Genomic DNA, 43797 nt, shown 5'->3' on the forward strand with positions numbered 1-43797 from the left:
TGCTTTATAGCCATAATTGGGGGACCTTTTTATATTTTTTTCTTAAATCCTTTGATGATAAACCGAAGGAATGAGCACTAAACCGCGCTTGATAGTGCGCGAGAAGTATCGGCATACGACAAACGAAAAAAGCCAACAATCCCAAGCTCAGGAGAAGCCCGATGTTTGCTCATGATGCTTGCAATTAGAAAATCGACATTGGGTTGCAGTCCTGTATTGTCCAAAATAGATCGCGCAAGCGAACTGAAGGGGCGCATAGGCGCCTGAAAGCGCGAAAAAAAGAAATCAACCCGGACATCCCGTTGCATAATCGGATGACCAAACCCTAGCCAGGATTTGTTTTTGCAATAATGCGTTACCACCGCCTCAAGATTCCAAGATTCCCAGCTTCAATCTCATGGAGGACACTAGAAAGTCGCATGATAGCATATTTTCAGGCTCCCATATGCGCGGGGACAGTGGCACACCCTCCCCCCAATTAGTGCAGAAATGACGTCGCTATTGGTACTGGACGCGTTACGTCGGTGCTAACCTTCTCTATTTTTTGCAGAACAGAAAGCGCGTATCAGGCTCTCTAGCCATACTTAGAGTACGCAAAGTTATTCATCACTCTACAACACTTTAAGCGCGCAATTTTATGTTTTGTATTAAAGGATTTTTGCTTTCAAAATATACGAACAATATCACACAAAGTAGAATAAACAAGCTGCCCCCAACATTAAACCAAACCTTCTCTGTAACCATCACTGTTGCACCGAAACAGTTAACAATAGCGTGGACAAAAAAAGGCGCACACGCATAAAATTTAGAGCGCGTAACAACACCACGATACACCAAGCATGTATTGAAAATATGCATAAGTATGACGCTCATTAAAGCACACAAAAAAATACTCGCTTGCGTCCAGGAATAAAAAATTACATACTCATTGGCTAATAACCTAGATCGAATAGGCCAGCCATTATAAACAAGGAAAGGCCCTAGCGCCTTATAAACTAATTCGCATAAACCCCAGCCTATGCCAATATTCAGCGGCAAACGCCACAACAAACTAGGCGAGCACCGATAAAACTTAGTAACTAACCAACGACGCATAGCTTCTTCTGCTACAACAAAAAAAACCGAAAATGTTAAAAATAAAAAAACAAGCGCCAGCCCCTGCTCTGCACGACTCTTGGTTTCAACAATACTCATCATATAAAGCGTTTTTATTACAGATTGCTCCCAAAAAGCAATAAACCCGCCAGCAATGCAGCTAGCAACAAACCATCCCACAGCACCAGCGACAACCAATTTGAACTTCAGAAAATGATGAAACACACATAGAAGAAAAACAACGCCAAGCACTTGCAGTAAACGTAAGGCATCAAGTTTATGTTCTGTTTCCGAGTAACGCCATACTAACAGAACAATCACCCCAAAAACTATGCCGCTCAACAGCACATTTATCCAACTAAATGTAGAGCGAAAAAAATTATAAATGACAGCGCCATAAATAAGGCCCGCGAGAAGCGAAGTAATAAATAAAACCAACATTATTATGCCCCCTCATTTACTACAGCGTAACTGCTATTTTTCTTCATGGATAATCTGTCTTGCACAAAATCATAAATTTGCCGCATAAGAGCAAACATAAGAATAGTAGCGATTGTATAATGCCCAATTGCAAGAAGTTCTGGCTCAGCGGCCCGCCATGAAAAGCGCGCCCAAGCCGCCAAGCATTGTAAAAGCAGGATAAGAACAAAAAAACGCCATTTCTTGTCAAGGAAAACCACAAGCATTAAAAAAGTTGATAAAAGATTCAGACCTATAATAAACGTATAATATATTACCGTCTCAAGTAAAAAAAGTAAGGCGTCCCTATCAAGACTAAAAGCCCCTTTTAGGATTTTCACAGTTTCTGGTAGAGATGTAAGCAGTGCAAGCCCTATAGCAGCCCCCCAAATCCCCATTCCCACGCCCAGTGCTGCCTCTACACCATTGCCATTATCTTCTGCCACCCAATGAGAGAGCAAAAAAAACTGCATAATCGCCATGCCTATAGGGAATAGACCAACAGCAAAAACAATATTAGGCGTACTATAAGCAGAAAAATCAAAAATCAAACTGCCTATCATACGCATAAAGCCGTATAGAAAAAAAATCAAAAGCACATAACAACCAGCGCTTGCCCCAATAATCGCCTTCGTGCCTTTAAACGTTTTAACCAAAGAGAGTAACCAGCGGTACCCCAATATAAGCGAAAGCGCCAAAACATAATAAGGAAAATAACTCGTAGCGCCATAAACATAAAGAAAAACAAGACACAAAACAACGAGCAAGAAAACCAAATGTTCAACCAATGTTTTTTTCTTCATCAAAGGAAAAATAGTCAGCACCAGACAAAAAACGGCGCCGATAACAGATAATGTCAATTTGTCAAGCATTATTGCAAGCCTCAAAAATAGAATTTATTAATATTGCATAGCCTGAAGAAATGTCAAACATAAACAAAAGACCAACCGCAAAATGAATTACAAAAGGCAGATAGGAATAAACCTTGCGCTTATCTTGGAAACCAAGATACATAAAACGCGTATTTACAACATGCATCAATACAATCATGCCCGCGGCAATAAGATAGCTGATCGCTTGTGGACAAGATTCAAATGCGACATAGCCCATCATTTGTGGCGCCCTATCAACACGGTAATTCAAGTAAAGAAAAAGAGCTGGGAGGGTCTTATAGCATAAGTCTAGAACACCCCAGCCCAGCCCGAAATAAAGGACCTCACGCGCAGCTAATTCTGGCTTATATACGCGAAGCAACCACAAACGCAAAAGCTTCGCAGTTAAAACTGATATCAAAAGGATAAAAAAGGGATAGTGTGCAGCAACCAAACTCATGTAATGCACCACCTCTGCTGCTGGCTATTATTAGCAGCAGACAAAGCAGGCAATGGCAACAAAGAGCTCAAATATACAAAACCTGCCCCAATACACAAGGCAGCAACTGCACCACAGAATCCAAGAACTAAATATTTATATAAGTAGTGCTCGTACAGAATTAAAAGCATGCCAAGATAACATACCAAAAGCAAAGATAAGTCTGTAAGCCCACTTTCACTATGTGGATAAGCGAAGATGATAGCGCATGAAAGGCCAGCTAGCCCCCCCAAAATGACGCGCTCGCCCAACAAGCCATTGTTTTTAAGGAGACGAGGGCTGGAACTTATCCCAAAACTAAGCAGCATTCCAAAAATTAAGTTAGACATATAATTTCCTTAAAGCGCCTTGCCCTCCCAAGCATACCAAGATATTATTGCGGGAGAAAAACTCCCTGCTAAGAGGCTGATAGTGTACCCCTTAGCAAAGCCTTTACCTTGTTAAAAAAGCCAGGTCAAACAACAATTTCACCACTTAGAGCGAGCACAATCCCAACCAGCTTTAGCAATACCCGCGGCTGCGCCACGGGACCCCGCCTACTATTGCTCCAGAAACTGCCCCTCCTGGGTTGGCTGCTCTAGGCTTTAGGATAACCCAAAGAACTATAGCCTCCTGTCTTCTCACTCAGTTTTCTTTTTAAACGGGTTAATCACGCTAAGCTTCACATTCTTTGATTTAATGTAACGCGCGTACACATAAACAACAAACATCAAACAAATCCAATTTCTAACCATTCTATAGTCATCATCTGTATGAACAAACGCTACATAATAAGAAACAAAGAGGCTAAAAAACAGCTCTGCAAAAACATCAAGGACCAACCAATAATATTTCTTTGTAGTAACAAAGAGAACCATCAAAAATGTCAAAAAAACTTGGCCCGTTAGAATAGCGAAACCAAACACCGCATAATCAAACATTTTTTTCACTGCCTCCCTGTTTGCAAAACCTATCTGTTGATAGATTTCTCGAAGGTCTGATAAAAGCAGTGATGACACAAAAAAGACGCCTATGGCAAACCCACAGCCAATGCAAATGCTTAAATCTAGCACTGACATAGATTTTTCCTTCAAAGCTTTAGCAATTAGGACATAGCGAGCCCCCCCTATCATCAACGGAATAATGAAAAGCAGATAAATATAGCTCCAAAGCTGCAGATCAAAAAAATCTAACAGAACGTCATCACTCACAACAATAAAACCAGCTGCGATGAAAAAAATGGGGCAACTTGCGATAATGGCCAAACTAAAGCATTTTATATTGTTTACTATATTGGGTATAAATTCAATGCAAAAAGAAAGAAAGAACATAATTATAGCAACATGAGAAGATGTTATCGGCACACCGACTATATACTCAAAATACTCAAAGGCATAAATGAGAGGAGGAATAACCAATGCCGCCACTATGAATGCAACTATGTTCTCCCTGCCTAACATGCTTTTTCCATTAATAGCAATAGTTTTGAGGAATAGATACAACATGCCAAACCACAGACAAAAATAAACGAGCACTATACTAAACTCGCCCATAGCTCCTCCTGTGCAATATTCCAAACATAAAGGTGGCACCTTTTACAGTACCACCGTTCTAGGCTTTAGGATAACCCAAAGAACTACATCAAAAGTGCATCAACATCCCACCACCTGAATTAGCAATAGATTGACCCAACAACTGTGTTCCACACTGGACAGCAGCCACACCATAACCACCATAACCGCCTATGGTGTCTCCGAATTCATTGCCTACAACTTGCCCAAAGCTTGCTCCGGCCATGGCAAGTAGTAGGATTACGCGATGCCGCTGCTCCTACGAAAAGACCACTCACAAAGCCAACCTTACCACCATACTTGCTACCAAACGCAGTACCAGAGTTATATTTGCTACTAAAATTATCGGCACTGCAATAATCGTGCGAACGACTTGAACTTCCCATTTATTTCTCCAATTTAGTGTATAAATAAATCCCGCAAGATTACTTATGTCCCCGCGCCAGAATGGCTTACCCATAATCAACCACCGAAACACCCCTGGAGATATGAATGCACTTTCATGCAAGTTCACATTTATAATATATAGTTGACAAAATCAAAGTCATTGTGTCAAAAATATGGCATATTTTAGTAAATTTATGCTTACTTACTTATTTTATGTGTTTAAACTTAATGGTTTATATTATGAGCAATAATAATGAAAGTCGAATAAGATTCTCTTGGTTTACAAAATATACTAAAAGTATATAAATATACTGATAGAGATATTTATTGTTGCAATTGCAATCAGAATCATAGATTTAGTTAACCCGTTTATATTTCAAGCGATTATTGATCGTATCATTCCGTTTGGGGCAAAATTTGAGGAAAATCATCCGCGCAAGGTCTCTGCTCCGTGACGGCTCACACGCAAAAAAGCCCGCCAAGCACAGCTTTTAACCGCCTCACAAAACGCCAAAAATTAAGAATTAGAAAAGTTGTAACAAGACAAATGGTACGGTTGGTGGGATTTGAACCTACGACCTCTGGTGCCACAAACCAGCGCTCTAACCAACTGAGCTACAACCGCATAAAAAGCAAATGTATCATAACTGTTCACGATTGCGTAAACATTTATTCTTATGCTTATGTGACATAAGGAAAATCAACAAAGTTTGCAAGCCCCTTTAAAAAAATCTCGCAATTTTTTGTGAAGAAAAAAGCGTTTTTTACAAAGGAAATTTTGCCCAATGCTCAAGACTATGATCACGATAGTCTTTTATGTTATCAACACCGTCTTGTTGCATCATCTGCAAAATCTCTTGCAGAATAGTTATGACAAGATTTGGACCTTCATAAACCATCCCACTATATAATTGAATTAAATCTGCACCAGCTTTTACTTTTTCCAAAGCGGTCTGTGCATCCTTTACACCGCCAACACCAATAATTGCAATGTCCTTCCCTAATTTTTTACGCATTTTTGCAAGCACAATAGTAGAACGCTCAAAAAGTGGACGTCCAGAAAGCCCACCCTCTTCATTACTGAGGTGACTATTGCTAAGACCTTGGCGCGCAAGAGTTGTATTAGAAACAATCAGTCCATTAAAATCAGAAAGTTTTATTTCTTCAGCAACATCATCTAATTCTTTCTCTGATAAATCTGGAGCAATTTTTAAAAAAATAGGAATGGAGAATCCATGCTTATTCTCTTTCTCCTTTCGCGCTTTCGAAACTGCACTCAACAAAAGATGCAAACTGTCACGGGCCTGTAAATCACGTAAACCTGGTGTATTAGGAGAAGAAATATTAACCGTAAAATAATCAGCAACATCATAAAAATGAGCAATACCAACAGTATAATCATCAATCTTATCGACCGTATCCTTATTGGCTCCAATGTTGACTCCTACAACACCAGTTTTTTTACGCGCACGCAATCTGTTGTAAACAACTTGATGTCCATCATTATTAAAGCCCATTCTATTAATAATCGCTTCATCTTCTTTTAAACGAAAAAGCCGTGGTTTAGGATTTCCAATCTGAGGCTTTGGTGTCACTGTCCCAATTTCAGTAAAACCAAATCCTAAACGAAAAATACCATCTACAACCTCTGCATTTTTATCAAATCCCGCTGCGAGACCAATAAAATTTTCAAACTCAAGACCAGAAACAGTTACACACAAACGTTTATCGATAACCTTTTGACAGCCATTTAATCCACTTTTCAGCCCGAGAATCGCTAAACTGTGTGCTTGCTCTGGATCCAACATAAATAAGGCAGAACGGCCAATACAACGAAACAAACTCATCAATCCTTCTCCACAACATAAAAATAATCCATCGCACCTCACCTATATCTTTTAACACAAAAGATCACCAATCAAAGAGAGCATATTATCCAAATAATATTCCCCTTCTAGAAGAAAATTCATTACACAATAGCCATACATGTTTATTTGATGTATACTGTGTAAAAAATTTTTATTCTTAAAAAACGTTTCTCTTTTTCGACATTTTTTAAAGATTAAAATGTGAATTCTAATCTTATAGAATGCAGCATGAATTGAAACATCAATGGCTCTTCACCATAACCATGGTTTTGTGACATCTCATGCAGGAAAGCTCATAATTCTCTTAAAAATGCACGAAAATGCACGCAAATTATCCCTATTCCCAAAGTTCCTTTGTGTAATATTGTTTCCAATAGAAACAGAGCTTGCTCTATAAAGCTATTTTTTTCCTAGCATTTATAGAATACATGGTTCATAAAATTATCTAAATTCATACTATTGTTGCGCTATTTATTAGCAACAGGGTATTCAATCATTTGTACTCTATTGATAAAATTTTGAAGAAACTGCATTGTTTTTTTTTGCCATTTCTGATGCACTAAATACAATTTAGCATCTATAAGTGCTCTGTCTAACATATAGTTTAAGTAATGACAGTTGATCATTGAACTCCCACCTATCATACCAACAATTTCCAAACCAAAATGATCTTGCAAACCCTAGAGCTCTGCTATTTATAAACTAATACAATCTTCCAGTAGATGAAATGTGTTTCTTCCATCAGAATTATCGCCATTTTAGCTCATGCACCCCAGTAAAAATAGCTTTTAGATAAGCCATAATGCCCTCCTAATTGCCATTATCGCTTACTAAATTAAGAGGAATTAAATTATAAGTTTTCTCCTGCCTCATCTATCTATTTCTTCCATCAATACTGAAATATATTTTTTATTTTACCAATATATGTACTTCATTACTGCTCATTTTGTGGTATTCTGTAAAAATATTTCTTTTTAATGTTATCATAAAAATCTTGAAGCAATTATATAAATTAAGCTATAGTTTTCTGCTTTCTTTTAAAAAAAGCAGATATAGTTTTTATCAAAAAAGCTTTTCTCTCAGAAATGTTCTATGTACATTCAAATAGAGCCCTGATGCTCGTTATTAAACCTTATAAAGTTCTTTGAAAATAATATTAATATTGTAATATAATCCTAAAAATAAAATCTGCCCTTTCCTTTTTCATCAAAAGCGGTAAGTAAATTACCGTATATCGCTTACATAAAGGGGAAAACGCAATGCTGAAAGAATTCAAAGAATTTGCCCTAAAAGGTAATATGATTGATCTTGCTATCGGTGTGATTATAGGGGGCGCTTTTGGTAGCTTGGTCAACTCAATTGTCAATGATATTTTTATGCCAATCATTGGACTGATTACAGGTGGAATTGATTTTTCTAATATGTTTATTCAACTTGCTGGCGAAAAACAAGCAACATTGAGTGCCGCCAAAGCAGCTGGAGCAACCATTAGCTATGGACACTTTATTACTTTACTTATCAATTTTCTCATTATTGCTTGGGTTCTTTTTTTATTCGTTAAAGCTATGAATAAAATCCGTAGAAAAGAAGAAGAAAGCCCAAAAAAAACGTCTTCAGAAGAACAACTTTTAACAGAAATTAGAGATCTTTTGGCTAAGAAAAAATAATTTTATTCAAGATTTACATCATGGAACACGAGGAAAAAACATTTCCACAGTTGTTCCATGATTGGGTTTTGAGAACAATAAAAATTGTCCTCCTCTTTCTTCCACCATTGCTTTACACATTGGGAGGCCTAAGCCTGTTCCTATAAAAGCGCTATCACCAGATCGGCCATCTTTGCGCTCTACTTGACCATAAGGTTTCAGTGCCTGTACAATCTCTTCTTCGTTCATCCCTATACCATTATCACTCACTGAAATTTTTACACGCTCTTTTCTATAAGAAACGTGAACAATGATCTGTCCACCCAAAGGTGTAAAACGAATAGCATTGGAAAGAAGATTCCATATAATCTGGCGAAACACTTGTTGTGATACAGGAATAAATGGAACATGAGGTGGAGCAACAATACGCATGATAATGCCGTTCTGATTGGCTTGAGTTTCAAGAAAAGCTATCGTCGCACGTAAACAAGATATCACATCAAATGTTTCAGAAATAATGGAAGAATCAATCTGGTTATTGGAACCAGAATAATTTATCTTCGAGCACTCTAGTAATTGATTAATCAGCAATAATATATGTTTTCCAGAGGAAATAATATCGCGTAAATATCCACGATAGCGCTCATTTTCTATCGAACCAAAACGGCCTTCTCTCATAATTTCTGCAAAACCAATAAGAGCATTCAAAGGTGTTCGTATTTCATGAACAACCCCAACAATTTTATCCTCTTCTGCTTTTTTTCCTCCTGATGGAACTGTTTGTGTCCTATCACGCAACATAACAGCATAATTGCCTTGCTGTGCCAAAAATACAATCGTTATCAAAACGGTTATATTTTTATGATTTTTCGTCATTAAATCAGCTGTTTCTCTGCGATTTAAAACCTGATTTTTCCCCTCCACACGGATTGATTTAAAATATTTTTCAACAAAAAATCGGCTTTGCAAAGTAAATAATGAAGAGAGTGGCTGTCCTCGTAGTTCATTTATTTCATAACCCATTAATGCTAAGGCTGCCCTACTTGCTGATTGAATAAAGCCCTCTTCATCCAACCATAAAACACCATCTGTTGCTGTATCCAACAATGATAAAACTGCTGCGGGCTCTTTTACGAGAGCTTGTTCTATAGCATTTACCGGCAATGTTTGTGTATATGGTAAATGAATAGCTGTTTCTTCAACTAATTTTTTTTCTTTTACCGATGAATTCAATTCATCACGTAATTTCTCTGCAATTTCATGAAAAGCTGAACGTTCTATCTCCGTAAGACATGGCATTTCTGTTTCCAGCTTTTCATCTCTTTTTTCTTGGACTTTTTTTCGTATTTTTAAAACACCAAAGCCACGAAACCCCTTAAGCTGCTTTTTAACATCAAAAATTGGCAAAGCCGACAACTCAACATCAAGCCATTGTAAGCAACCATCAACAGGCCATTGAACAATCTCTTTACTCCAAGGCATAGCAGCTTCAATAAAATGACTGAGAACCAGATATCGATCATCATTAAATTGATGAGCAAGCTCATGAAAGCTACATCCTAAAATAGAGGAAGAGAGAGGACCAACAACTTCAGCTAGCTCTTTTGAGACTTCACAAAATAAACCATTATGATCGATTTCCCACGTAAAAGGCCGAGGCAAAAGCTCTGGTGTAAAACGAAAAGCTCCTTGCTGACATTTTAATTCATTTGTATTTAACTTCAATTCATCTGCTTTTAATGGCATAACTAAAACTAAAAAGTGTTGGATTTACTCTCAAATAAATAATGCTAATTTGTTTACAATTACCTGTTCTGGTTAAAATAACTTGATATCTCATATCAATTGTCTGTAGCAAAATTTTGACTGTTTCATCAACAAAACAAGAATAAAAAGAATCCTCCAACTCCTGTTACTTATTCACCCATTATTGTAACAAATCTTGTTACAATAATGGTAACATCTCCCTCGCATAAATAGGACTCAAAAAGAATACATTTATTTTACGCATTCATGTGCCTGTTTTAAAAAGATATCTCCCAAGCTCCCCAAGCTTATTTTACGACGGCATCCGTAAATGGTGTAATACAAAGGCCCCCATAACAGATAGCAAGGCAAGGCATTGTACATTACATTTTTATGCTTATAAAAGAGCTGGTTAGGACCATCATTATACTAATTTTAACCCCTAATGTCACCAATAGTTCTTGGCATTTGAAGGCGTTCATAAGCGGCATTTTTATTTCTTTTTTTAACTTTTTTACCCCTACATTATTATGATGCGCAAGAAAATCGTTTTATTTGTTTCAACAGAAACAAATTTGAAATGAAAAAATCTTACGATATTTGAAACTTTCATTCAATACTTATAATGATAAATTATTATTATAAATCAATAAATTGCATTATAAAAATAGAAATTAAAATTTCTTTTTCAAATAAAGTTTCTCGTAAGAACACCTTTCTTGTACCAATAATATCAAATAATAACAAATTTAGCATAGTGCTTTAAAGCACCCAATGCAACAAAACTTGCATATTGGATACTCTTCTTATGATGCTCTCCATAATCCCCAAAAGACCTTTCTTTCATCAGAACCGCTATAGGAAGAGAAAACAAAAAAATATACCACTGCATTATTTAACCAAAGAATTTTTCTGCAATCAGAAAAGAGAACAAAAATCATCTGTTCTCATACAAAGATTTGTTTAATTTCTTTACATTCCAGATCATCTAGAAATGTTAAAAATATCTCCCCTTTTGGTATCAGCAGTCAAAAGATCGCTTTTGCTTTATTACTCTCCACTCAATTTTTTAATATTATTATAAAAATAAATACATGGTCACATCTGCTTTGAAAAATAAAACAAGCATTCGCTATTTAAATAATAACTGTCAAACATTTTAAAAATCGCATATTTTAAATCGCACATTTTAATATGCTTTTTTATTTCCCTGCATTGAGTAAAATTTCACGTTTTCCCACATGATTAGCGGCTCCAACAATGCCTTTTTCTTCCATCCGCTCAACAAGAGAAGCTGCTTTATTATAGCCGATTGAAAGTCGGCGCTGAATATAAGATGTTGAACATTTTTTATCACGCATAACAATCTTTACAGCTTGATTATAAAGCTCCTCTCCCTCTTCATCAAAATTTTCTTCCTCAGAAACTTCAACCGTTGAATCGGCAGAAGCATCCTCTTTGTTATCATCTTCGTTATCTGTGACGGTTGCTAAATAATCAGGTTTTCCTTGCAGTTTAAGATGTGCAACAATGGATTCAACTTCTTCATCAGAGACAAACGGTCCATGAACGCGTACAATACGTCCCCCACCTGCCATATGAAGCATATCTCCTTGACCTAAAAGCGTTTCAGCACCTTGTTCACCTAGGATCGTACGACTGTCAATTTTTGATGTCACTTGAAAGGAAATGCGGGTAGGAAAGTTCGCTTTAATTGTCCCTGTGATAACATCAACAGAAGGGCGCTGCGTTGCCATAATAAGATGAATACCAGCCGCACGCGCCATTTGTGCTAAGCGCTGAATGGCATTCTCTATTTCTTTCCCTGCCACCATCATGAGATCAGCCATCTCATCAACAATCACAACAATATAAGGAAGCTGCGTCAGATCCATGGCTTCTTCATGATAAAGCATTTCCCCTGTTTCCTTATCAAAACCCGACTGTACAGTACACATGATCGTTTCACCTTTTTGAGCCGCAAGTGCAACACGTGCATTAAAACCATCAATATTACGTACACCTAACTTAGCCATTTTGCGATAACGCTCTTCCATTTCACGAACCGCCCATTTTAAAGCTGTTACTGCTTTTTTAGGATCTGTTACAACAGGTGTTAAAAGATGTGGAATGCCATCATAAACAGAGAGCTCTAGCATTTTAGGATCAACCATGATCAAACGACACTGTTTTGGTGTCATACGATAAAGAATCGACAAAATCATTGTATTAATTGCTACAGACTTGCCTGATCCTGTTGTTCCTGCAACCAATAAATGAGGCATTTTTGCTAATTCTACAATGACCGGCTCACCACTAATCCCTTTTCCCAAAGCAAGAGCAAGTTTAAATTCACTTTCACGAAAAGAACGTGTTTGAATTAATTCCCGTAGATAAACGGTTTCACGAACCGCGTTGGGTAACTCAATCCCAATAACATTCCGTCCAGGAATGACAGCAACGCGTGTAGAAATAGCAGACATAGAACGCGCAATATCATCAGAAAGATTAATAACGCGCGATGACTTTACACCCGCAGCAGGCTCAAATTCATACATTGTAACCACTGGACCTGGATGTACATGGATAACTTCACCCTTAATGCCAAAATCTTCCAAAACACTTTCCAAAAACCCAGCACCGCGTTCCAATGTTTCCTGAGGAATCATCGTACCTTCATGAAAAACAGGTTCCTGTAATAAATTGATTGGAGGAAACTCATAAGCATCACTGTCAATAGATTGAATATTTTGCATAAAAGCAGAATCATAATTGCTTAATGGCACGCGGGCAGATTGCAATATTTTCGTTTTACCGTTTGCTTGCATCACAGACAAATCTTTTAAATTTGGTGTGACATTCTTTGTTATGCAATCGACAATATTATTGGTTTTTTTCGTCTCTATACTAGACTCAGCGTCGCTTAGTGCCTCAGTATCGTTTAACGCCCTTGCATTACTTAACGTATGAGCGGAATCTTCAACAGAAAGCTTAGAATGACATTCTTTAGTAATATCATTATTTGTATGCATTAAATCAGAAATTTGCTCAACGCCTCGCATCCTTTCCGCTGGAGATTCCGATGTAATGGAATCATAGAGTTGCGGAAAGCGGTATTCAAGAACACGGTAAAGAGCAGTTATTGACTCATCAAAGACAGAAGGAATCTCAGATGTAATTTTATTTGTCGTGTCAATCGATGTTTGATCCTCTTTTGAAGTTTGAGTATCCATATGTTCAAATATCAAAGATACGCATTCAAAAAATGCATCATCGGAAAGATGCCAAGCAGGATTCATTTTTTGTAGCACATTTTCTACTTGTAATTTATGTTCTTGTTTACCCTCCTCAAGAGGGATATTTTCTGATGGTATACGAGTAACTTGTCGTGACAACTGCTTCAAAACTGTTGAATGACAAACCGACGTTTTATTTTCTATTGATTGAGGATTAATGACTTTTTTTGTCGATGAAACGCTTGTTGTTTTCTTGTTACAACGTACAATATCTGTATCTGTAATTTTTTTTTGATCTTGCTTCGTAAAAATTTTAAACTGCTTTGCAAAAACTGGATCTGTTTCTATACGACGACGCAAAATCTCAACTTCTGGGGTTCGCGTGAAACGGACATTTTTTCCGAGGGTAAATGCCTTTTTCCATACTTCCGGATAAGGAAATATCTCAGTAATCTTAACAGATAAATCTTCTCTTGATGCACCTTTCGTACCATCATCAGAAAAAGAAGGCGTAGAAATAGATTTTGTTTTCGAATTATGCATGGCACCCAACAAATTTATAGCAATGAGAAAAATAACCTTTTCAAAAAGAATTCGTAGAAACTATCATACGAAGGTTAATAACCTTTTGCTGATGGTTACTTTTTAATGAAAAAAATAATGCCATAATGCATATTCATAATCTCTCTTCTGCATATTTACGATATAAATTGTCTCGTTTATGATGTCATAGAGCTCGTATTTCATTTTTTTTGAAGAAAACTTCAGGATAAAAAAGCTTCAGGAAAATTATCTATAGCTCTCTTTCTCTCTCATTTCATAAAAGCAATTAGTCCTAATAATACAAATGGGTATATAAGCATTGCTCTGTTGAATTCTCCATGCTCAGTTATCATGATACAATCTAATTTCTCGCGTTTTTATAAGATTACCCTTGTTATCCTCGTTTAAAACGGCTTAGACTAAGATAATCATAATTAAATAAACACAAATAGAAAAAAGGGAGTGAATTATGTTTAATAAACGGAAATTTTATATCAATGGTCTATGGGAGGACCCAAGCACTCCTCACGATTTTGACGTCATTAATCCATCAACAGAAGAGGCTTGTGCTGTCATTAGCCTTGGAAGTACAGAAGATGCCGATAAAGCAATTAACGCAGCTAAAGAAGCGTTTCAAAAATGGAAAACAACGTCACCAAGTGAGCGTCTTGGGTTCGTTGAAAAAATTCTAAATATCTATGAAAAACGCTCTAAAGAGATGGCAAAAACCATTTCAATGGAAATGGGAGCACCGATTGATATGGCACTTAATGCGCAAACCGCAACTGGCAGTTCCCACATTCGCAATTTTATCGAAGCTTATAAAGAGTTCTCGTTCCAAGAAACTTTAATAAAGGGAAATGAACAAGCAATTCTTCACTACGACCCTATCGGCGTCGTAGGATTAATTACGCCATGGAATTGGCCCATGAATCAAGTAACTCTTAAAGTTATCCCTGCTCTCTTGGCTGGCTGTACCATGGTATTAAAGCCCTCTGAAATTGCGCCTCTTTCTGCTATGCTTTTTGCTGAATTTTTAGATGAAGCTGCGCTCCCTGCCGGTGTTTTTAATTTAATCAATGGTGATGGTACAACTGTCGGCTCTTACCTCTCAGCACATCCAGATCTAGAAATGATTAGCTTTACTGGTTCAACTAGAGCAGGAAAAGATATTTCTAAAAATGCTAGCGCTACTTTAAAAAGAGTCTGTCTGGAACTTGGGGGAAAAGGAGCGAATATTATCTTTGCTGATGCCGACTCAGATGCTATTCAACGTGGTGTGCGACATTGCTTTTATAATAGTGGACAAAGCTGTAATGCACCCACTCGTATGCTTGTGGAACAAAGCATCTATGACAAAGCCATAAAAATAGCTAAAGATATTGCAGAAACAACAAAAGTAGGACCAAATTGCCAAGAAGGAAATCATATTGGTCCCGTCGTTTCAAAAAAACAATATGATAAAATTCAAGATCTTATCCAATCGGGAATTGATGATGGTGCAACTCTTGTTGCAGGCGGAACTGGTTTACCAAGAGGAATTGAACGCGGTTATTATGTCCGTCCAACAGTCTTTGCTGATGTAAAACCTCATATGCGTATTTTCAAAGAAGAAATCTTTGGTCCAGTTCTCTCGATTCTTGCTTTTAATACAGAAGAAGAAGCTGTCGCTTTAACGAATGACACTGAGTATGGTCTTACAAACTATATTCAATCACAAGATCGCAATAAATGTCGTCGTATTGCGGCACAAGTACGCTCTGGTATGGTAGAAGTTAACGGACATGGATTACCCAGTGGAAGCTATTTTGGAGGTGTAAAATTTTCTGGACGCGCCCGTGAAGGGGGACATTGGGGAATTAAAGAATTCCTCGATAGTAAAGCAATTTCGTACTGGTAAAATCTTATTAAAAACTTAATAGGAATCGTATGGTAATACAAAAAATAACGGATGAAGGTGCTCTTGGGCAACGTCTTGATCAGTGGCTAGCAAAACAATACCATAATGTGTTCTCACGTTCACGTTTGCAAACCCTCATCCGTGAAGGCTATCTTAAAATTGATGGTCAATTCATAAAAGAACCAAAAACAAAATTAAGACCTAAGCAAATAATTGAATTGGCAATGCCTGACCTTCGTGATGCAGAACCTAGTGCTGAAGCTATTGCATTGGACATCCTTTTTGAAGATGATCATATCATTGTTATTAACAAACCAGCAGGTCTTGTTGTTCATCCTGGCAATGGAAATTGGACCGGTACGTTGGTTAATGCCCTTATTTATCACTGTGGTAATAGTTTATCTGGTATAGGTGGTGTTAAACGCCCTGGCATTGTCCATCGTCTCGATAAAAATACAAGTGGTGTTATGGTTGTTGCAAAAAATGATCTGGCTCATAAAAGTCTCAGTGCTCAATTTTCTGATCATGGACGTACCTGTGCATTAGACCGACGCTATCATGCCTTGATTTGGGGGACACCTCACCGCAATGTTTGGACAATTGATGCATCACTTGGCCGTTCGCCCCACAACCGAACAAAGCAAGCTGTTATCCATAACCAAAACCCTTATGCTCGTCATGCTGTTACACATTTTTCTTTGCTAGAAAAATATGGCTCTCATGCAGACTCAACATCTTTTGCTAGCCTTCTGGAATGTCGCTTGGAAACTGGACGCACCCATCAAATCCGTGTTCATATGGCTCATATTGGGCATCCACTCATAGGCGATACAGTTTATGGAAACGCCTTTAAAACAAAATCAAACGCATTCAACCCCACTATTAGAAATGCAATCGATCAACTCAACAGACAGGCACTTCATGCCGCAAGTCTCACTTTTGAACACCCTTCTACCGGTAAAGTTATGTCGTTTTCCACACCACTACCTCAAGATATGGCTAAACTTATTAAGCATTTTAAAAAAATGAATTGAAACTTTTCTCCTTCTCAAGATTTCACAATAAAATATCTTTTTTTGAACAAAATTGAAAAATATGCTAAAGTGAATGTACACAGGTATTACTATCTGAAACATAGAATTTGCCTTATCAGGGAATTCAGACAAAAGGAGGGTGCTATTATGGCCCATATGAGTTTGTTATCAGTAACCGCAGGCGATGGTGGATTAAACCGTTATTTGGAAGAAGTACGTCGTTTTCCAATGCTTGATCCAAAAGAAGAATATATGTTAGCTCAACGTTACCGTGAGCATAATGATTTAAAAGCAGCGCATAGGCTAGTAACCAGTCATTTGCGTCTTGTAGCTAAAATCGCGATGGGATATCGCGGCTATGGACTCCCCATTGGGGAAGTCATTTCAGAAGGCAATGTTGGACTCATGCAAGCTGTTAAGCGTTTTGAGCCAGAACGTGGTTTTCGTCTTGCAACCTATGCAATATGGTGGATTAAAGCATCAATCCAAGAGTATGTATTGCGGTCTTGGAGTTTGGTGAAGATGGGGACAACAGCTAATCAAAAGCGCTTGTTTTTTAACCTTCGTAAATTAAAAAGTAAACTTCAAGCACTTGATAACGGTGATCTCAATGCAGAACAAGTAAAAGAAATTGCAACTCAGTTGAATGTCTCAGAAGATGAAGTTATATCAATGAACCGCCGACTTGGTGGTGACACTTCACTCAACGCACCCCTTCGTACAAAAGAAGGGGAAAACAGCGAGTTGCAAGATTGGTTGGTGGATGAATCTAACGATCAAGAACAAGTTTTAATTGAAAAAAGTGAATTGGAGAATCGTCGTTCCATGCTTATAAATGCCATGGACAATCTCAATGAACGTGAAAAACGTATATTCAAAGCACGTCGTTTAAACGATATACCATTAACTCTAGAAGAACTCTCTGGTGAATTTAACATTAGTCGAGAACGAGTAAGGCAAATTGAAATGCGTGCATTTGAAAAAGTGCAAAATTCTATCAGAGATTCTGCTTTATCTCAAAGTCAAGTATAAGACTCTAGAATTAGGTATGAAGCCAATTGTTTGCGCATTTTTAAAGTAGAAATGAGAAAAGCGTATATTGGCTTTGTACTTGTAAATTAGTCTGTAGAATCCTTTGAGTTGTAGTATACAATTTTATTGAGCGTGTTTGATATAACTATAAAAATCAATATCGAGAAATAACCTTTTATTTTATTTGCATCTATGTTTTATTTTTCTGATCAAGAACTGTTAACTTATCTTGTTGTGCAAGCCATTGTCCAATAACTTTATTGAAAATAGACTCACCTGTTGGTCCTTTTGCAAAAGTTAATTCATTTATACGTCCGTTTTTATCCGTTAACACTAAACGCACCCAATCTAATTCTCGCATCAATTGCAAATTTCGATCAAGAAATGGATGATTACCACTCAATGCAACAAGAAAAAAATCATCATTAATTTTTGTAGAAATAGTTCTTACTAAAGGCTGCCCAATAGATTGTTCACTTGCTTTAAAGGTTAATGCTTGAACACTGCTTATAGCTTTCCCTGAGAATTTATCAGAAAGAATAAAAATAAGATCCATAATATATGCAGCAGGAAATGACCGATCGGTATTGCGACGTAAAATTAACCGTAATGATAGCCCTTCATCAGGAATTGTTATATCACCTTGTATGGCTGTTTCTTCTGGAGCCCCCTTCACATAAGACTCCTTTATAAGCGTCCAGCGAACACTTCCCGTTGCTATCTTTTCTGCATCATAATTTGTACGTGCTTGATAAAAAACAGCTTCACCTAATTTATCAAGCGATTGCAAATTGCTGGAAACAACGGTTGAGACTCCTTCTTCATCCGAAGAATCTGTCGCTTGTTTTAAACCGACATCAATTTCACTCCCATCCTCTAATAAACGTTGTGTTAACTTTCTCTTAACCGAAAGTGCCTTTGGTACTTCGTGAGAAACTTGAAGATTTTCTCCTAACACTTGATGATCATTTGATACAAATACACGCCCACCAATAAAAAAAATACCAATAGTAAAAACAGCAAAACTAACAACAGAAACAGCACTTATCACAATACGCCTTTGCACCAATGATTTATTAGCACGACGTAAAGCCTGAGAAAAAATATGCGAAACAATATGAGGATTATCTTCTTGCGACGAAGAAATCTTTAACTCACAGCTATTAACATGCTGAGAAGGTACATCAGCCTCCATATTAACAGGCTCTGCATCTGGTATATCTGATACCCAAGGCTCATCAAATAACTTGCTATCCTTTGGATGTGTAACAAAATCCTGCTTTCTTTTTATGTCTACCACTGAAAATTCATTATTCTTTGGTAATATAGTTTTTTTTGTATATTTCTTATCTTCATTTATATTTGTGGGATCCCACCCAATAACTGAAGAAAGCAACTTCTTTTCAACTGCTAAATATTCCTCTTCAACAGTTGCAATAGCACTATGAAGAATCTTTCTTTGTTCATCTGCTATTGCTTGTGGTATTTTTGCTGTTACAAATTGATATTCTAGTGTTTCGATAGCCCGTTTATAAATTCGCTTACGCACTTGTGATGTAACATTATTTTGTGCATTAATTGCCTTTTTTAAGATTCCAACGAAATCTACCATTTCCTCTATAATCTCTCTTAAACTAAGCAAAGAACCCCTAGAACTCAGGCTAAAACAGCTTTATTTTAGGCTCATAAGTTTATTGTCATTTATATTGGTACAACTATTGTCATAGTGTAAAATGAATATGAAAAATAAACAATGTCATTTTACACCTTTCTTTCACGCACTCTTAAAAGCTCTTTTTGTTAAAAGATATAGAAGTGAACAAAAGATCTATATGGAAACCTAAAAATAATAATCAATTTGCAAAAGGATCTGTAATAAGAATAGTATCTTCGCGTTCTGGACTCGTAGATAATAAAGCCACTTTTGTGTTAATCAGTTCTTCAATATAGCGTATATATTTAACAGCCTGCATTGGTAAATCTTCCCACCTCAATGCATGGGCTGTTTTTTCCTTCCAACCTTCTAATGTTTCATAAATAGGCTTCACACGGGCTTGGGCTCCCATGGAAGAAGGTAAATAATCAATCCTTCTACCATCAAGCTCGTAACCAATACAAACTTTTATTTCATCCAAACCATCCAAAACATCAAGTTTTGTCAATGCTATACCTTGAACACCGCAAACTACTACCATCTGACGGACTAAAACAGCATCAAACCAACCACATCGACGCTTTCGACCCGTTACAACACCAAATTCATGCCCACGCACTCCCAGAAATTCACCAATATCATTTATCTGCTCTGTAGGAAAAGGCCCTTCTCCAACACGTGTGGTATACGCTTTTGCAATACCCAAAACATAATGAATTGCACTAGGTCCCATCCCTGAACCTGTACATGCCTGCCCAGCAACTGTATTCGATGATGTTACGTACGGATAAGTTCCAAAATCATTATCGAGTAAAGCACCTTGCGCACCTTCAAAAAGAATGTGTTTCCCTCCTCGATAACCTTCATCTAAAAGACGCCACGTACAATCCATAAAGGGCAAAACTTTATCCGCAACTTGCATCAATTCATCATAAAGCGCTTGAGAATCAATCTCTGCAACACCCATCCCACGACGCAAAGCATTATGATGCCTCAAAAGCCGCTCAATCTTAGCCATAAGTGTATCTTTTTCTGCTAAATCCATCACTCGGATAGCACGACGTCCCACCTTATCTTCATAAGCCGGTCCAATACCACGCTTTGTTGTACCAATCTTTAAACCAGATAAACCGCTTTCTCGAATTGCATCAAGATCACGATGCAAAGAAAGAATCAAAGGAGCATTTTCAGCAATACGTAAAATTTCTGGTGTGATTTTCACGCCCTGATCACGTAGTTTTTTTAACTCTGCTACAAAATGATGGGGATCAACTACAACACCATTCCCAATAATTGATAACTTCCCACGAACTAAACCCGATGGTAAAAGTGATAATTTATAACTAACTCCATCAATAACCAATGTGTGGCCAGCATTATGCCCCCCCTGATATCTCACCACGATATCTGCTCGCTCAGACAACCAATCTACAATTTTACCTTTGCCTTCATCACCCCATTGTGTACCGACAACAACTACATTGGCCATAACTTTCTCCGTCGTGTTTAGTCAAAAAAACCAGCATTCAAAAACAAACACTTCTTTATAACGAAACCTTAGAGCAAGTGCGACTCCTCATTTCAGATTTTTCTCAATCTTCAAGTGATTAAATTTTCAAATTTATGATAATAAAGATAAGCAAATACCAAAATATTTTAAATCTGTCATTTTTGCTACAAAAAGTAAAAAAATAGAGATTTTAATTTGTGCGTATCCAACACCTGACAGAGCATTTATTCCTCCTCTTAATCTTTTACAATTCATGTAATATTTAGAGGCTGTTTGTCTGATACAAGAATACGAAAGATCATCATAATCTCTCGTATCCTTTTTCTGTTTAAAAACACCCTGTGAAAATCACCAGTAATTATTTAAAGCTGTGCTTTTTCAACCTGGAACGCCCACTCAAGCCATTGTGTTAAAATTTCAAGATCGGAAGCCTCAATTGTTATACCCGCCCAAATTCGAAGCCCCGGAGGAGCATCGCGATACGAACCAATATCATAAGCAACTCCTTCCTCATCAAGACGTTTCACAACCGCTTTTATGAAAGATACTCGCTTTTCCGTATCCAAAGCAGTAATCACTGGATCCACAATATCTAAACAAATAGCGGTGTTAGAACGCACTTCAGGATCTTTTGCCAAATATTCTAACCATGGTGTTTTGCGAACAAAAGCATCAAGTACAGAAAAGTTTTTCTCCACCCGTGCTCTTAATGCCGCTGCACCTCCTAGAGATTTTGCCCACTTCAACCCATCAAGAAAATCCTCAACACAAAGCATAGAAGGTGTATTGATTATCTTTCCTTTAAAAATATCTTCGTTCAATTTTCCATTTTTTGTCATATAGAAAAGTTGAGGCATAGGCCAAGCTGGAACATAATTCTCAAGCCTCTCAACAGCACGAGGACTTAAAATCACCATACCATGCGCAGCCTCACCTCCCAAAACTTTCTGCCATGAAAAAGTAACAACATCTAATTTTGAAAAATCAAGATATTGCGCAAAAGCTGCAGATGTTGCATCACAAATGGTCAATCCAGCCCGCTCATGGGGAATGAAATCTGCATTAGGAATACGCACACCAGAAGTTGTCCCATTCCATGTAAAAACAACATCACGATCAAAGTCAAGTTGTGTTAAATCTGGTATTTCACCATAAGGAGCTTCAAAACGACGCACATCAGAAAGCTTTAATTGCTCGACAACATCTTTATTCCACCCAAATCCAAAACTTTCCCACGCCGCCATATCAATGCCACGCTCACCTAATAGAGACCATAGAGCAGCCTCAACAGCACCGGTATCTGAACCGGGCATAATTCCTATACGATGATCAGAAGGAACCTCAAGAATCTCACGGGTTAAATTAATAACTTCAGCAAGTTTTAATTCTGCTTCTCTAGATCTATGTGAACGCCCAACTAATGCATTTTTAAGAACATCAAGAGTCCAACCAGGCCGTTTGCTACAAGGACCTGAAGAAAAATTAGTATTATTGGGACGACTGCTTGGTTTTTGTAACATTATCATTATTTCTCCCCTTTTAGATGTTTTTTTCTTTATAAAGAAAAACAAATTATTATAAAGACTAATCAATAATCTTTTTAGAAAAAAGTCAAAAATACTTTCTATTATTTCGTATGCTTAAAATTCACGGAAACTTTATCAAAAAACCTTTCTTAATCATGCTTCTCGGTTGATTCTTTTAATTTTTTGTATCATCACCACGATAAGACAGCATTCTACTAACAATACACTAACGCATCCAATATGCCTATCAAATTTATTTTATGATAAAGATTCATTGATAACTCTCTAGAATAGGGAGATAAACTTATTAAAAAATCAATTATTTTTCTTTTGATGACTGGACAGAGAAAATTTTAATGTTATAACCGCAAGCGCTTTATATTTTTTATGAAGCATGCCCAGATAGCTCAGTTGGTAGAGCAGCGGACTGAAAATCCGCGTGTCCGTGGTTCGAATCCGCGTCTGGGCACCACTTTTTATTTTTCCTTATTTAGTATCTTGTTTTATTATATTTTTAAAACATGATGGATTCGTAAATAAAGGTTAGGGAATAGGATTTTGTGACATGCCTCTCAATTATTGCGAATCAGTTTTTTTAAAGGGCATAATCAACTTCTTACTTAAATAAATCTGAATGCGTATCTGTCCTATCAAAATGGACACGCTTTTCATCAACTATATAAATTAATAACCAATCGGGTTCTATATGAAGATCTCGATGAGGCTTCTAGTTTCCCTGTAATATATGATCATTTAAAATAGATAGCAATTGCTTCTTATGAATTAGAAGTTACATAACTTCTGTGAACTTTCGCATATCTTTTCCACGCTTTTTTGCTCATTTTACATCCTTTTTAAACTTTCCTGAATAACTCACTGAACGCATAATCAGATATCCAGTTGCTTAATCAAATCAGCAATATTTTCAGCATAAAAAACATTTTCATTGCTATCGCTTTTATGAGAAATTTCAAGCGTTTCTTTATTGAGTATCTTATTATTTTCAACGTACACACGAATAAGATCACGTAAAATTTGAGATGCTGGACGGTGTTTTATTTCAGCTATAGCCATAAATGCGCTTTTAGATTCATATCTACTTTAGCTGCTATAAGTCACTTTTTTCACTCATAATATTTCCTCTTTAAGAATTTTAATGATTAACATTATTTAGCTTAGTTAAAAAATTTAACTTAGTTAAACATAGTGTTACTTATCATTAATATTAATTTCTTTTCTTAAAGAAAAAGTTTTTCAACTTTTTGTTAGCCACTTTTTGAGGTGTGAGAAGATACTTTCTAGAGTATCCATAAAGCGGGCAAAATCGATAATAAACATAAAGACAATAAAGGCAATCAATTTCATGATGCGTGACATCATCTTTAAACCTTGATAGGTCTCTATCATCTCGTGAAGGAGTTGTTGTTCTTTTTCTGTAAGATCTTTATCTTTGCTGCTTCGTTTCTTGACCATCTTTCCAACCACATAAATGGGCTCCCTGCTTGTTATGCTTCAAAATATCTCTTGCAAGGTTGGAACTGATGACCGCAACATCCTTGTTATCCAAATAAATGGGCAACCAGCCACCACAAGAAACAGACCTATTTGCCGCGCACCCAACGAGAAAGTTCAGAGCGCACACCAGCATCACTTTTTTGATTAACTTCATTTTCTACCTCAAGCCGCGTTGTTGCTGTCTTTAAAGCATTCTCTGTTTGCTTTTGCCGTTCGCTTTGCTTGCCAAGGTGAAACGCCTTGGCTAAAGCCATAAAAAAAACGGCTAAAGCCGCTGTAAACATAAGAGAATATTTCTTTAGCCAAAAAATCATAAGCGTTGCTCCCGAAAACGCTTGGCGACAATCACTATGCCCGTTACAGCCGCTAAAACCACTATGCCTGCTAAAGCCCATTGCACCGGTCCATTGCCTGCTAACAAACCTCCAAAACCTGAACAAGACCCTATAATCGGGGCAAGTTCTTCTACCTTGAAAAGACCTGTTGCTGTTTTCGTTTCTACCCTTTGATAATTTGAAGAAACATAAGCCCCTTTTGCCCATAATCCCGCTTCTGCTGCTCGGCGGTTGGCTAAACCCGCAAGAGGCTTCCCACCAACCTTATTCCATTTCTGTAATTCAACAGGTACGGCTTCATAATCGCCTTGATTAAGCTTCTTCAACAATGTTGACTTGCGGAAAGAAGCTGTTCCTACGTTATAGCAAAACGATACCAATGCCGCGAATTGGCAATCCGTTAACGAAACCGTGACCGATTCCTCTACCGTCTTCTCAAATTGCTTTAAGTCTTCACAAAGGATTTCTTCTGCTTGCTCTTTGTTAATACACATGCCTTTTTTGACAAGGGGGTGACCCGCATTGTTGGTGTGACCATAACCAATCGTCCAGATACATGCCGTATCTCTATAAGCCTCTAAACGCAATCCTTTCCATTGTTTGATAAGTTCTAATCCTTCTTTCGATATCTTTCTCATCTGACGCTCCATAAAAAAAGCCCCACAAAAGTGGGGCGGAATAAAATGATGTTCTAATCAATCTCGCGCTAATTATAATAAAGTGGCTCGCTACATCCACGGGCGCCTATTTTTTCATCTTCGACATAACGAGAATGCGCAAAGTTCCGCACAAGATGATCATTGTTAGAGCCACCAGTCCAATCGCCTCCTCCCAACATAACATTTATGTCTACACGTAAACTGCTTCCTTGCTCCCCTGTATGCCATTTAGTCACTGGATAACAACCAGACAAATATTGCCACACATAACCGCAACCATCCTCACAACCAATATGCGAAATCATCCGTCTATTGTTTGTATCAACGTGTCCTCCAGACGTCTTAGGAGAAGGCGCTTGATTGTCGACAATACTGGTTGCTTGATTACTTCTATACATGCATGGCGAGAACTCATCACTCGTCAAAAATCTCTTATTAACAGACCAAAAATCAAAAGCATGATCCGCATAGCTACGATTGGTCGTAATCGGAACACCATATGCCGACTTTGCATTTACACCTGTCCCTGATTGAAGATAAATATCAACCCAAATATTATGCCACGGATTGTAAACCATTCCCTCTGGGTCACTACGTGGACGGTGATTTAAACACCAAACAGAATTGGGCAAAACATCCCCCGCTTGATAACCCGATAAGAGATGATATTCAATCTCACCAACATCCGCACATAGCGTATGAAATCCACCAATCTTTTCAGAATTATCCTCTGTATAGCCATCAGGAACCGTCGGATTTTGAGAAATTTTAAAGGATATCTCATTCGTCTGATCTTTTAGGATGAGATATATATAATAATCCTTTCCTGCTTCAAGATCTTCGTCAAAAGACATCCTTCCACGCCCTGGAACGCGGTAAAAGAGGTACCTACCCCATTCTCACCACCATGATAAAAGCGAAAACATGCCCCTTTATTGATCACAAGACCTTTTCTATTTGTCGGATCGGCTTCCAGAATTCTGTGAGGCTGATCAAAATGCACATTCTCTAAAAAATAAGTTGAAAGAAAACCTACTGTTGCCTTGTTGGTGAGCTGATCAACCATTAGATTCAACGTCTCATCCGCTTGAATAAAGAAGAGCACTATTTTGACTCCCTCCATCATTCGTGCTTTTTGTTCAACTAACTCTTTAAGAATGGGTAGGATGCTTTGATGATCGCTTTTGCAAAGATTTTCTTGTTTGTTGACGTTTTCTTTCATTCTCAAAATGAGTTATCATGGCCCGTTCCTTCTTGCTCGTATTGCTTAGACCAAAAGTATCATTGTCCATAAATTGCTGATATCCAGCTATCATGAGATCGGTTAGGAACGAGTCACTTTTCGGAGGTTGTGTAAAATAAATCCCCTTTGAATCCTGCAATTTATATCGAAAACCTGCTTTTTTCATGCACTCATATACTGAAGCAAATTCACTTGCATACGAATTCATATCACTAGAAGAAGCATAAACCGGTTTCCAGCCACATTTTAAAAGTGATTGTTCAATTACAGCCCGATCTGCTTTAGGCTTTTCCCATAAAACCAAAGTCGATGGGGGAGGATTGCCTAACTGACATCCAGCTGTACTTAAGAGAGCCATGCTGCTCAATAGTTTTAAGATTTTTTGCATTTTTCCCCTCCTCCATAGTTTTTTCCAAAAACTCTTGTAAGAAGATGTGAATTTCAAACCAAGAGCTTTCTCCGCCTTTTCAATCTGTAGATTATCAGCCGCATTTTCTTCAGTACGAAAATTGATAATATCATCATTATATTTATTAACTTTATCAATTAATACTGCAACATCATCTAAGGTATAGGTTTTCATGAATCTTCCCCTGCATGGTCCTTAATTCTTTTACAGAGAAATTCATAAAAATTACTTGCGTAATATTGGGGATCATCAAGTGGAAACTTAAGATAGAGCGGGCACTCTCCATCCCGAAATTGAGTATAATCAAAGTAAAAGGTTTCACCAAAATCAGTTGTGCAGATAACAAGTTGTTTGGGATTCGTAAAGCCATCTCTTCTATCGAGCAAATTTCGGTAAACAATATCACCAGCAGGAATACCAGCACAGATTTCATAAATACTGAATATTTCTTCACCTCCAACTTCTCCGCCTCCATAATTTTTTAAAAAACCCTTATAGGAAGAGGTAAATTGTAAATCGAGAGTATTCTCAGCTGTTTTAATCCTTACATCATCAGGAGCATTATCTTTAGTACCAAAATTAATAGCATGACTATGCATATCAATATATTGTGCAACATCCGATAAAGTATAACTTTTCATAAATTTTTCTCCATAAGTCACAGCGTGTTTTTACTAATAATTAGTGTTTCTACTGATCAATATTTCTCTATCATAGCCAATGGAATTGGGATTACATTGATAGAATCATAAGGGATATTTTCTTGAAGGAGCTCTTTTCTCATCTGTGTCTGTAAAATCATCTCGCATTTACAATATATGATATAATTAAAGGGGATGATCATTAAAGCTTAGAGAGCGCCTTTTAGTGTCATTACTCCAATATTTGCAATAATTACTTTTTCTTTTTTCCTGCTTAGGAGACTTTTTTTGAAATCCAACAAATAACTTTTTTGATAAAATTTGTCTTTGGCTTCATATGAGCAACCAAACTCTTGTCTTGATAAAATGAGTAGAGAACTTCAGCGAGAGGACTATCTTGTTCTTGTGTCATAGGATGTAACATAATAGGCCTACAATCGACTCCAATAGGAGCTCTTCCTGATACCATTCTTTCCACATTTGTACCTGTTACTATCTGTCCTTTTTCTTTCCAAGAAGAAACTGTTTCAGGCTCAAACAGTTCATCTTCCTGATAAACTTTTTGACCTTTAAATTCCACAGGCTCTGCTGCCCCCATAATTTTTTTCTTTATCCATTTCATGATTTATAAGCCCCTTCGATTTTTTCAAAATAATCAATGTATTCTTTGTTCTAAATAGACTTAATACACTCTCCTTCCAAGAGCGAGATTATTCCTCGCTAGAAAACTCTGAGTGATTATCGAAATCCTTTTGCCACCTGTTTAATTAAAGCGTAGCTCACTTGCTTCACCTTTGCTACTTCTTTGGCTAAAGCTAATGCACGTTCAAGGTGGGTTTTGTTGATGCTCTCGTCAAAGCCTAGGTGATCCTCTGCCGTAAAGCTTTTCTGATAAGATTGTAAGGTCTCAACATCACCCAATAAAGCAAGAGCGCCAAGATGAAGTAAAGCATAATCCGTATCGTTTGCTTTGGACGTGGTGCTTTTTTCCCAAGGAGCAGTGCCATAATCAGAGCGAAGTCTTTTAGAAAGGTCAATGTCTGTTACCGCCCATTCTAAAGCATCATCAAGCGCCTGTGTTAAACGATCCGCAGTGACTTCTGGTTCAAAGATTTCTAATCCCTTGGCTTCAAAATTAAGCTGTATATCTGGAATATCTTCCGTGTGGGTAGGATCAATGAATTTACAAGCGGTGGAAAGAATGCCCGTGCTAATCATAAAGGCGCTATCAAATTGCGGGTAGTCTTTGGCAATTTCGTCGTTATAAAGAATATCTACTTCACGATCAGCCAATTGATAGCTTGCCATATGGTCATTCTCATTGATTTTCTCGGTTGACCAGCCTAGGCTTTTTAAAAGTGCATGAGCACTTTCCATGGTGAGACGATCATCAGTGTCATCCACTTCATCCACTTCCTCTGCCACTTCAACAGAAGTTGTTTTAGAAGCAACAGATGCTGTTTGCGCATCCAAGCTTAAAATCGGAGCATTTTTAGGAAAACCAGTCCGATAACGGCGTGCAAGAGTAAGGACGTTATCAATAATATGTGCTATGTTTTCCCTTATCAAAGCTGAAAAGTTTTTATCCTTCAAACTTTCCTTATAAAATTTGAGTTTTTCAACATCCCCAATAAGAATAAGTGCAATAAGGTGCAACTTCGCAAAATCATATTCACTGTCTGGGGACAAAGCCGCATAATCATAGATGATTTGATTCACATTTTGTCGATCAGCCCAGCACAAAATATCCGCACAGATCTGCTTCAGTTTACCTTCATCCAATTCAGTACTAGAAACTGCATAAACTTCTTCTGATTCTTTAAGAACGGTATATTGGGGAGTATTGATGAAAATAGATCGATAAGCTGTAGAAAAACCAAGTGTTGAAAGAGAAACCTTGAAGGTAACAAATGGTGTCTCTCCGTTTTTATCAAGGTTGTACACTATATTAATGATACGATCTTTCTTTATAAAATAAGCATTGCAATTGTAATTTTTATCACGATAGACTGTCCAGTCCATCCTTTTTAAGTCTTCAGAAACTGTATTAAGAAAAGACAAATCTTGTAAACTAAGACGATCATCTATAGCTTTTCGCTCATTAAGGATTTTCAGATATTCTTCAGCAAATTGAACGGCCTGGTTAATATATCTCTCTACTTCACGGTCATCCAAAATTTCAGAAATCGTACCGGCTTCTAAAAAATTTTGATAAGATTTCAGGACATCAATTTGACCTGTTAATGCTAAACAAGCTAAATGCCAGACTATATCTATATTGTAGCTATATTTTTGGATAAGCGTTTTGCTTTCTATTGATGCTTGTAAATCTTGGGCACGTGCCCACTGTATTATCCGCTCAGAGATTTTGATAAGCTCTTGCTCATCTAATGTCTCTACACAAATATCAATACCTTTACCAAAACCACTAAAAATCCCCCCCCAATCGTATTAAAAGAATTATAAAGCCCCGTAGGAGAAACGCACCAATATTCGTCACTATAGTGAATACAATTGCAAGCGACAGAAATCATTTCATTAGATATTTCAGCTTCAATACGGACATTGTAATTGTCATGGAGACGTATAAAACCAAAATCAAATTGAATAAAGCGGTCGGGCAAAATCAACCACATTTTTCCAGGCTCCGTAGAAAACCACCCTTGTGTTTTGAGAACGCGCATTGCTGCTGTGAGGCTTATCGAGCGCTGTTTGGTTTTTTTGCGCGTTAGAATATCATCTAATTCCCCATTTTTATAGGCCTGTGCAAAAAAAAGCAGGCGATCATCCGATGTCATTGTTTTATAATCAGCAAATTCTGGCACAGATAGTTTTGGAGTAGATCTATCACTCCTTAAAGCCTCCATATCACCAAGTAATGCTTGTGCAACGGCAGAATGATCAGCAGCTTCCTCGCACAACTTTTTTTCAATATCCTGTGCTTGCGCCCATGCAACCACTTTGTTTAAAGCGGTTGTGATATGGCTTTCGGAAAGATCCGGAACTTTAACATTAAAATCCTCCTTCGCGTAAAACAGCATATCTCCATATTTACGCTGTGATTTTTCACCTCTAGAATATTCCCAGCCAAGACAATAAGCAGCGGTGGTGAGATCAGCCGAAAGCAAAAACTCTTTGCCTCTCTCTCCATAATTTTTTACACCATAGCCAATGTCAATAATGCGATCGGGAAGATGATAATGCGCAAAAGTATCACCCACGTTATCACGATAAGGCTCCCAGCCCAGTCTTTTTAAAATCTCTGTGACATCTTTAGTTTGCATCGTCATTACCCCCCAGCATGTTCCATAATTCTTTTACAGAGAAATTCATAAAAATTACTTGCGTAATACTGGGGATTGCTAGGTGGAAATCTAAGATAGAGCGGGCACTCACCATCCTGAAACTGAGTATAATCAAAGTAAAAGGTTTCACCAAAATCTGTTCTATTGACAACAAGCTGCTGTGGTTTTGCTAAACCATTTTTTATATCTGTTAAGTGATAATAAACAATATCACCAGCAGGATTATCTTCAAAACTTGCGTTATAAATGCTAAAAATTTCATAACCTCCAATTTCTCCTCCTCCATAATTTTTTAAAAAACTTTTGTAGGACGAGGTGAATTGTAAACCAAGAGTTCTCTCAGCCTTTTCAATCAATATATCATCAGGTGCATCCTCTGCAGTGCCAAAGTCGATAACATCCGGATATTTATCAATTAATACTGCAACATCAGCTAAGGTATAGGTTTTCATAGATGATCCCCCTAAAAGTGATTAACAATTCTTGCATTTTTGAAAACAAAAAAGGATGACGGCTTTAACAGTGTATTTCAAAAGGAAACCGCCCAACAAAAGCGTCATTCCAAATTAGCTATAATTCTTTTACAGAGGAATTCATAGAAGTTATTGTATAATATTGTCATATTTGTTATGAGAAAGACCTTGTCCATTGGGGCGAACAATATCAATCAGCGGCACATCATTGCCGGCTTTCCCCACCGTGGGGCGGAAAACAGAGCCAACCCCGTCAGCTGCTTTAATCCCTTGGCTCTCTTGTGCAACAGGACTTCGCGCTTCAAGCGCTTGTGCTTGCAACAACAAAGGCTGAAAAGCTAAGCAAAAACTTAAAACAAGTGAAAGCCCCTTATGGATCCCTCGCTGCAAAACACAAAAAACGCGCTGCCCTCGCTTGTATCCATATCCCAATTTGTGCTTTTGATCTTTCAATCCCCGCATTTTTAGCTCCTCATAAAATTCTTTATCTCTTAAAAAAAACACCCCATATGGGTGTAAACAGAAAGGCGATATTTTTTACCGCCCCTTTGCTCTAAAATCTCAATAATGCCCGCACTTGAAATAACCCTGTCGCATTTCCCTTTTCTCGCACTGTTGATTGGGTTAAAATATTCGAATAAGATACATCAACGTCCGTAATTTCTCCGGTTGCATGGAAACCAAGAGTTGCCCCAACGAGACACCCGCCAAAACTGTTTTTGCTTACATCATTGGCCACGGCTCCCAGATCAAGCGCCATATAAGGGGAAAATTGGCTCACAAATTTACGCCCCATTCTCGAAGAAAAACCTGGCAACAACAGCGACAATTCATTGCGCCAAAACACCCCATTGTTACCGTAATAAATCGCCTCACACACCCCGCGCGCAGATGAATTACCACCAAGCGACATTTGCTCTGAACTAAACAACGTATCGGGTGATAATTGTCCTGAAAACAGCATGTTATAGCGAAAGTTATACTGTTTGAGCGAAAAAGGACGCACGTAGCCTAGAGAAAAAGACAATTTGGAAAATTGCCCTTTGGGAGCATTTTTTGTTGCATTCTCTTGCTCTTTATCATCATAAGCGCCAAGAATTGCCAAACCCTTATGAAACCCTATATGCGCGCTTAACTCTCCTCCAAGCCACTTGCGCGAATGATCAAGCTCAAAGGTTGCAATAGCCAATTTACGGCTGGAAACATCAACCCGACTGCCCATAATAAAATTATCAGAATATTTCCATGTTAACCGTCCTGTAAGCCAGGTCTTTCCCTCTTGATCACGGTCGATAACCCGTGAAATCCACGGTGTCAGCGATAAAGACTTACCCGCAGTCATAATATCGGAAAATATTCCCTTAACACTTGAATGATATTGGCTCCACGTCCCATCAAAACCTGTTGTCCAATAGCCATAGGGAAGAGAAAATGATCCCGTTAGAGTATCACTATTGGGACGCTTGTGAGAAAAATGATACGGACCACCATCCATGGAGCGCTGATAGCTAAACGACCATTGATCCCTAACAGATCATCAAAAGAAAGGCTCAAGCGCGTTTGATAAAGCCCTGTCGCTTGAGCGCTAAGATTATCGCTGGAAAGCGTGATAAGACAAGGTTTCTGTTTTTCAATATGAACATCGAGTATCAAACCACCCGAATTGCACCCCGTACCAAGATTAATGGTGGCTTGGCGTGAGAAAAGTCGATTGATTTGATCAAGCCATTGCTCTATCTGGCGCAGACTGGTCGGTTTCCCAATAAGATTTGGAAAAGCCGTGGTGATTTCTCCCTGAAGTCTCCTCTCAACTTTATGCCCATCCAGAGTGATATCTTCCATCACACCTTCAACAACAACAATCTTGAGATGACCGTGCAGGCAGAGTAAAATAGGCTTAAAATTTGCCAACAGTTAGAGGAATTAGTGTCTAAAAAATTCTGCTAATGAGGTTTATTTTGCTTTTCCTTGACTTTTAAGCCACGCTAGCATGTCTGAATCCACACGCACAGTTAGCAACAGTTTTCGTTGGTTTATAGAACGGATTGAGAACGGCGTTTTTCCAGAACGCATCATTGAGTGACGAAATATCTCTATGATCAATTGTACTGTCCGGCATTACAGCCAGTTTATCAACTTCAACTCTCTGTTTATCTGTCAAAGGTGATAAGTTACCTACCTCAATTTCATAACGAACTTTCTTCTTTATAACGTTTCCTTTCTTTCAAGTTAGCTCGCCGTGCTGAAATAATACGGATTCCCTCTATGCCATCTTTATCGTCATAGACAGTATGCGCTACGAATAATAATAAAAAAACCATCCATGAGCCCTAAAGCTTGCTAACCATACTCTCCGTTTTCAATACGATCTTGTTTAGCTATGGAGAATGAGTCCGAAAAAACACATGCAGCCATTTCAAAACTTACACGGTGCTTTCTAAGATTATTTTTTGTTTTAGCTTCATCCCATTCAAATCTTATTTTTATACCTTATATTAACACATTTATAAGGGTATTATGTACATCAAGAGTTTTAAATGAACACTGAATTATCGATGTTTTTGTACAATTAATATAATTTAATACTTTAAAAATTAGTGATTAATTAACTGAAAATATAAAAAAATAATAAATAATCCTAAGGCGTTATGCATATAATATGCAAATCGAATAAAACTTACAAGCATGTTGAATAAAATGATATTAATTGACTATTTAGGGGTCTGCTCCTGAAAGCAAAAAAATGAATTTTGGTGCCGAAATCTTCAACTTTCGTATGGCTACCTTTGAGAGCTATACAGATAAAAATACCAATAAAAAGTAAATAAAACAGAATGGTATTCCGTGGTACTTTTTAATCCACATACATTTGGCAAAAATTGTTCTTCAGTACAGAACTACCCCTTTTTAAGAATGAATGAGAGGAGCGATTTTTTTAATGGTCAACGCTACAAAGGATGCAATCAGCACTTTCAAGAAACCACCAGCCAAAAAACCTAATGAACTTATTAAAACCGTCAGCAAAGGAACCTGAGTCATATAAGCTACCCATGGTATTCCAAAAGAATAGACTATCCCAATGCCGCCCACAGTATTTATCACAAATAATGTTATAAAATTTAACCGCTTCCAAAACAATTCTACCATTAAACCAATAAAAAATGCAGCAAATGGAAAACTAATCAGATAACCACTCGTAACTCCTGAAAAAACACTAATTCCACCACGACCACCAGGCAATAGAGGTAACCCAATCGCAATAAGAACAAGGAAAAGAAGTGATGCTAAAGCTCCCCTTTTCGCTCCAAGTATAGAGCCTGCTAACATCGGAGCCATAGACTGAGCTGTAATAGGGACACCCAGCGAAAAAGGAAGATAAATAGGAGGAAAAAGACTCAAAACAGCGTAAATAGCGGCAAATAAAGCAATATAAACTAAATCTTTTGTATTCACTGAATTCTTCCTTCACTATGAAAAAACTTTTGTTATTGTTGTATAATTAATAAAAAGTATCAGATTTATAAAAGTACACTTTAAATGCCTTAGATATAGAGAAAAATACTATAATAATTTATTTTAATAATATCACTTATATAAATCACATTAGATTCTACAATGTTTAATTACATCATAGATTACTATGGTTAAATTCAGTAAACTTATTGTGATACATGAATATCATATAATAACAGCATAACAAAATAATACATTTATTTTAGCTTGTTCTTATTATGCTTTGAATGAATGAGAGGAACAGATCTTTTAATCGCGAGTGCAACAAAGGATGCAATCAACACTTTTAAACAATCGCCTATCAAAAAACCTGATGAAGCCATTAAAACCTTCGGTAAAGAGACTTTGGTCATATACGCTGTCCATGGAACACCAAAAGAATAAATTATCCCAATGCCACCAACAATATTTATCACAAATAATGTTATAAAATTTAACCGCTTCCAAAACAATTCTACCATTAAACCAATAAAAAATGCAGCAAATGGAAAACCTATTAAGTAACCACTTGCAATCCCTGAAAAGACACTGATCCCACCGCGACCACCAGGCAACAGAGGTAATCCAATCGCAACAAGAACAAGAAAAAGGAGTGACGCTAAAGCACCCCTTTTTGCCCCAAGAATAGACCCTGCTAGCATCGGTCCCATCGATTGAGCTGTAATAGGTACCCCTAGAAGAAAAGGAAGATAAATAGAAGGGAAAAGGCCCAAAATAGCATAAATAGCGGCAAATAAAGCAATATAAACTAAATCTTTTGTATTCATTTAATTCTTCTTTCACTATAAAAAACTTTGATTATTATGAGATGCTGTATCAATGGTATCAGCATCATAAGAACGCGCTTCCAATGCTTCAGCCACTTCTGAAGCCATTCTTATGGTTCGTATAATTAAAGGTATCGCAAGAGCGACAATGTTAGTATTAAGTCCCCGTGCTTGCTGTGCTTCATGTACCTCATTAAACTTTTCACTCAAAAGAGGAATAAACCTGATCGCCATAGAGATAACCATACTCACTTTTGATGGATTTATACCAAAACAGCAAAAAGGCTGAAGCCCAACTTCAATTGCATCCACCATATCTGAAACTTTTGTTGTGAATGAAACAAGTGATGATAAAGAAAAGAGGATAACAAGACGTAATATGACCTCAACCCCCGTAAGCCAACCGCTAAAAATAGTTTGAAATACAAATAGAAGAACTAAAAGCAATCCCATCGATTTAAATTGCTTTATCGCAGTTTTGAGAGGGACCTTGGCGACTCTATAGAATAAGATGACCAACAACAAAAATAACCCAAGAAGCGCTATGGAAGAAACCATTATTATAAAAGTTCCACACGTCGCAAGAAATAATAACTTAACTCCAGGACTTAACCTATGAATAAACGTATCCCTTGGAATATATAAACCGATCATGACATTCTTCTTATATACTCCTTGATAGCAACAAAAGGTACATCATCAATTGCTATCTCCCCCTTATCAAAAACCAGCACTCTATCAAACTTTTTCAAAAACTCCAAATCATGCGATACAACTATTGCCGTTTGTGGTAATTCTTCTATCACTTGCGTAACGCGATGCTTATTTCGCAAATCAAGTAATGTCGTCGGCTCATCAAAAATAATGTAGTCTGGTTTCATTGCAACTACACCGGAAATAGCAACGAGTTGTTTTTGTCCACCACTTAATAAATGGACAGCGTGATTTCTGAAGTCTTGAAGTTCATAGCGCTGTAAAATTTCATCTACACGCTCCTTAATTTCATCTTTACTAAGCTTTAAATTTTTGAGACCAAATGATAAGTCCTCTTCAACTAATGGTAAAACAATCTGATTATCGGGATTCTGAAATACAAATCCAACTTTACGCTTTACTGCTTTTGCATCGCGCTTGGTATCAAGCCCATCAACGCTTACAAAACCGTGAGATGGTAATTGGAGTCCATTAATAAGACGAACAAATGTACTTTTTCCAGAACCATTCGCACCTATAACAGCAATTCGTTTTTCGGTAAGCTGTACAGTAATATTCCTTAAAACACACAAATCACCAAAAACTTGTGTTACCTCATCAAATTTTATAGTCCCCAAGATTTATTCCAATCAATCCCTTTTATTAGCTCTTCTTTCTCTATCGTTTCAGTTTATAACCTAAAAGTAATAATAAGCACCATAGAGGAATAATAATGACTGCCAAACTCATATCAGGCATCTGTACAGGAATATATGTTTCAAGAAAAGGCACGCTTATTCCTATCATATCAAAAAGTCGAGTCATCAATCCATTTTGCCCAAAACCACTGATAAACATAATGCAAAATAATAAAGCAAGAAAGCAGAGACAAAGATAGTTAGCGTAAGGATATAAACCAAACGCATAAGTAAAGTTGCCTTTTCTGTTCTTATGTGCATTGCGAAATTTCAAATGAACAATAACAATAATAGCCCAAGTAATCACTGCTGCTGCAGTTGCAAGAGCCATGATCCGCATGAAACTATTATCAGGAACAAGAGCATTAACAACGACAATCAACACCGTACAGAATGATGAAAAAAGGATAGCAATATAAGGAACACGAGCAGCACTCAGTTTACTAAAAATATGTGGTGCATTTTTTTGTACAGCTAAACTATAAAGCATACGTCCATTAGAATAAATGCCACTATTGTAAACAGAAATAGCAGCCATAATCACCACAAAATTCAAAATATGACCAGCAGCAGGAATTCCTATAGTCTCGAAAATTGTAACAAAAGGACTACCATTTTTTCCAATCATATTCCAAGGGCTGATTATCATAATAACGCTGATAGAACCAATATAAAAAATTATAATCCTCCACATAACTTGACGGATAGCCGCTGGAATTGTTTTTTGTGGATCAGATGCCTCTCCAGCAGCAATACCAATAAGCTCTGTTCCTCCAAAAGAAAACATTACTACAGAAGTCGCTAAAACAACCCCTACTGCTCCATAAGGGAAAAAACCGCCATGGTCCCAAAGATAATGAATATTCGCTTGATTTTCCCCTAGTCCAGTGACAATGAGAAAAATTCCCAAAATAATCATACCAATAACAGCAGCCACTTTGATCAAAGCGCAAGCAAATTCAAATTCTCCATAAAAACGAACATTAAACAAGTTAATGAATGTAACAAATAAAAGAACAACGAAAGATGCCTTCCAGTGATCAATCAAAATCCAATGATCAAGGTAAAACCCTATCACTGTAAGTTCAGCCATGCTCACAAGAATATAAAGAAACCAATAATTCCAACCTGTTATGAAACCAGCTAATCTCCCCCAATATTTATAAGCAAAAAAACTAAATGCTCCTGAAGACGGTTCTTCTACTGACATTTCACCAAGCATTCGCATAATGAAATACATAATAAGTCCGCCGACAAGATAAGATAAAATGACTGAGGGACCAGCTAATTGAATTGCCTCGGTTGACCCATAAAAAAGTCCCGTCCCAATAACGCCACCCAAAGCAATCATTTGAATATGGCGATTTTGAAGGCTACGCTTCAATTCATTGTGCTTTTTTTCAAACATCATGCCTCATTACTTTTGTTGAGCCTAACCTCAACTTTTATCGAAAAATTAGGCACCTTTTTCAAAAAACACAAAACAAACGTAAACTTATTTTCTTATCATAATGCAACTCCTTATTTTTTTGTGCATTATACATATGCCCCGTTGAAGTTTTAAGAAAAAATATGCTCCACTATTTATTTAAATTAATGTCCTTCATTTTCGTTACACTAACCATTATAGCATTGGTCATTGATAACGCACACTCTGTAATCACATCCCATTGGACAACAACCCCCTTTAATAAAATTTTAATAAACCTTCTGCAAACAGATGTCTATCACCTTAATCAATCTCTATGCAAGGTAATGCCTGATTTTCTGTCCTCAATTTGCATTACTCTCACTTATTTACCAGCATGGTTTATCTTTGGTGCTTTAGCAATAGTATTTTGTATCTTAAATTACGAAAAACAAAAACCTTTTCACCAAATATCATATACATATAACGAAGAATATATTTAATCTTGAAAAAGACTTCTAGAGCTTTTTGTACTATACACAACCGATATCGCTTAGAGCACCTCACCCGATTAAAACAACTGAAAATAACTTGATCATCAGAATGGATTAAAACGCTCTATTATAAATATACGCGCTCACTTATGATTTCTATGGATAACGATAACATCGCTTCATTTGTATCAATTTAAAAAAATTAGCGAATAAATCTAACTCCCATCTATAGAAAACTCTGTACAGAAAAAACTTAACATATTGAAGTTAATATATTTTTATGGATGCTTTTTTATACTCTACAAAAACTTTTCTTAATTTTAGTACTAGAAATCACATATAAAAAACGTCTTCTAATATCAGCACTCCTTATAAAATTGGAACTTCTTGAAATTAATGAAGAAGCTTATAAAAATTATTCTACAAATCTAACAAAATGCGTTAAATAAAAACTAATCTGTAAATAATTGCAATTGTAATAAAGAACATTTCGCACCTTCCTCCCACTGTAATATCCACCCTATTACATCTAAAAAAATCCAAGAGAATATCAACAGAAGAATTTTTAAGCACCTTCTCCCTATTGAGAAAATGGTAAAATAACAGCTTCAGTAACACTCTGTTCTTTTAAATCTGAAAATCGTCTCACTAAGACATCAACTTTTTTAGATATCTCATCCAAACTTTTCCATTGATTAGTTACCACTCGAGAAAGTTCCTCAATGAATTTTTCTTGGTAAGCTAGCTTTATTTCTAGTTCTATCAGCCGATCTTCATCCGACATGATCTTACTCCATCTTAAATAAAAAAACGTGATTAATTTTATTAATCCTCCCCCTTTTTCTTCCCCTAAAAATGAGAAGTAACTTTTCAACTAATTCTACTCATCTTATTTGCACATTATAAAGGGTTTATAATGATCTTTATTTTCCTAATCACTTATTCAACAAATTTCTTTCTTAAGAATCAGAAATTTTTTTATCTTTACTAAGTTATCTTGACACCATTTTCTATCCTAAGGATCTACATTCCCAGCTTCTTAATTTGAGTGCTATCGTAAATTGGAAAGCATTTATAGTATTAAGATCAAAGAATACTGTCCTCTGACTTTTACATACTTCTCCTGCAAATTATTATCATATTTTATAAATTATTGAAAAAATGCATTCTTGCTTTTATACGTACTTTTAGCTATTACCCTCAAATTAGTTTTGTCTCATTGATTTACAAACCTATGCCGCATTAGCTCAGTTGGTAGAGCACATCATTCGTAATGATGGGGTCGCTGGTTCGAATCCGGCATGCGGCACCACTTTTTGTGTTTAGCATATTGAAATATATAGATTTTTTCTTTAAATAGCCATTTTCAGACCACCTTTTAGACCACCTTCTACAGTTTATATAATTTTACCTAATTTGTTCTTATTTGCTCCTTATTTTTCTTTGGAGTGAAGGCTAAGATCTCTTTTTTTCTCCATCTCACTGCTCTCCCTAGCTTATATGGCTCCGGAAACACCCCCTGAAGCACCCAATTGCGAATCGTTGTTGTGGATACACTAAAAAGCTGTGCACACTCACGTGTCGTTACATATCTATCTCCATCATCAAATATCATCTCATTACCTTTCTCTTTTTTATGTTAATTAAATGGGTGGGGGTGCTTAAGCAAGAGGAGAAGGAGAGAGCACCCCCATAGGTTTAAGCAGCTTTTGCCAAAATCTTTTGCATCTCTTGTTCTATTTCCCCTAAAAAGATTTCGACCGCTTTATTAATCTCTTCAATGTGTTTCTCATCACGGAGGACGCGTTTGACTTTCATTCTCAAACCAGTAGATTTGCCTACAAAGTTTGGATTATAGCTAATGAAATCACACCACTTTCGTCCTGTACAAGCCATTTGGAATTGCATTTGTGCGATATATTCAGGCTTGATTTCGTCATACATAAAAAAACGAAGATGAGTCGTTGATTGTGGACATTTGACTTCGATTAAACCGTCCTCTCCAATCAACCCATCAGGACTTGCCCCCGCCATTTTCATTTTTGGGTGGGGGATAAACCCGCATCTTGTGACTTCTGCGTCATAAATGAATTCATATTCTCTTAAGGCATTCTCTTCATATGCAATGCCCCATTGCATAGCAGGTGTTGTATAAGATTGGCTTATTTCTTCTATTAAGCGTTCTGTCATGAGTTTCGTTTTGTAGTCTTCATATTTGCTTGTAGGCAAACCTTTTGCTGTCTTACTGAGTACGTTGTAAACGTTTGAAGCAGTGACTTTTCCTAGCCTTGCTTGAAACCATTCTGCTGTTCTTTGCTCCATCTCACACCGCCGTTTGTTGTTGAGTTGGTGCATATTCAATATCTTGTATAGGTGCATCTAATTGCTCTTGTTGTGCTTTTTTCATTTGTGAACGTTGCTTCTTTTTCAAAGAAAACAAAGCGATTTGAGCTTGTTTATAAGACATATCTGTTAGATTTTTTGCTCCTACGAAAGAGATAAGCTTACTTTCTTCAGATTGTGTTTTTTTAATTAATTCTTTGATTTCATTCATTTGTTTAGGAGAGATACCTGAAAGAAGCGTGTTGCCATCTGTATCGTCTTCTTTTCTTGCGACATTAAGAAGCATGCCTAAGAGATATCTACGTGCGTAGGTGAGAGTAGAACCAACCGCTTGTATGTTATTTTTGCTCCCTGTAGCGTCAAAAGGAAATGTTCCTTCTGTTGATATTTCATTGCCTGATATATGCTTTAAAGTCATTTCTACGGTTACGTTGTCTGAACTCTGCTCTTTGATACGAGAGAACAAGGCAAAGTGATGTGTTGCAAGAGTTTCTTTGATTGAATCAATATATTTATCAAGCGTGGTATAGAGGCTTTTAATATGTGTATTAATGGCGTTTTGTTCGATATCTTTGTATTCCATTTGCATAGCAGAAAGATCACGGACAAAGTTTTGACGCTCTTGTCGTTTTATCTCTTGTTCTCGCAATTCAAGAAGACGCTTGAGACGATCCAGATCAACATCATTGTCTAAAGCTCTTTCTAAAATCAGCTCCATAGCTGTAGATTTGACTTCACAATCGTTCGTTGTTTCCACTAATTCCGTTTGTGTGGTACTTAGTTCACTCATCTTGATTTCCTCCTATTTGAGCGCAATTCCCCCGTGGCGTGAATCACGCTGGTGTTTAAAAGTTGGTTGGTTGTTACAATCCTGTTTCTAGAGACTGTGTGATATTGACCACCTCCCCGTCTGAAAAGACGAGGAAATGAAATCATATTTTAAACTAAGCAGCTTTTACGACAGATCTTTCTAAGACCTGTTTCGCTTCTTTAATGAGAGCTTTATATTTTCTGTTTTCTTCATCTACTCTGAAGGCATCAAGAAGACGCACATGAATTGGACCTAAAAGATATAAAACTTTTTCACCAGCGTTCATTCCCTCCCAATAGCTTGGCAAATCAAAGCGTGTATCACGATCATAATCAACAGATTGGTTTCTTAGTTTTTTCTCACACTCAATAAAGTAACGACGTGCCTGTCGTCCTTTCTTATTACGTTCAACCATGGAAAGCTCTTTCGCCATATCTAAGGTGAGATGATATTCTACTGCTATAGCATTGTTCGCTTCCATTTTTTTGTGGAAGAGAATAAAATCTTGCCTTTCAAGAAAAGAATAAGCAATGATGCGTTTTTTTATCCAAGTAGAGAAATCTTGTTTGCTTTCCAAAAATGCATGCAACTCACGCGCATTAACGGTTTGAACTGTTTCCTGATCAATTGTTTGTTCTGTAATTTTTATAAGAGTGTTCATAATGAACTCCTATGCAGTTAGATGTTTTTCATTGACATCCAATAAAGGATGCCGGGTGCTGAAAAACACGGTGCATAGTCCGTCGTTACGCTTTCCCCATAAAGAGTATTGTATAGCGTAACTACACCCGACAAAGTCATTATATGCGTGTAACATACAACGAGTCAAAGCCTTTAATATGCGGAAAATAAACTGTTTCGGCAATTCATCCGCTATGCATCTAAGGTGTTTTTCAAGCACCTGATTCGACAATAGACATACTGATATTATTTTGTCAATTAAAAATTTTGAAAATTGACGCAAATAAATCATATCGATTTTATCAGTAAATTCGTATTTCTTTTCCATGATTGTTTCTCTTAATGCATGCTTTGTCTTTTAATCTCTTGAGACAGCAGCCCCATACCTTTTGTGGTGATTTTTGCGCAAGGAATGACCTTTTCTATTCCATTTGCGGTTTGAAGTGTGATGGTTGGACAATCCATAAGTTTCTTTTGGATTTTGTCTTGATAAGGAAGCAAATTTCCACCTGCTGCTCGTCTGTAAACCCAACCTTTTTTCTGTAAGAAGAGAATGAACTGTTTTGGTTGCATCTCGAGTATTTTAGCGGCTTCTGTAAGACCAAAAAGCCCATTATGGCGCTGTAAGCTTTCAAGAGCCATTGCCTTTGGTGTTAAATCTTCAATGATGGTGTCTTTTTGATCTATTTGACCTTGTAGGTAATTCAAAAAGCCAATCATAGCCTTTGGACTTGAGTAGTCGATTTGTGGTGTTACTGCTTGCTTTTCCAATTCTTGCCAACGGTCTATAATCCTAGCACGTAATGTCATGCTGTAACCCGAAACTAAGATAAGGCATTCACGTTTAGGAAGGTTGTAACAGTTTTGGGTCTTACCCTGTTTATCTAAATAGGTGGATCCAAATTTGGATTGACCCCCTTCAGGATATAATTCTCCTAACATTTGTCGAATATCACGCATAATATGCGCATGTTGCTTACCGCATAACTCTGCAATTTCACGACTAGACATGGTTGGAACAGTTTGGTTATTAAAATTGTTTTCTGCTGTTGTGATAAGCTTATACATGATGAACTCCTTTCAAGAAGTTCGTATTTTTTTCAGATGTTATAATAAGGCTTTTCATCATCACCCCCTTAATTAAGAAAAACACAAGGTTTGATATAATATTCTGTCATAGTTTCTATGACGTTCTGCTTGAGCAATTTTCCTTGCTGCGTGAATTTTGAAATAATGATTATCGGTTTTATCT

Annotated in this window: 40 protein-coding genes, 3 tRNA genes and 5 pseudogenes (1 of these 48 running past the window's edge); 7 read left to right on the forward strand and 41 right to left on the reverse strand. The window is 37.1% G+C overall.

All coding sequences use genetic code 11. The features are described 5' to 3' along the window. The 11 genes from ACFIJQ_RS01965 to ACFIJQ_RS02015 form a co-directional block, all read right to left on the reverse strand. On the reverse strand, positions 1-14 hold the beginning of the coding sequence (locus tag ACFIJQ_RS01965) for a beta-hydroxyacyl-ACP dehydratase (protein WP_375628272.1). It extends 667 nt beyond the left edge of the window; only the first 14 of its 681 coding nucleotides appear in the window; its start codon is at positions 12-14; its stop codon lies off the left edge, out of view. Between the two features lie 63 nt (positions 15-77). Next, positions 78-308: a hypothetical protein gene (locus tag ACFIJQ_RS01970; RefSeq protein WP_375628274.1), complete on the reverse strand. Its 231-nt coding sequence runs from the start codon at positions 306-308 to the stop codon at positions 78-80. Positions 309-621: 313 nt separating this feature from the next. Further along, positions 622-1536 carry a hypothetical protein gene (locus tag ACFIJQ_RS01975; protein WP_375628276.1) on the reverse strand — a complete coding sequence of 305 codons (915 nt, stop codon included), beginning with the start codon at positions 1534-1536 and terminating at the stop codon, positions 622-624. A 2-nt stretch (positions 1537-1538) separates the two neighbouring features. Beyond that, on the reverse strand, positions 1539-2426 hold the full coding sequence (locus ACFIJQ_RS01980; RefSeq protein WP_375628278.1) for a hypothetical protein: 888 nt from the start codon (positions 2424-2426) through the stop codon (positions 1539-1541). Continuing rightward, positions 2419-2886 (reverse strand): hypothetical protein, encoded by a 468-nt coding sequence (locus tag ACFIJQ_RS01985; protein ID WP_375628280.1) that lies wholly within the window; start codon positions 2884-2886, stop codon positions 2419-2421. The genes ACFIJQ_RS01980 and ACFIJQ_RS01985 overlap by 8 nt, the downstream gene beginning before the upstream one ends. Then, positions 2883-3254: a hypothetical protein gene (locus ACFIJQ_RS01990; protein ID WP_375628282.1), complete on the reverse strand. Its 372-nt coding sequence runs from the start codon at positions 3252-3254 to the stop codon at positions 2883-2885. Before ACFIJQ_RS01990 ends, ACFIJQ_RS01985 begins: the two co-directional genes overlap by 4 nt. 291 nt (positions 3255-3545) lie before the next feature. Then, positions 3546-4457, reverse strand: coding sequence for a hypothetical protein (locus tag ACFIJQ_RS01995; RefSeq protein ID WP_375628284.1), 912 nt, complete (start codon positions 4455-4457; stop codon positions 3546-3548). An 88-nt stretch (positions 4458-4545) separates the two neighbouring features. Then, entirely contained in the window at positions 4546-4701 is a 156-nt protein-coding gene (locus tag ACFIJQ_RS02000) for a hypothetical protein (RefSeq protein WP_375628286.1), read from the reverse strand. Then, positions 4664-4861, reverse strand: a complete 198-nt coding sequence (locus tag ACFIJQ_RS02005; protein ID WP_375628287.1) for a hypothetical protein — start codon at positions 4859-4861, stop codon at positions 4664-4666. Before ACFIJQ_RS02005 ends, ACFIJQ_RS02000 begins: the two co-directional genes overlap by 38 nt. 549 nt (positions 4862-5410) lie before the next feature. Next, positions 5411-5487: transfer RNA gene (locus ACFIJQ_RS02010), tRNA-His, on the reverse strand. Positions 5488-5626: 139 nt separating this feature from the next. Then, complete coding sequence (locus tag ACFIJQ_RS02015; RefSeq protein ID WP_375628289.1) at positions 5627-6709, reverse strand: quinone-dependent dihydroorotate dehydrogenase; 1083 nt, start codon at positions 6707-6709, stop codon at positions 5627-5629. 1280 nt (positions 6710-7989) lie between these two features. On the opposite strand from ACFIJQ_RS02015, the gene mscL reads away from it, so the two are divergent. Continuing rightward, the gene (mscL, locus tag ACFIJQ_RS02020) at positions 7990-8397 is read left to right on the forward strand and encodes a large conductance mechanosensitive channel protein MscL (RefSeq protein WP_026500234.1); all 408 of its coding nucleotides are present in this window, start codon (positions 7990-7992) and stop codon (positions 8395-8397) included. A gap of 18 nt (positions 8398-8415) precedes the next feature. On the opposite strand, the gene ACFIJQ_RS02025 is transcribed toward mscL, so the two are convergent. Together ACFIJQ_RS02025 and ACFIJQ_RS02030 are read right to left on the reverse strand one after the other, a co-directional pair. After that, positions 8416-10122 (reverse strand): ATP-binding protein, encoded by a 1707-nt coding sequence (locus tag ACFIJQ_RS02025; RefSeq protein ID WP_375628291.1) that lies wholly within the window; start codon positions 10120-10122, stop codon positions 8416-8418. Between the two features lie 1202 nt (positions 10123-11324). After that, positions 11325-13901 carry a DNA translocase FtsK gene (locus ACFIJQ_RS02030; protein WP_375628292.1) on the reverse strand — a complete coding sequence of 859 codons (2577 nt, stop codon included), beginning with the start codon at positions 13899-13901 and terminating at the stop codon, positions 11325-11327. 469 nt (positions 13902-14370) lie between these two features. Here ACFIJQ_RS02030 and ACFIJQ_RS02035 point away from each other — a divergent pair, with 469 nt between their 5' ends. The 3 genes from ACFIJQ_RS02035 to rpoH all read left to right on the forward strand — a co-directional run bounded on the left by ACFIJQ_RS02035 (position 14371) and on the right by rpoH (position 17867). Next, a complete protein-coding gene (locus ACFIJQ_RS02035) occupies positions 14371-15801 on the forward strand; it encodes an aldehyde dehydrogenase family protein (protein ID WP_273787848.1) in 1431 nt (476 codons plus the stop codon). A gap of 29 nt (positions 15802-15830) precedes the next feature. Continuing rightward, positions 15831-16835: an RluA family pseudouridine synthase gene (locus tag ACFIJQ_RS02040; RefSeq protein WP_273787847.1), complete on the forward strand. Its 1005-nt coding sequence runs from the start codon at positions 15831-15833 to the stop codon at positions 16833-16835. A gap of 147 nt (positions 16836-16982) precedes the next feature. Then, positions 16983-17867, forward strand: coding sequence for an RNA polymerase sigma factor RpoH (rpoH, locus tag ACFIJQ_RS02045; RefSeq protein WP_375628295.1), 885 nt, complete (start codon positions 16983-16985; stop codon positions 17865-17867). A 190-nt stretch (positions 17868-18057) separates the two neighbouring features. Here the strand turns inward: rpoH and ACFIJQ_RS02050 are convergent, their stop codons facing one another. The 3 genes from ACFIJQ_RS02050 to ACFIJQ_RS02060 all read right to left on the reverse strand — a co-directional run bounded on the left by ACFIJQ_RS02050 (position 18058) and on the right by ACFIJQ_RS02060 (position 22557). Then, complete coding sequence (locus tag ACFIJQ_RS02050) at positions 18058-19479, reverse strand: hypothetical protein (RefSeq protein WP_375628297.1); 1422 nt, start codon at positions 19477-19479, stop codon at positions 18058-18060. Positions 19480-19720: 241 nt separating this feature from the next. Then, the gene (locus ACFIJQ_RS02055) at positions 19721-21010 is read right to left on the reverse strand and encodes an adenylosuccinate synthase (RefSeq protein ID WP_273787844.1); all 1290 of its coding nucleotides are present in this window, start codon (positions 21008-21010) and stop codon (positions 19721-19723) included. A gap of 383 nt (positions 21011-21393) precedes the next feature. Next, on the reverse strand, positions 21394-22557 hold the full coding sequence (locus ACFIJQ_RS02060) for a phosphoserine transaminase (protein ID WP_273787843.1): 1164 nt from the start codon (positions 22555-22557) through the stop codon (positions 21394-21396). A 396-nt stretch (positions 22558-22953) separates the two neighbouring features. Between ACFIJQ_RS02060 and ACFIJQ_RS02065 the strand changes: the two genes are divergently transcribed. Further along, positions 22954-23029 (forward strand) — tRNA-Phe (locus tag ACFIJQ_RS02065). Positions 23030-23173: 144 nt separating this feature from the next. Here ACFIJQ_RS02065 and ACFIJQ_RS02070 read toward each other — a convergent pair. The 14 genes and pseudogenes from ACFIJQ_RS02070 to ACFIJQ_RS02135 all read right to left on the reverse strand — a co-directional run. Beyond that, positions 23174-23269 (reverse strand): annotated as a pseudogene (locus ACFIJQ_RS02070) (type II toxin-antitoxin system YafQ family toxin); the annotation flags it as partial. Between the two features lie 176 nt (positions 23270-23445). Continuing rightward, complete coding sequence (locus ACFIJQ_RS02075) at positions 23446-23631, reverse strand: hypothetical protein (protein WP_375628299.1); 186 nt, start codon at positions 23629-23631, stop codon at positions 23446-23448. Positions 23632-23811: 180 nt separating this feature from the next. Then, the gene (locus tag ACFIJQ_RS02080) at positions 23812-24042 is read right to left on the reverse strand and encodes a hypothetical protein (RefSeq protein WP_375628301.1); all 231 of its coding nucleotides are present in this window, start codon (positions 24040-24042) and stop codon (positions 23812-23814) included. Positions 24043-24158: 116 nt separating this feature from the next. After that, positions 24159-24386, reverse strand: coding sequence for a hypothetical protein (locus ACFIJQ_RS02085; RefSeq protein WP_012754703.1), 228 nt, complete (start codon positions 24384-24386; stop codon positions 24159-24161). Continuing rightward, positions 24383-25045 (reverse strand): lysozyme, encoded by a 663-nt coding sequence (locus tag ACFIJQ_RS02090; RefSeq protein WP_375628303.1) that lies wholly within the window; start codon positions 25043-25045, stop codon positions 24383-24385. The genes ACFIJQ_RS02085 and ACFIJQ_RS02090 overlap by 4 nt, the downstream gene beginning before the upstream one ends. Positions 25046-25113: 68 nt before the next feature. Then, positions 25114-25920, reverse strand: a complete 807-nt coding sequence (locus tag ACFIJQ_RS02095) for a hypothetical protein (RefSeq protein WP_375628304.1) — start codon at positions 25918-25920, stop codon at positions 25114-25116. A gap of 297 nt (positions 25921-26217) precedes the next feature. Next, the gene (locus ACFIJQ_RS02100; RefSeq protein WP_338071679.1) at positions 26218-26697 is read right to left on the reverse strand and encodes a hypothetical protein; all 480 of its coding nucleotides are present in this window, start codon (positions 26695-26697) and stop codon (positions 26218-26220) included. A gap of 191 nt (positions 26698-26888) precedes the next feature. Further along, positions 26889-27359, reverse strand: a complete 471-nt coding sequence (locus tag ACFIJQ_RS02105; protein WP_375628306.1) for an SMI1/KNR4 family protein — start codon at positions 27357-27359, stop codon at positions 26889-26891. 274 nt (positions 27360-27633) lie between these two features. Further along, positions 27634-27981, reverse strand: a complete 348-nt coding sequence (locus ACFIJQ_RS02110; protein ID WP_273788704.1) for an HNH/ENDO VII family nuclease — start codon at positions 27979-27981, stop codon at positions 27634-27636. A gap of 88 nt (positions 27982-28069) precedes the next feature. Further along, positions 28070-30643, reverse strand: a pseudogene (locus tag ACFIJQ_RS02115) (DUF6990 domain-containing protein). 5 nt (positions 30644-30648) lie between these two features. Beyond that, complete coding sequence (locus ACFIJQ_RS02120) at positions 30649-31116, reverse strand: SMI1/KNR4 family protein (RefSeq protein ID WP_375628308.1); 468 nt, start codon at positions 31114-31116, stop codon at positions 30649-30651. Between the two features lie 162 nt (positions 31117-31278). Further along, a pseudogene (locus tag ACFIJQ_RS02125) lies at positions 31279-31599 on the reverse strand (hypothetical protein); the annotation flags it as partial. 91 nt (positions 31600-31690) lie between these two features. Then, positions 31691-32979, reverse strand: a pseudogene (locus ACFIJQ_RS02130) (ShlB/FhaC/HecB family hemolysin secretion/activation protein). 498 nt (positions 32980-33477) lie between these two features. Further along, positions 33478-33552: a hypothetical protein gene (locus tag ACFIJQ_RS02135; RefSeq protein ID WP_375628330.1), complete on the reverse strand. Its 75-nt coding sequence runs from the start codon at positions 33550-33552 to the stop codon at positions 33478-33480. A gap of 270 nt (positions 33553-33822) precedes the next feature. Here ACFIJQ_RS02135 and ACFIJQ_RS02140 point away from each other — a divergent pair. Continuing rightward, positions 33823-34002 (forward strand): annotated as a pseudogene (locus ACFIJQ_RS02140) (single-stranded DNA-binding protein); the annotation flags it as partial. Between the two features lie 42 nt (positions 34003-34044). On the opposite strand, the gene ACFIJQ_RS02145 reads toward ACFIJQ_RS02140, so the two are convergent. From ACFIJQ_RS02145 to ACFIJQ_RS02170, 6 genes are all read right to left on the reverse strand, one after another. Then, the gene (locus ACFIJQ_RS02145; RefSeq protein ID WP_012754691.1) at positions 34045-34590 is read right to left on the reverse strand and encodes a biotin transporter BioY; all 546 of its coding nucleotides are present in this window, start codon (positions 34588-34590) and stop codon (positions 34045-34047) included. 257 nt (positions 34591-34847) lie between these two features. Beyond that, positions 34848-35417 (reverse strand): biotin transporter BioY, encoded by a 570-nt coding sequence (locus ACFIJQ_RS02150; protein ID WP_375628310.1) that lies wholly within the window; start codon positions 35415-35417, stop codon positions 34848-34850. 15 nt (positions 35418-35432) lie between these two features. Beyond that, positions 35433-36071, reverse strand: a complete 639-nt coding sequence (locus ACFIJQ_RS02155) for an energy-coupling factor transporter transmembrane component T family protein (protein WP_375628311.1) — start codon at positions 36069-36071, stop codon at positions 35433-35435. Then, the gene (locus ACFIJQ_RS02160) at positions 36068-36748 is read right to left on the reverse strand and encodes an energy-coupling factor ABC transporter ATP-binding protein (protein WP_012754688.1); all 681 of its coding nucleotides are present in this window, start codon (positions 36746-36748) and stop codon (positions 36068-36070) included. Before ACFIJQ_RS02160 ends, ACFIJQ_RS02155 begins: the two co-directional genes overlap by 4 nt. Positions 36749-36788: 40 nt before the next feature. Beyond that, positions 36789-38216, reverse strand: coding sequence for an amino acid permease (locus ACFIJQ_RS02165; protein ID WP_273787839.1), 1428 nt, complete (start codon positions 38214-38216; stop codon positions 36789-36791). Positions 38217-39290: 1074 nt separating this feature from the next. Next, a complete protein-coding gene (locus tag ACFIJQ_RS02170) occupies positions 39291-39494 on the reverse strand; it encodes a SlyX family protein (RefSeq protein WP_375628313.1) in 204 nt (67 codons plus the stop codon). A gap of 452 nt (positions 39495-39946) precedes the next feature. Between ACFIJQ_RS02170 and ACFIJQ_RS02175 the strand changes: the two genes are divergently transcribed. Next, a tRNA-Thr gene (locus tag ACFIJQ_RS02175) sits at positions 39947-40022 on the forward strand. 99 nt (positions 40023-40121) lie between these two features. Here the strand turns inward: ACFIJQ_RS02175 and ACFIJQ_RS02180 are convergent. The 5 genes from ACFIJQ_RS02180 to ACFIJQ_RS02200 form a co-directional block, all read right to left on the reverse strand. After that, positions 40122-40325: an AlpA family transcriptional regulator gene (locus ACFIJQ_RS02180; protein WP_015856272.1), complete on the reverse strand. Its 204-nt coding sequence runs from the start codon at positions 40323-40325 to the stop codon at positions 40122-40124. 83 nt (positions 40326-40408) lie between these two features. Continuing rightward, positions 40409-41032 carry a lambda exonuclease family protein gene (locus tag ACFIJQ_RS02185; protein WP_375628315.1) on the reverse strand — a complete coding sequence of 208 codons (624 nt, stop codon included), beginning with the start codon at positions 41030-41032 and terminating at the stop codon, positions 40409-40411. Between the two features lies 1 nt (position 41033). After that, positions 41034-41843, reverse strand: coding sequence for an ERF family protein (locus ACFIJQ_RS02190; RefSeq protein ID WP_375628317.1), 810 nt, complete (start codon positions 41841-41843; stop codon positions 41034-41036). Between the two features lie 154 nt (positions 41844-41997). Beyond that, the gene (locus tag ACFIJQ_RS02195) at positions 41998-42525 is read right to left on the reverse strand and encodes an antA/AntB antirepressor family protein (protein ID WP_375628319.1); all 528 of its coding nucleotides are present in this window, start codon (positions 42523-42525) and stop codon (positions 41998-42000) included. A 359-nt stretch (positions 42526-42884) separates the two neighbouring features. Then, positions 42885-43613, reverse strand: coding sequence for a Rha family transcriptional regulator (locus ACFIJQ_RS02200; RefSeq protein ID WP_375628321.1), 729 nt, complete (start codon positions 43611-43613; stop codon positions 42885-42887). Positions 43614-43797 lie beyond the last annotated feature (184 nt).

Origin of the sequence: Bartonella sp. TT67HLJMS, assembly GCF_042193375.1 — a bacterium.
GTDB classification, from domain to species: Bacteria; Pseudomonadota; Alphaproteobacteria; order Rhizobiales; family Rhizobiaceae; genus Bartonella; species Bartonella grahamii.

What these genes read in the sequence shown, in the direction of transcription:
- ACFIJQ_RS02095 (WP_375628304.1), bottom strand. Translation starts at nt 25,920, where the DNA reads ATGTCTTTTGACGAAGATCTTGAAGCAGGAAAGGATTATTATATATAT.
- ACFIJQ_RS02055 (WP_273787844.1), bottom strand. Translation starts at nt 21,010, where the DNA reads ATGGCCAATGTAGTTGTTGTCGGTACACAATGGGGTGATGAAGGCAAA.
- ACFIJQ_RS02015 (WP_375628289.1), bottom strand. Translation starts at nt 6,709, where the DNA reads ATGAGTTTGTTTCGTTGTATTGGCCGTTCTGCCTTATTTATGTTGGAT.
- ACFIJQ_RS02120 (WP_375628308.1), bottom strand. Translation starts at nt 31,116, where the DNA reads ATGAAAACCTATACCTTAGCTGATGTTGCAGTATTAATTGATAAATAT.
- ACFIJQ_RS02195 (WP_375628319.1), bottom strand. Translation starts at nt 42,525, where the DNA reads ATGAACACTCTTATAAAAATTACAGAACAAACAATTGATCAGGAAACA.
- ACFIJQ_RS01970 (WP_375628274.1), bottom strand. Translation starts at nt 308, where the DNA reads ATGCAACGGGATGTCCGGGTTGATTTCTTTTTTTCGCGCTTTCAGGCG.
- ACFIJQ_RS02105 (WP_375628306.1), bottom strand. Translation starts at nt 27,359, where the DNA reads ATGAAAAGTTATACTTTATCGGATGTTGCACAATATATTGATATGCAT.
- ACFIJQ_RS01975 (WP_375628276.1), bottom strand. Translation starts at nt 1,536, where the DNA reads ATGTTGGTTTTATTTATTACTTCGCTTCTCGCGGGCCTTATTTATGGC.
- ACFIJQ_RS01980 (WP_375628278.1), bottom strand. Translation starts at nt 2,426, where the DNA reads ATGCTTGACAAATTGACATTATCTGTTATCGGCGCCGTTTTTTGTCTG.
- ACFIJQ_RS01990 (WP_375628282.1), bottom strand. Translation starts at nt 3,254, where the DNA reads ATGTCTAACTTAATTTTTGGAATGCTGCTTAGTTTTGGGATAAGTTCC.
- ACFIJQ_RS02085 (WP_012754703.1), bottom strand. Translation starts at nt 24,386, where the DNA reads ATGATTTTTTGGCTAAAGAAATATTCTCTTATGTTTACAGCGGCTTTA.
- ACFIJQ_RS02100 (WP_338071679.1), bottom strand. Translation starts at nt 26,697, where the DNA reads ATGCAAAAAATCTTAAAACTATTGAGCAGCATGGCTCTCTTAAGTACA.
- rpoH (WP_375628295.1), top strand. Translation starts at nt 16,983, where the DNA reads ATGGCCCATATGAGTTTGTTATCAGTAACCGCAGGCGATGGTGGATTA.
- ACFIJQ_RS02200 (WP_375628321.1), bottom strand. Translation starts at nt 43,613, where the DNA reads ATGTATAAGCTTATCACAACAGCAGAAAACAATTTTAATAACCAAACT.
- ACFIJQ_RS01985 (WP_375628280.1), bottom strand. Translation starts at nt 2,886, where the DNA reads ATGAGTTTGGTTGCTGCACACTATCCCTTTTTTATCCTTTTGATATCA.
- ACFIJQ_RS02040 (WP_273787847.1), top strand. Translation starts at nt 15,831, where the DNA reads ATGGTAATACAAAAAATAACGGATGAAGGTGCTCTTGGGCAACGTCTT.
- ACFIJQ_RS02090 (WP_375628303.1), bottom strand. Translation starts at nt 25,045, where the DNA reads ATGAGAAAGATATCGAAAGAAGGATTAGAACTTATCAAACAATGGAAA.
- ACFIJQ_RS02000 (WP_375628286.1), bottom strand. Translation starts at nt 4,701, where the DNA reads ATGGCCGGAGCAAGCTTTGGGCAAGTTGTAGGCAATGAATTCGGAGAC.
- ACFIJQ_RS02035 (WP_273787848.1), top strand. Translation starts at nt 14,371, where the DNA reads ATGTTTAATAAACGGAAATTTTATATCAATGGTCTATGGGAGGACCCA.
- ACFIJQ_RS02075 (WP_375628299.1), bottom strand. Translation starts at nt 23,631, where the DNA reads ATGGCTATAGCTGAAATAAAACACCGTCCAGCATCTCAAATTTTACGT.
- ACFIJQ_RS02025 (WP_375628291.1), bottom strand. Translation starts at nt 10,122, where the DNA reads ATGCCATTAAAAGCAGATGAATTGAAGTTAAATACAAATGAATTAAAA.
- ACFIJQ_RS02165 (WP_273787839.1), bottom strand. Translation starts at nt 38,216, where the DNA reads ATGTTTGAAAAAAAGCACAATGAATTGAAGCGTAGCCTTCAAAATCGC.
- ACFIJQ_RS02030 (WP_375628292.1), bottom strand. Translation starts at nt 13,901, where the DNA reads ATGCATAATTCGAAAACAAAATCTATTTCTACGCCTTCTTTTTCTGAT.
- ACFIJQ_RS01995 (WP_375628284.1), bottom strand. Translation starts at nt 4,457, where the DNA reads ATGGGCGAGTTTAGTATAGTGCTCGTTTATTTTTGTCTGTGGTTTGGC.
- ACFIJQ_RS02050 (WP_375628297.1), bottom strand. Translation starts at nt 19,479, where the DNA reads ATGGTAGATTTCGTTGGAATCTTAAAAAAGGCAATTAATGCACAAAAT.
- ACFIJQ_RS02190 (WP_375628317.1), bottom strand. Translation starts at nt 41,843, where the DNA reads ATGAGTGAACTAAGTACCACACAAACGGAATTAGTGGAAACAACGAAC.
- ACFIJQ_RS02185 (WP_375628315.1), bottom strand. Translation starts at nt 41,032, where the DNA reads ATGGAGCAAAGAACAGCAGAATGGTTTCAAGCAAGGCTAGGAAAAGTC.
- ACFIJQ_RS02060 (WP_273787843.1), bottom strand. Translation starts at nt 22,557, where the DNA reads ATGATAATGTTACAAAAACCAAGCAGTCGTCCCAATAATACTAATTTT.
- mscL (WP_026500234.1), top strand. Translation starts at nt 7,990, where the DNA reads ATGCTGAAAGAATTCAAAGAATTTGCCCTAAAAGGTAATATGATTGAT.
- ACFIJQ_RS02155 (WP_375628311.1), bottom strand. Translation starts at nt 36,071, where the DNA reads ATGATCGGTTTATATATTCCAAGGGATACGTTTATTCATAGGTTAAGT.
- ACFIJQ_RS02170 (WP_375628313.1), bottom strand. Translation starts at nt 39,494, where the DNA reads ATGTCGGATGAAGATCGGCTGATAGAACTAGAAATAAAGCTAGCTTAC.
- ACFIJQ_RS02005 (WP_375628287.1), bottom strand. Translation starts at nt 4,861, where the DNA reads ATGGGAAGTTCAAGTCGTTCGCACGATTATTGCAGTGCCGATAATTTT.
- ACFIJQ_RS02110 (WP_273788704.1), bottom strand. Translation starts at nt 27,981, where the DNA reads ATGAAATGGATAAAGAAAAAAATTATGGGGGCAGCAGAGCCTGTGGAA.
- ACFIJQ_RS02180 (WP_015856272.1), bottom strand. Translation starts at nt 40,325, where the DNA reads ATGATATTTGATGATGGAGATAGATATGTAACGACACGTGAGTGTGCA.
- ACFIJQ_RS02150 (WP_375628310.1), bottom strand. Translation starts at nt 35,417, where the DNA reads ATGAATACAAAAGATTTAGTTTATATTGCTTTATTTGCCGCTATTTAT.